This is a genomic window from Pseudomonas sp. GM80, from assembly GCF_000282515.1.
Lineage (GTDB): Bacteria > Pseudomonadota > Gammaproteobacteria > Pseudomonadales > Pseudomonadaceae > Aquipseudomonas.
Map to the genome: position 1 here is coordinate 1 of NZ_AKJD01000048.1, position 51576 is coordinate 51576.

The 51576-nt window shown below is 58.6% G+C and carries 51 protein-coding genes; 30 read left to right on the forward strand and 21 right to left on the reverse strand.

The annotated features are described in order from the left end of the window. Positions 1-74: 74 nt before the first annotated feature. Positions 75-1223, forward strand: coding sequence for an efflux RND transporter periplasmic adaptor subunit (locus PMI37_RS06790; protein WP_008079367.1), 1149 nt, complete (start codon positions 75-77; stop codon positions 1221-1223). Between the two features lie 13 nt (positions 1224-1236). Beyond that, positions 1237-4263, forward strand: coding sequence for a multidrug efflux RND transporter permease subunit (locus PMI37_RS06795; RefSeq protein ID WP_008079369.1), 3027 nt, complete (start codon positions 1237-1239; stop codon positions 4261-4263). Between the two features lie 143 nt (positions 4264-4406). Here PMI37_RS06795 and PMI37_RS06800 read toward each other — a convergent pair whose 3' ends face one another. The 5 genes from PMI37_RS06800 to colR form a co-directional block, all read right to left on the reverse strand. Beyond that, positions 4407-4634 carry a hypothetical protein gene (locus tag PMI37_RS06800; protein ID WP_045123044.1) on the reverse strand — a complete coding sequence of 76 codons (228 nt, stop codon included), beginning with the start codon at positions 4632-4634 and terminating at the stop codon, positions 4407-4409. Between the two features lie 2 nt (positions 4635-4636). Continuing rightward, positions 4637-5350 carry a lipopolysaccharide kinase InaA family protein gene (locus tag PMI37_RS06805; protein WP_008079370.1) on the reverse strand — a complete coding sequence of 238 codons (714 nt, stop codon included), beginning with the start codon at positions 5348-5350 and terminating at the stop codon, positions 4637-4639. 4 nt (positions 5351-5354) lie between these two features. Further along, positions 5355-6023: a class I SAM-dependent methyltransferase gene (locus PMI37_RS06810; protein ID WP_008079371.1), complete on the reverse strand. Its 669-nt coding sequence runs from the start codon at positions 6021-6023 to the stop codon at positions 5355-5357. Positions 6024-6185: 162 nt separating this feature from the next. Then, the gene (locus tag PMI37_RS06815; protein ID WP_008079372.1) at positions 6186-7460 is read right to left on the reverse strand and encodes a sensor histidine kinase; all 1275 of its coding nucleotides are present in this window, start codon (positions 7458-7460) and stop codon (positions 6186-6188) included. Beyond that, the gene (colR, locus tag PMI37_RS06820; RefSeq protein WP_008079373.1) at positions 7460-8131 is read right to left on the reverse strand and encodes a two-component system response regulator ColR; all 672 of its coding nucleotides are present in this window, start codon (positions 8129-8131) and stop codon (positions 7460-7462) included. Before colR ends, PMI37_RS06815 begins: the two co-directional genes overlap by 1 nt. Positions 8132-8352: 221 nt before the next feature. Between colR and PMI37_RS06825 the strand changes: the two genes are divergently transcribed. Further along, positions 8353-9096 (forward strand): phosphatase PAP2 family protein, encoded by a 744-nt coding sequence (locus tag PMI37_RS06825; RefSeq protein WP_008079374.1) that lies wholly within the window; start codon positions 8353-8355, stop codon positions 9094-9096. A gap of 197 nt (positions 9097-9293) precedes the next feature. On the opposite strand, the gene groL is transcribed toward PMI37_RS06825, so the two are convergent. The 4 genes from groL to PMI37_RS06845 form a co-directional block, all read right to left on the reverse strand. Next, a complete protein-coding gene (gene groL, locus PMI37_RS06830; protein ID WP_008079375.1) occupies positions 9294-10940 on the reverse strand; it encodes a chaperonin GroEL in 1647 nt (548 codons plus the stop codon). Positions 10941-10990: 50 nt separating this feature from the next. After that, complete coding sequence (locus PMI37_RS06835; protein WP_007916610.1) at positions 10991-11284, reverse strand: co-chaperone GroES; 294 nt, start codon at positions 11282-11284, stop codon at positions 10991-10993. 260 nt (positions 11285-11544) lie between these two features. Further along, on the reverse strand, positions 11545-12021 hold the full coding sequence (locus PMI37_RS06840; RefSeq protein ID WP_008079382.1) for an FxsA family protein: 477 nt from the start codon (positions 12019-12021) through the stop codon (positions 11545-11547). Between the two features lie 65 nt (positions 12022-12086). Continuing rightward, positions 12087-12818: a HugZ family pyridoxamine 5'-phosphate oxidase gene (locus tag PMI37_RS06845; protein WP_008079383.1), complete on the reverse strand. Its 732-nt coding sequence runs from the start codon at positions 12816-12818 to the stop codon at positions 12087-12089. 164 nt (positions 12819-12982) lie between these two features. Between PMI37_RS06845 and PMI37_RS06850 the strand changes: the two genes are divergently transcribed. Further along, positions 12983-13741, forward strand: a complete 759-nt coding sequence (locus PMI37_RS06850) for an SDR family oxidoreductase (RefSeq protein ID WP_016986667.1) — start codon at positions 12983-12985, stop codon at positions 13739-13741. An 82-nt stretch (positions 13742-13823) separates the two neighbouring features. Here PMI37_RS06850 and apbC read toward each other — a convergent pair whose 3' ends face one another. Next, a complete protein-coding gene (gene apbC, locus PMI37_RS06855) occupies positions 13824-14918 on the reverse strand; it encodes an iron-sulfur cluster carrier protein ApbC (RefSeq protein ID WP_008079385.1) in 1095 nt (364 codons plus the stop codon). Positions 14919-15257: 339 nt separating this feature from the next. Between apbC and metG the strand changes: the two genes are divergently transcribed. From metG to PMI37_RS32015, 8 genes are all read left to right on the forward strand, one after another. Next, a complete protein-coding gene (gene metG, locus PMI37_RS06860; protein ID WP_008079386.1) occupies positions 15258-17309 on the forward strand; it encodes a methionine--tRNA ligase in 2052 nt (683 codons plus the stop codon). A 114-nt stretch (positions 17310-17423) separates the two neighbouring features. Then, positions 17424-17993, forward strand: a complete 570-nt coding sequence (locus PMI37_RS06865; RefSeq protein ID WP_008079387.1) for an electron transport complex protein RnfA — start codon at positions 17424-17426, stop codon at positions 17991-17993. Then, on the forward strand, positions 17990-19198 hold the full coding sequence (gene rsxB / locus PMI37_RS06870; protein WP_008079388.1) for an electron transport complex subunit RsxB: 1209 nt from the start codon (positions 17990-17992) through the stop codon (positions 19196-19198). Before PMI37_RS06865 ends, rsxB begins: the two co-directional genes overlap by 4 nt. Next, complete coding sequence (locus tag PMI37_RS06875) at positions 19185-20168, forward strand: RnfABCDGE type electron transport complex subunit D (protein WP_008079402.1); 984 nt, start codon at positions 19185-19187, stop codon at positions 20166-20168. Before rsxB ends, PMI37_RS06875 begins: the two co-directional genes overlap by 14 nt. After that, complete coding sequence (locus tag PMI37_RS06880) at positions 20165-20770, forward strand: RnfABCDGE type electron transport complex subunit G (RefSeq protein WP_008079403.1); 606 nt, start codon at positions 20165-20167, stop codon at positions 20768-20770. Before PMI37_RS06875 ends, PMI37_RS06880 begins: the two co-directional genes overlap by 4 nt. After that, entirely contained in the window at positions 20767-21348 is a 582-nt protein-coding gene (locus PMI37_RS06885) for an Rnf-Nqr domain containing protein (RefSeq protein WP_008079404.1), read from the forward strand. The genes PMI37_RS06880 and PMI37_RS06885 overlap by 4 nt, the downstream gene beginning before the upstream one ends. Then, a complete protein-coding gene (gene nth, locus PMI37_RS06890) occupies positions 21345-21983 on the forward strand; it encodes an endonuclease III (RefSeq protein WP_008079405.1) in 639 nt (212 codons plus the stop codon). Before PMI37_RS06885 ends, nth begins: the two co-directional genes overlap by 4 nt. Positions 21984-22089: 106 nt before the next feature. Then, positions 22090-22266: a PA3496 family putative envelope integrity protein gene (locus PMI37_RS32015; protein ID WP_008079412.1), complete on the forward strand. Its 177-nt coding sequence runs from the start codon at positions 22090-22092 to the stop codon at positions 22264-22266. Positions 22267-22354: 88 nt separating this feature from the next. Here PMI37_RS32015 and PMI37_RS06900 read toward each other — a convergent pair whose 3' ends face one another. Then, positions 22355-22981 (reverse strand): response regulator transcription factor, encoded by a 627-nt coding sequence (locus PMI37_RS06900; RefSeq protein ID WP_008079414.1) that lies wholly within the window; start codon positions 22979-22981, stop codon positions 22355-22357. A 436-nt stretch (positions 22982-23417) separates the two neighbouring features. Here PMI37_RS06900 and PMI37_RS06905 point away from each other — a divergent pair, with 436 nt between their 5' ends. Next, the gene (locus PMI37_RS06905; protein ID WP_008079415.1) at positions 23418-24053 is read left to right on the forward strand and encodes a hypothetical protein; all 636 of its coding nucleotides are present in this window, start codon (positions 23418-23420) and stop codon (positions 24051-24053) included. A gap of 146 nt (positions 24054-24199) precedes the next feature. Here the strand turns inward: PMI37_RS06905 and PMI37_RS06910 are convergent, their stop codons facing one another. After that, positions 24200-25417 (reverse strand): argininosuccinate synthase, encoded by a 1218-nt coding sequence (locus PMI37_RS06910; protein ID WP_007916658.1) that lies wholly within the window; start codon positions 25415-25417, stop codon positions 24200-24202. A gap of 129 nt (positions 25418-25546) precedes the next feature. Beyond that, positions 25547-26455 carry a flagellar protein MotY gene (locus PMI37_RS06915; RefSeq protein ID WP_008079417.1) on the reverse strand — a complete coding sequence of 303 codons (909 nt, stop codon included), beginning with the start codon at positions 26453-26455 and terminating at the stop codon, positions 25547-25549. A gap of 160 nt (positions 26456-26615) precedes the next feature. Here PMI37_RS06915 and pyrC point away from each other — a divergent pair, with 160 nt between their 5' ends. Together pyrC and rnt are read left to right on the forward strand one after the other, a co-directional pair. Next, positions 26616-27662, forward strand: a complete 1047-nt coding sequence (pyrC, locus tag PMI37_RS06920) for a dihydroorotase (protein ID WP_008079419.1) — start codon at positions 26616-26618, stop codon at positions 27660-27662. Continuing rightward, positions 27659-28336 (forward strand): ribonuclease T, encoded by a 678-nt coding sequence (rnt, locus tag PMI37_RS06925; RefSeq protein ID WP_008079422.1) that lies wholly within the window; start codon positions 27659-27661, stop codon positions 28334-28336. The genes pyrC and rnt overlap by 4 nt, the downstream gene beginning before the upstream one ends. 57 nt (positions 28337-28393) lie before the next feature. On the opposite strand, the gene PMI37_RS06930 is transcribed toward rnt, so the two are convergent. From PMI37_RS06930 to PMI37_RS06940, 3 genes are all read right to left on the reverse strand, one after another. Continuing rightward, positions 28394-28807, reverse strand: coding sequence for a hypothetical protein (locus PMI37_RS06930; RefSeq protein WP_045123045.1), 414 nt, complete (start codon positions 28805-28807; stop codon positions 28394-28396). 3 nt (positions 28808-28810) lie between these two features. Continuing rightward, entirely contained in the window at positions 28811-29281 is a 471-nt protein-coding gene (locus PMI37_RS06935; protein WP_008079423.1) for a Panacea domain-containing protein, read from the reverse strand. Positions 29282-29499: 218 nt separating this feature from the next. After that, on the reverse strand, positions 29500-30102 hold the full coding sequence (locus PMI37_RS06940; protein ID WP_003227723.1) for a peroxiredoxin: 603 nt from the start codon (positions 30100-30102) through the stop codon (positions 29500-29502). 314 nt (positions 30103-30416) lie between these two features. Between PMI37_RS06940 and PMI37_RS06945 the strand changes: the two genes are divergently transcribed. Then, on the forward strand, positions 30417-30635 hold the full coding sequence (locus tag PMI37_RS06945; protein ID WP_003227725.1) for a bacterioferritin-associated ferredoxin: 219 nt from the start codon (positions 30417-30419) through the stop codon (positions 30633-30635). 201 nt (positions 30636-30836) lie between these two features. Further along, positions 30837-31310, forward strand: coding sequence for a bacterioferritin (gene bfr / locus PMI37_RS06950; RefSeq protein ID WP_007916671.1), 474 nt, complete (start codon positions 30837-30839; stop codon positions 31308-31310). A 188-nt stretch (positions 31311-31498) separates the two neighbouring features. Here the strand turns inward: bfr and grxD are convergent, their stop codons facing one another. The 3 genes from grxD to PMI37_RS06965 form a co-directional block, all read right to left on the reverse strand. Beyond that, positions 31499-31840, reverse strand: a complete 342-nt coding sequence (gene grxD / locus PMI37_RS06955) for a Grx4 family monothiol glutaredoxin (protein ID WP_008079424.1) — start codon at positions 31838-31840, stop codon at positions 31499-31501. A 97-nt stretch (positions 31841-31937) separates the two neighbouring features. Continuing rightward, positions 31938-34043, reverse strand: a complete 2106-nt coding sequence (locus PMI37_RS06960; protein WP_008079425.1) for a molybdopterin oxidoreductase family protein — start codon at positions 34041-34043, stop codon at positions 31938-31940. Positions 34044-34177: 134 nt separating this feature from the next. Further along, positions 34178-34468 carry a hypothetical protein gene (locus PMI37_RS06965; protein WP_007916677.1) on the reverse strand — a complete coding sequence of 97 codons (291 nt, stop codon included), beginning with the start codon at positions 34466-34468 and terminating at the stop codon, positions 34178-34180. 404 nt (positions 34469-34872) lie between these two features. On the opposite strand from PMI37_RS06965, the gene argF reads away from it, so the two are divergent. Then, positions 34873-35793, forward strand: a complete 921-nt coding sequence (gene argF / locus PMI37_RS06970; RefSeq protein ID WP_045123046.1) for an ornithine carbamoyltransferase — start codon at positions 34873-34875, stop codon at positions 35791-35793. Continuing rightward, complete coding sequence (locus PMI37_RS06975; RefSeq protein ID WP_008079427.1) at positions 35790-36899, forward strand: ABC transporter ATP-binding protein; 1110 nt, start codon at positions 35790-35792, stop codon at positions 36897-36899. The genes argF and PMI37_RS06975 overlap by 4 nt, the downstream gene beginning before the upstream one ends. A gap of 195 nt (positions 36900-37094) precedes the next feature. Here PMI37_RS06975 and PMI37_RS06980 read toward each other — a convergent pair whose 3' ends face one another. Next, positions 37095-37874, reverse strand: coding sequence for a PhzF family phenazine biosynthesis protein (locus tag PMI37_RS06980; protein WP_008079428.1), 780 nt, complete (start codon positions 37872-37874; stop codon positions 37095-37097). A 98-nt stretch (positions 37875-37972) separates the two neighbouring features. Continuing rightward, positions 37973-38443, reverse strand: coding sequence for a Cys-tRNA(Pro) deacylase (gene ybaK, locus PMI37_RS06985; protein ID WP_003227741.1), 471 nt, complete (start codon positions 38441-38443; stop codon positions 37973-37975). A gap of 359 nt (positions 38444-38802) precedes the next feature. Here ybaK and PMI37_RS06990 point away from each other — a divergent pair, with 359 nt between their 5' ends. The 11 genes from PMI37_RS06990 (at position 38803) to PMI37_RS07040 (ending at position 51459) form a co-directional block, all read left to right on the forward strand. Beyond that, positions 38803-39654 carry an MIP/aquaporin family protein gene (locus tag PMI37_RS06990; RefSeq protein ID WP_008079430.1) on the forward strand — a complete coding sequence of 284 codons (852 nt, stop codon included), beginning with the start codon at positions 38803-38805 and terminating at the stop codon, positions 39652-39654. A 77-nt stretch (positions 39655-39731) separates the two neighbouring features. Continuing rightward, the gene (gene glpK, locus PMI37_RS06995) at positions 39732-41234 is read left to right on the forward strand and encodes a glycerol kinase GlpK (RefSeq protein WP_008079432.1); all 1503 of its coding nucleotides are present in this window, start codon (positions 39732-39734) and stop codon (positions 41232-41234) included. Positions 41235-41329: 95 nt separating this feature from the next. Then, positions 41330-42085, forward strand: coding sequence for a DeoR/GlpR family transcriptional regulator (locus tag PMI37_RS07000; protein ID WP_007916700.1), 756 nt, complete (start codon positions 41330-41332; stop codon positions 42083-42085). 245 nt (positions 42086-42330) lie between these two features. Further along, complete coding sequence (glpD, locus tag PMI37_RS07005; protein ID WP_008079433.1) at positions 42331-43872, forward strand: glycerol-3-phosphate dehydrogenase; 1542 nt, start codon at positions 42331-42333, stop codon at positions 43870-43872. A 499-nt stretch (positions 43873-44371) separates the two neighbouring features. Beyond that, positions 44372-45298, forward strand: a complete 927-nt coding sequence (locus PMI37_RS07010; RefSeq protein ID WP_008079434.1) for a glutamate/aspartate ABC transporter substrate-binding protein — start codon at positions 44372-44374, stop codon at positions 45296-45298. Positions 45299-45491: 193 nt separating this feature from the next. Beyond that, a complete protein-coding gene (locus tag PMI37_RS07015; RefSeq protein ID WP_008079435.1) occupies positions 45492-46238 on the forward strand; it encodes an amino acid ABC transporter permease in 747 nt (248 codons plus the stop codon). Continuing rightward, on the forward strand, positions 46238-46909 hold the full coding sequence (locus PMI37_RS07020) for an amino acid ABC transporter permease (protein ID WP_003227756.1): 672 nt from the start codon (positions 46238-46240) through the stop codon (positions 46907-46909). The genes PMI37_RS07015 and PMI37_RS07020 overlap by 1 nt, the downstream gene beginning before the upstream one ends. Continuing rightward, a complete protein-coding gene (locus PMI37_RS07025) occupies positions 46906-47640 on the forward strand; it encodes an amino acid ABC transporter ATP-binding protein (protein WP_007963947.1) in 735 nt (244 codons plus the stop codon). The genes PMI37_RS07020 and PMI37_RS07025 overlap by 4 nt, the downstream gene beginning before the upstream one ends. Before the next feature lie 242 nt (positions 47641-47882). Beyond that, positions 47883-49784 (forward strand): sensor histidine kinase, encoded by a 1902-nt coding sequence (locus PMI37_RS07030; RefSeq protein ID WP_008079436.1) that lies wholly within the window; start codon positions 47883-47885, stop codon positions 49782-49784. Continuing rightward, the gene (locus PMI37_RS07035) at positions 49781-51109 is read left to right on the forward strand and encodes a sigma-54-dependent transcriptional regulator (protein WP_008079441.1); all 1329 of its coding nucleotides are present in this window, start codon (positions 49781-49783) and stop codon (positions 51107-51109) included. Before PMI37_RS07030 ends, PMI37_RS07035 begins: the two co-directional genes overlap by 4 nt. An 11-nt stretch (positions 51110-51120) precedes the next feature. Beyond that, a complete protein-coding gene (locus tag PMI37_RS07040; RefSeq protein WP_008079444.1) occupies positions 51121-51459 on the forward strand; it encodes a GlpM family protein in 339 nt (112 codons plus the stop codon). The last annotated feature ends 117 nt before the right edge of the window (positions 51460-51576 follow it).

Here is a 51576-nt window from a genome sequence, read left to right on the forward strand (position 1 = left end):
GCAGTTGGATTACCTGCCTCTCTCGGAGTAATGTTCGGGCCTGTCTCACCTGATTTATCCAAGGAACTGGAAATATGCTGCGTCGCCGCATGCTGATCATGTTGGGTGTTGTGTTGCTGATCGTCCTGGTGCTGGGCGGGTACAAAGCCTTTTCGATCTACACGATGATCCAGGGCTTTTCCAAGCCGAAACCGCCGATCAGCGTCGCCGTGGCCAACGCCAGCGAACGGCCGTGGCAGATGCGCTTGCCCACCGTCGGCACGCTCAAGGCATTGCAAGGCGTCGAGCTGAGTCTGGAAGTCGCCGGCACGGTCACTGAACTCAAGTTCGAATCCGGACAGAAGGTCAAAGCCGGGCAACCGTTGCTGCAACTCGACAGCGCCGTCGAAACCGCCCTGCTGGAAACCGCCAAGGCAGACTTGGGTCTGGCGCAACTGGACTTCGGCCGTGGCGCGCAACTGGTCGACAGCCGCGCCATCTCCAAAGGCGAATTCGACCGCCTCTCCGCCGTGCTGCAAAAGAACAAAGCCACGGTCAATCAGCTCAACGCCTCGCTGGCGAAAAAACGCATTCTCGCGCCGTTCAGCGGCACCATCGGCATCCGTCAGGTCGACGTCGGCGACTACCTCGCCAGCGGCACCAAAATCGCTACGTTGCAGGATTTGAGCAGCCTCTACGCCGACTTCTACCTGCCCGAACAATCGGTGCCGAAACTGGCCATCGGCCAACCCGTACAGATCTCGGTTTCGGCTTACCCCGGGCAAAATTTCGCCGGCAAGATCAGCGCAATCAACCCGATCGTCGAAAGCACTACGCGCAACATCCTGATCCGCGCCACCTTGGCCAACCCCGACGGCAAACTGTTGCCCGGCATGTTTACCAGCCTCGAAGTGCTGTTGCCCGATCCGCAGAAACACATCGTCGTGCCGGAGAGCGCGATCACCTACACCCTCTACGGCAACTCGATCTACGTGGTCGGGCAGAAAAAGGCCGAAGACGGCAGCGTCGAAAAAGACGACAAGGGCCAACCCGTACTGATCGCCGAACGCCGCTTCATCGAAACCGGTGAACGCCGCGATGGCCTGGTGATGATCAACAAGGGCGTGCAGAACGGCGAACAAGTGGTGACGGCTGGCCAGATCAAACTGGACAACGGCGCGCACATCGCCATCAGCGACGACAAGACCCTCGGCGAGCAGAACAGTCCGCCCCGCGCCGACTGATCAAGGAAAACCCATGGCTTTTACTGATCCGTTCATCCGCCGTCCGGTGCTCGCCACCGTGGTCAGCCTGCTGATTGTGCTGCTCGGCTTTCAGGCCTGGAGCAAGTTGCCGCTGCGCCAATACCCGCAAATGGAAAACGCCCTGATCACGGTGACCACCGCCTACCCCGGGGCCAACGCCGAAACCATTCAGGGCTACATCACCCAACCGATGCAGCAGAGCCTGGCCAGCGCCGAGGGCATCGACTACATGACCTCGGTCAGTCGCCAGAACTTCTCGACGATCTCGATCTACGCACGCATCGGCGCCAACACCGACCGTTTGTTCACCGAGCTGCTGGCCAAGGCCAACGAGGTGAAAAACCAGCTGCCGCAGGATGCCGAAGACCCGGTGCTGAGCAAGGAATCCGCCGACGCTTCGGCACTGATGTACATCAGCTTCTTCAGCAAGGACTTGAGCAACCCGCAGATCACCGACTACCTGTCGCGGGTGATCCAGCCAAAACTGGCGACCCTGCCGGGCATGGCTGAAGCGGAGATTCTCGGCAATCAGGTGTTCGCCATGCGCCTGTGGCTCGACCCGATAAAACTTGCCGGTTTCGGCCTCAGCGCCGCCGACGTGACCAACGCTGTGCGTCAGTACAACTTCCTCTCCGCCGCCGGCGAAGTGAAAGGCGAGTACGTGGTGACCAGCATCAACGCCAACACTGAGCTGAAATCCGCCGAAGCCTTCGCCGCCATTCCGCTCAAGGTCAGTGGCGACAGCCGCGTGCTGCTCAGCGATGTCGCGCGGGTGGAAATGGGCGCGGAAAACTACGACTCGATCAGCTCGTTCGGCGGCACGCCATCGGTGTACATCGGCATCAAGGCGACACCGGGCGCCAACCCGCTGGACGTGATCAAGGAAGTGCGCAAGATCATGCCGGAGCTGGAAGCGCAGCTGCCGCCGAACCTCAAGAGCGAGATTGCTTACGACGCCACCCTGTTCATCCAGGCGTCCATCGACGAAGTGGTAAAAACCCTGTTCGAAGCGGTGCTGATCGTCATCGTCGTGGTGTTCCTGTTCCTTGGCGCGTTGCGCTCGGTGGTGATCCCGGTGGTGACCATTCCGCTGTCGATGATCGGCGTGATGTTCTTCATGCAGATGATGGGCTACTCGATCAACCTGCTGACGCTGCTGGCGATGGTGTTGGCCATCGGCCTGGTGGTGGACGATGCGATTGTCGTGGTGGAGAACATTCATCGGCACATCGAAGAAGGCAAAACACCGTTTGACGCTGCCCTTGAAGGCGCCCGAGAAATCGCCATGCCGGTGGTGTCGATGACCATCACGCTGGCGGCGGTGTATGCGCCGATCGGTTTTCTCACCGGCCTGACCGGGGCGCTGTTCAAGGAGTTCGCGCTGACGCTGGCCGGGGCTGTGGTGATTTCCGGGGTCGTCGCCCTGACCCTGTCGCCAATGATGTGTGCTTATCTGCTGCGCCACGAACAGAACCCCAGCGGCCTCGCCCATCGTCTCGACCGCCTCTTCGACGGCCTCAAGCGCCGCTATCAAAGCACGCTGCACGGCACGCTGAACACGCGCCCGGTGGTGCTGGTGTTTGCAGTGATCGTACTGTGCCTGATTCCGGTGTTCCTCAAGTTCACCAAATCTGAACTGGCGCCGGACGAGGATCAGGGCATCATTTTCATGATGGCCACCGCCCCGCAGCCAACCAACCTTGATTACCTGAGCACCTACACCGACGAGTTCATCAAGATCTTCAAGGAATTCCCGGAGTACTACTCCTCGTTCCAGATCAACGGCTACAACGGTGTGCAGGCCGGCATCGGCGGCTTCCTGCTCAAGCCGTGGAACGAGCGCAGCCGCACGCAGATGCAGATCCTCCCCGAGGTGCAAGGCAAACTGGGTGCGATCCCGGGATTGCAGATTTTCGGTTTCAACCTGCCCTCCCTGCCCGGCACCGGCGAAGGCTTGCCGTTCGAATTCGTGGTCAACACGGCCAACGATTACGAACTACTTTTGCAAGTGGCTGACCGGATCAAGAAGCGCGCGATGGAGTCGGGCAAGTTCGCCTTCGTCGACCTCGACCTGGCGTTCGACAAACCGGAAGTGGTGGTCGACATCGACCGCACCAAAGCGGCGCAGATGGGCGTGTCGATGCTCGATCTGGGCAGCACCCTGGCAACGCTGCTCGGCGAGGCGGAAATCAATCGCTTCACCATCGAAGGGCGCAGCTACAAGGTCATCGCCCAGGTTGAACGGCCGTACCGCGACAACCCGGACTGGCTGAACAATTACTATGTGAAAAACACCCAGGGCGAATTGCTGCCGCTGTCGACGTTGATCAAGGTCAGCGACCGTGCCCGACCGCGCCAGCTCAACCAGTTCCAGCAACTCAACGCGGCGAAGATTTCCGGGTTTCCGCTGGTGAGCATGGGCGAAGCCATCGACACGGTGTTGCAGATCGCCCGCGAAGAAGCACCGGCCGGTTTTGCTTTCGACTACGGCGGCGCCTCACGGCAGTTCGTCCAGGAAGGGAGTGCCTTGTGGGTGACGTTTGCTTTGGCGCTGGCGATCATTTTTCTGGTGCTGGCAGCGCAGTTCGAGAGCTTCCGCGATCCGCTGGTGATTCTGGTGACGGTGCCGCTGTCGATCTGCGGGGCGCTGATTCCGCTGTTCCTTGGCTGGTCGAGCATGAACATCTACACCCAGGTCGGGCTGGTGACGCTGATCGGGCTGATCAGCAAGCACGGGATCCTGATCGTCGAATTCGCCAATCAACTGCGCAAGGACAAAGGCCTGAGCGCGCGCGAGGCGGTGGAGGAAGCGGCAGCGATTCGTCTGCGGCCGGTGCTGATGACCACCGCAGCGATGGTGTTCGGCATGGTGCCGCTGATTCTGGCTACCGGTGCCGGAGCGGTCAGCCGTTTCGATATCGGTATGGTGATTGCGACGGGCATGTCGATCGGTACCTTATTTACCCTGTTCGTCCTCCCATGCATTTACACCCTGCTGGCAAAACCCGACAAAGCCTGACCCCTGTAGGAGCTGCCGCAGGCTGCGATCTTTTGATCTGAACTGTAAAACAAAATCAAAAGATCGCAGCCTGCGGCAGCTCCTACAGGGGGAACAAAAAAGGCCTCGCATCTGCGAGGCCTTTCATTTGGGCTTCAATCGATTCAACTTTGTGGCCTCATCCCTTGAGACAATCCGAACATGAACAGCAACAAATCATGGTCGGGTTTACTCGCCACGGAGGCTTTGGCCACCCGTGGTACTGCGCAGTGATCATCCGTCGTGGATGCACCGATGACTTGCATGCGGGGCTGCTCCCAAGCCGCCACCGCCAATGAAGCAACTGCCAAGGCTCCAACCAAAAACAAACCTCGTGCAATTTCTAGTTTCATCGCTATAAACCTTTGATAGCGCTGCCAAACGCCGTCTCATAAAAGTAGACGAGTTTTTTCCAGTCCGCGCCGTTGAACGACGAATGGCGGCGCAATTGCTTCATGTCATGGGCGGCCGCGCGATGGGCGGTCAGACGCTGGCGGCACTTCTCCAGATCGATCAATGCCACTTCGACCTTGGCCGACTCGCCCTCGCCCGTCACCCGTACAAAGACGTGTTTGATATAGATGCAACTGTGCTGCCAACGGCCCTTGTGCATGCGCGCAAGGTTTTCGGCGAGGTCCTTCAGTACGCGCTCGTAAACGGCTTCGCCGTATTGCGCACGACCACCCGCCGCTTCCCACTTTTCCAGTTCGTCAAAACCGTCCAGCGACTTGGTCACCAGCAGCGCACGCCACTTGTATTGCGGGTCAGGCTGCGCGCCGCAGAAAACGATTTCCGGCACGCGCACTCCCAGTTTGCTCACGCCGGTCAGCGCGTCGAGCTCACGCAATACCGTCGGGCGGCCAAACGGGTGCAGCCAGCTGCGGTAAATGTGTCCAGTCTGGCGTTTGGCATACAGCAGTTGCCCGTCACGACCGATGACTCGTTGCACACCACTTTCGCCACCACGGCGGACGTTGGGCTCTTCGACCCACTCACCCTGCTGGTTCCAGTAATAGTCAAAGCGATCCTGCGGAGCGACGTCCGTTCCTGCTGCAAATTGCACTGCCATCCCACTACCTCTTGCGTAATACGTAGACCCGCCACATGGCATAGAGCGGGATGAAATCCAGTTGTTCCTGAATGCGGAACCCTGCTTCTTCAAATTCTTTTTCAACCGTAACAGCCGGTAACACAAAACGGTTCTGGTAACCTTCCTGCCCACGCTTGGCCTCGGCCTTCTTGCGTTTCCAGGCCTTGAAATTGCCATCCACCCACAGCGAAATGATCACGCTGTCACGGGTGACGCGCTCAAATTCACGCAGAATGGCCCGTCGATGCTCGGCTTCACCGATGTGATGGAGCAAACGCATGCAGAAAATGCTGTCGACGGCGTTATCAGGCAAGGCAATGTCGAACGCAGAGGTGTGCAAGGGTTGTACCCGTTTCACCACATCGGCCGGTTGCGCCTGCATCGCGGTCTTGATCATCGACTCGGAGTTGTCCGCGCCGATGATCACCCGGTTCGGTTTTTCCGCCAGCAGTGGCCAGAAACGACCCGCACCACACGGCAAATCCAGCACCAGCCCCGGCTCACCGGCCAATGTCAGCGCCTTGCGTGCCAGTTGTTCATCACGCCAGTGAGACAAGCGACGACCGAGATTGGCTTGATGCTTTTGCAGATATTTCTGCGCATGCGTGTCGTCGTACTTTTCGGAAAAATCGAGTTTGATCGGACCGGCCATCACCAGGACTCCTGAATTACTGATGCCCCCACCTTAAGCAGGGGCGTGTCAGCATCAGGTCATCCATTTGTGAAAAAAATGTCCGGTAAACCCACAAACTATTTCAAGGTTATACAGGATTTAGACAGGTTGGCGGGAGTGGCTGGATGCCACCACTGCGTGTCAGACTTTGCCCAGATCAACCTCAAAACGACAGCCATTGGGCTCCATGGTGCTCAGGTTCACCGTCCAGCCCTGGTTCTCGCAGATGCGCTGGACCAGTGACAAGCCCAGCCCCAACCCCTCGCCGCGTTTCTCACTGCCACGGACAAATGGCTCGAACATCGCCTCGCGCTTTTCTTCGGGAATGCCCACGCCCGAATCCTCGACCACGAACCCGTGGGCATTGAGTGTCAGGCGTATGAATCCCTGCTCGGTGTAATGCAATGCATTGCGCAACAGGTTGCCCATAACCGCATTCAACAGGGTCGCGTTATAACGGGTATCCAGCGGGGTGCCCGGTTCGTAAATCAGTTTCAGGCCTTTGCTTTGAATGGGCTCGCGCCACAGGCACAGCAGACTTTCGGCCACCTGGGCAAGGTTCTGCTGAGGCGCCATGCCAGCGTCTTCATGTTGAGCGCGGGCGAGCATCAGGAAAGTCTGCACCAGCTCGCGCATCTCTTCGCTGGCACGCGCGATGCGCTGAACCTGAGAACGCCCGCGCTGGTCGATGCCGGGGTTTTCCAGCAACAATTCACAAGAACTTGCCAGCACCATCAGCGGCGTACGCAGTTCATGGCTGACGTCACTGGTAAACAGGCGCTCGCGGGTCAGTGCCTGACGCAAACGTCCCAGCGTGGCATCGAAGGCCACCGCCAACTCACCGACTTCATCAGCAGCGTAATCCGGGGCCAGTGGAGGCGCCAGTCCAAGCAACTGGTCGCGATGGCGCACTTGCCGCGCAAGACGCACCACCGGCGCCATCACTTTGCGCGCCAGCACCCAGCCGAGGAATACCGCCAGCGCCAGACTGAGCACGAAGCCCACCAGCACCACGGCAAACAGCACGCGCTCACGCTCTTCAAAATCGCTTTGATCCTGCAGCAGTACATAGCGACGACCGTCAACGATCTCGACCATCGCGTGATACGACAATTGTTCGCGGAAAACTTCGTGGAAGCCGGAATCGAGATGGCGCAGATCTTTCGGCAACTCGAAATCGCCCGGGCCGCCACTGAAATAGAACAGCTGGTCCGGTTCGGGACGATGGCTCCAGTCCGAGACGTTGTCCATCAGCAGCAGCCGCTGCAGATCGCCGCCCAGACCAGCCGAAATCAGTTTTTCCTCGACCAGGTGTACCGTCGCGACGATGCCCATGGCGAAGGCGCCGGCCACCAGTGCGCTCATCAGTGCGAAGGCAATGATGATCCGCTGGGAAAGGCTCTGTCTAAACTCCATCAGGCATCGGCCAGGCGGTAACCCACGCCATGCACGGTGTGCAGCAGTGGCTTGGCGAACGGCTTGTCGATCACCTGGCGCAACTGGTGAACGTGGCTGCGCAGGCTGTCACTGTCCGGGCAGTCATCGCCCCACAGCGCTTCTTCGAGAATTTCCCGGCGCAAGACGTGCGGGCTTTTCTGCATCAACACCGCCAGCAATTTGAGGCCGACCGGGTTGAGCTTGAGCAGTTTGCCTTCGCGCGTCACTTCGAGGGTATCGAGGTCGTAACTCAGATCGGCGACCTGCAAGGCGCGACGGCCACCGCCCTGGGCTCGGCGCATCACCGCCTCGACCCGCGCCGCGAGCTCGGACAGGGCGAACGGCTTGATCAGGTAATCGTCGGCACCGGACTTGAAGCCCTGCAAACGATCGTCGAGCTGATCGCGAGCGGTGAGCATGATCACCGGCGTGTCCCGACGGGCATCTTCGCGCAGGCGCTTGCACAGGGTGTAGCCGTCGATCCCCGGCAGCATGATGTCGAGCACGATCAAATCGTAATGCTCAGTGGCCGCCAGGTGCAGGCCCGACAGACCGTCCTGCGCGCAGTCGACGGTATAGCCTTTGAGGCCCAGATAATCGGCCAGATTGGCGAGGATGTCGCGGTTGTCTTCGACCACCAGGATTCGCATGGGCACCTCTTCCGTACACAGTAATGGCCGTCTTGGCCCGCGCAGCTTACGGCCAAGTGTGGCTCAGGGCTAGGCGTGTGTTGGGTTGTTTATCGACAAAAACGTTCATTGTTCGGCGCAACGTTTTTTTCACTTTCGGTTAACGAATCCTCGACGCCAACGGGCGCAGACTCCGCGCGGTTGCGCTCCTCAGAACCTGTTTTCCGCCCAAGGAATTGCCCATGGTGTCGACTTCTCCCCGCCCCGTCCCCAGGCCACTGAATTTCTGGCTGTGCCTGGGAATTCCCGCCGTCGCGGCCATCGTGCTGGTGCTGCTTGAACTGACCGATCTGGACATGGATCTGGCCAGACTTTTCTACGACCCGGTCGCCGGGGATTTCATCGGACGGCACAGTTACTTCCTCGAAGACATCCTGCATGACCGCGCCAAACAGGTAGTGATCGCCTTCTCGGTGTTCGCCATCTGCGGTTTCGTCGGGGCGTTTTTCATTGAGCGACTGAAACCGTTCAAGCGCGAATTGGGCTGTCTGGTGTTGTCACTGGGGCTGGCGACTTCGTTTGTCACCCCGGTGAAAGCCGTGACCGCCGTGCAGTGTCCGTGGAGTCTTGAGCAGTTTGGCGGCCATGAGACTTATAGCAAGCTGATGGAACATCGTCCGCAGACCGATAAGCCTGGTCGTTGCTGGCCGGGGGGGCATGCGGCTACGGGGTTCACCTTGTTTGCGTTGTTTTTTGTGCTGCGTGACCGTCGTCCGCGCTTGGCTAAACAGGCGTTTATCTTTGCCTTTGCGCTGGGTTCGGTGTTTTCGATCAGCCGAATGATGCAGGGCGCACACTTCTTTTCGCACAACGTGTGGACGGCGATTTTCTGTTGGCTGATTTGTCTGGGGTCGTATTACTGGGTGCTGTATCGCCCGGCGGTGAAGGCTGAGGCTGTCGTCAGAGCACAACCCGTCCGCGCCTGATCTGACGCCATCGCTGGCAAGCCAGCTCCCACAGAGTCCAAGGTGAAATACATATTGTGTGAACCTTACAAATCCCTGTGGGAGCTGGCTTGCCAGCGATGGTCGCACCTCGGTCTGAAGCCACACCAAATCGAAGGCAATAAAAAACCCCGCTGACTCGCGTCAGCGGGGTTTTGCGTTACGGGGGTAAGGCTGGCTTACATCATGCCGCCCATGCCACCCATGCCGCCCATGTCTGGCATGCCGCCGCCAGCGCCGCCGTCTTTCTTCGGCGCGTCAGCTACTGCAGCTTCGGTGGTCAGGATCAGACCGCCGATCGACGATGCCGCTTGCAGAGCGGAACGAGTCACCTTGGTTGGATCCAGGATGCCCATTTCGATCATGTCGCCGTATTCGCCAGTCGCAGCGTTGTAACCGAAGTTACCGGTGCCGTTCTTGACTTCGTTGACCACAACGCTTGGCTCGTCGCCGCTGTTGGCAGCGATCTGACGCAGCGGAGCTTCAACAGCGCGACGCAGAACAGCGATACCGACGTCCTGATCAGCGTTGTCGCCTTTCAGGTCGTTCAGGGTTTGCAGAGCGCGGATCAGCGCAACGCCACCGCCAGGTACCACGCCTTCTTCAACGGCTGCACGGGTTGCGTGCAGGGCGTCTTCAACGCGGGCTTTCTTCTCTTTCATTTCTACTTCGGAACCAGCGCCAACCTTGATTACTGCAACGCCGCCGGACAGCTTGGCCAGACGCTCTTGCAGTTTTTCACGGTCGTAGTCCGAGGAAGTTTCGGCAACCTGAGCGCGGATCTGAGCGATACGCGATTCGATGTCGCCAGCAACGCCAGCACCGTCAACGATGATGGTGTTTTCCTTGGAGATGGTCACGCGCTTGGCGCTGCCCAGGTTTTCCAGGGTGGCTGCTTCCAGGCTCAGGCCGATCTCTTCGGAGATAACGGTACCGCCGGTCAGAACAGCGATGTCCTGCAGCATGGCCTTGCGACGGTCACCGAAGCCAGGAGCCTTGACGGCTGCAACTTTAACGATGCCACGCATGTTGTTCACAACCAGAGTCGCCAGGGCTTCGCCTTCAACGTCTTCGGAAACGATCAGCAGTGGACGGCCAGCTTTGGCAACGGCTTCCAGCACTGGCAGCATTTCGCGGATGTTCGAGATCTTTTTGTCGACCAGCAGGACCAGTGGGTTGTCCAGTTCGGCAACCATGGTTTCCGGCTTGTTGACGAAGTACGGGGACAGGTAGCCACGGTCGAACTGCATGCCTTCTACAACCGACAGTTCGTTTTCCAGGCCAGTGCCTTCTTCAACGGTGATCACGCCTTCTTTACCGACTTTTTCCATGGCTTCGGCAATGATGTCGCCGATGGAGTTGTCGGAGTTGGCCGAGATGGTACCTACCTGAGCGATTGCCTTGGTATCAGCGCATGGCTTGGACAGGTTCTTCAGCTCTTTGACGATAGCGATGGTCGCTTTGTCGATACCGCGCTTCAGATCCATCGGGTTCATGCCGGCAGCGACGGCTTTCAGGCCTTCGTTGACGATCGACTGAGCCAGAACGGTGGCGGTGGTAGTACCGTCGCCCGCGTCATCGTTGGCACGGGAGGCAACGTCTTTGACCAGCTGCGCGCCCATGTTTTCGAAACGGTCTTCGAGTTCGATTTCTTTGGCGACGGAAACGCCGTCCTTGGTGATGGTCGGAGCGCCGAAGCTCTTCTCGATGATCACGTTACGGCCTTTCGGGCCCAGGGTCGCTTTTACTGCGTCAGCCAGGACGTTGACGCCCTTGAGCATTTTTTTACGGGCGGAATCGCCAAACAGAACTTCTTTAGCAGCCATGATCGATATTCCTTAAATACTTTGTAGTAGCGGGAAAATGAACGGGGGTATCAGCCTTCGATAACAGCGAGGATTTCGTTCTCGCTCATTACCAGCAGGTCTTCGCCGTCGACTTTCACAGTGTTGCTGCCGGAGTAAGGACCGAACACAACCTTATCGCCTTCCTTAACGGACAGTGCGCGCACTTCGCCGTTTTCCAGAGCTTTGCCCGGGCCTACAGCGAGAATCACACCGTGGTTGGCTTTTTCAGCAGCCGAACCTGGCAGGACGATACCGCCAGCGGTTTTCTTTTCTTCTTCGCTGCGACGGATTACGACGCGGTCATGCAGAGGACGAAGCTTCATTGTCGATCTCTCCTAATTGTGGTTTTCATCGGCCGGTGTATTCCCGGCGGGTTTAACAAATCCGGCCTGCGCCGGTTGCGGCTCGTCAAGCGAGTCGCGGAAGACTGACTGGCTCAAATGCCAGAAACCTTTCGGTGACCGATACATAAGGGCGCATAAGCTTATTACAAGGGCGAGGCTAAAAAAATTTCACCGAGGCTCGTCATAAAAGCAGCCCACAAATGAACACGGCACCCGAAGGTGCCGTGTCGATATCGCCGTTACTTGATGTCGCGGTGTTCGAACTCGCCTTCGATTACATCACCCTCGCGGCCCAGAGGCTCGCGCGGCGCAGGACCGCCACGGGGTTGCAGGTCGTCGGCGAAGGCGCGTTGGCGCATGGCCTGGTCTTCGGCACGCTGGCGCATTTTGTTTGCCAGCAGGCGGCGGGTGAATGGCAGCAACATCACCAGACCGACCACGTCGCTGATGAAGCCCGGCAGGATCAACAGGCCACCGGCCAATGCCAGCATCAGGCCCTCAAGCATGGTTTGCGCGGGCAGTTCGCCGCGATTCAGGCTTTCACGGGCACGCAGTGCCGTGGCCAGACCGGCGACGCGCAGCACGAACACGCCGAACATCGAGCCGACAATGATCAGCAGCAGGGCCGGGAAAAACCCGATAGACCCTGCCACTTTGACGAATACGAACAGCTCCAGCACCGGAAACAGCAGAAAGAGCAACAGAAAAGGGCGCATCAAAGTTTCCTCAACGCAAGAAATGCCTTGCAGTAAGCATTAGATGACGTCGCTCTTTCGTGAATTCAAGCTTCGGCCGTCGCATTTTTTGGCCAGACCTCAGCGTGAGCCAGAGAAACCAAGGCTTCGCGCACTTGTGTCGGCGTATTACAAGGCGTTGGGAACGGCAGCCAATGCAGCGCCTGACCGATACGCAGGTGCATGCCTTCGGTGTCGATCCCGGCCAGTTGCGCCGGCACGGTTTTCGGCAGACCGGCAAGATCGACGTAGTGCGCGATGGCTTTGGCGTGGTCGCTGTTCATGTGCTCGACCATGCTGATCTCAGCCTTGCCGGCGAACGGGTTGGCCAGGGTCAGTTGATCGACCCAGTGAATCGCGCCGAACCCGCCGATGTAACGATGGCGCACCGGGGTCAGCACCCAGAAATCGAAGTCGTGAGCTTTATGGTAGTTCTGCGAATCCGGGAAGTAGCGGTAGTAGCGCTCGGCAGCCGCTTCGATGGCCGCGGCGTCTTCGAGCTTTTGCGCTTCGGCGAGATAGGTCAGGCGACCAACGGCTTGCACGTCGTCGGCTTCACGCTCACCCACCAACAGCGAGCATTTCGGATCTTTCTGCAGGTTGTGGGTGTGCTGGGCGATGCGGCTGATCAGGATCAGCGGGCGGCCCTGCTCGTCCAGGCAGTACGGCACCACGGAGCCAAAGGGAAAACCGGGCATCGATTTGGAGTGAGTCGACAGCACTCCGCGGTATTCCTTGAGAAGCAATTCTCGGGCATTCTTCGCCACTTCAACGCTCAATTTATGACTCCTTAAATAGAATCCGTCGAAAAAACGGACGGGCGCCGGGGATCAAGTCCCAGTCACGCCATCGGGCAATTCTCATGTGCAGTCGCGCCCAGGCCGGTGCAGATCGGGAGTCGCTGACAATAAAAACTAATCAGACCTGCTATCGGGGCATGCGAATGCAACTCAACGACAAAGTAATCATTATCACTGGCGGTTGCCAGGGTTTGGGCCGCTCAATGGCCGAGTATTTCGCTGGCAAAGGCGCGAAACTCGCGCTGGTCGACCTCAATCAGGAAAAACTCGACGACGCGGTGGCCGCTTGCAAGGCCAAGGGCGTCGAGGCACGCAGCTACCTGTGCAACGTCGCCAATGAAGAACAGGTCGAGCACATGGTCGCTCAGGTTGCCGCCGATTTCGGTGCGATTCACGGCCTGATCAACAACGCGGGGATCCTCCGTGATGGCCTGCTGTTGAAGGTCAAGGACGGCGAGATGACCAAGATGAGCCTGGCACAGTGGCAGGCGGTGATCGACGTCAACCTGACCGGCGTGTTCCTCTGCACCCGTGAGGTGGCGGCGAAAATGGTCGAGCTGAAGAACACTGGCGCGATCATCAACATTTCGTCGATTTCGCGGGCCGGCAACGTTGGCCAGACCAACTATTCGGCGGCCAAGGCTGGCGTTGCTGCGGCGACGGTGACCTGGGCTAAAGAGCTGGCGCGTTACGGGATTCGCGTGGCGGGGATTGCGCCGGGCTTCATCGAAACCGAGATGACCTTGGGCATGAAGCCGGAAGCGCTGGAGAAGATGACCTCGGGGATTCCGCTCAAGCGCATGGGCAAGCCGGAAGAGATTGCGCATTCGGCGGCGTATATCTTCGAGAACGACTATTACACCGGCCGGATTCTGGAGATGGATGGCGGCTTGCGTATCTGAAGCAAGATCAAAAGATCGCAGCCTGCGGCAGCTCCTACATGGGATTTCTGTAGGAGCTGCCGCAGGCTGCGATCTTTTTCGATCAATCGTCGCTGATGGTGATGTTCGGCATCGCCGGCGTTGCCGCTTCCTGCAACACGATCCGCGCGCCGACGTGGCGGGCCAGTTCCTGATAGACCATGGCAATCTGGCTGTCCGGCTCGGCGATCACCGTAGGCTTGCCGCCATCGGCCTGCTCGCGGATCAGCATCGACAACGGCAGCGAGGCCAGCAGTTCGACACCGTACTGGGTCGCCAGCTTCTCGCCCCCACCCTCACCGAACAGATGCTCGGCATGCCCGCAGTTCGAGCAGATATGCACGGCCATGTTTTCCACCACGCCCAGCACTGGAATGTTGACCTTGCGGAACATTTCCACGCCTTTGCGCGCGTCGAGCAGGGCCAGATCCTGTGGAGTGGTGACGATCACAGCGCCCGCCACCGGGACTTTCTGCGCCAGGGTCAGCTGGATATCGCCGGTGCCTGGCGGCATGTCGATGACCAGATAATCCAGGTCGCCCCACGCGGTTTGCGTGACCAGTTGCAGCAACGCGCCGGAAACCATCGGGCCGCGCCAGACCATCGGCGTGTTGTCGTCAGTCAGGAACGCCATCGACATCACTTCGACACCATGCGCCTTGAGCGGCACAAACCACTTCTGATCCTTGACCTCAGGGCGGGTGCGTTCGGGGATACCGAACATGATGCCTTGGCTCGGGCCGTAGATATCGGCGTCGAGAATGCCGACCTTGGCGCCTTCACGGGCCAGCGCCAGGGCGAGGTTGGCGGCGGTGGTCGACTTGCCCACACCGCCCTTGCCCGAGGCCACGGCAACCACGTTCTTGACGTTGGCCAGCCCCGGGATCTGCGCCTGGGCCTTGTGCGCGGCGATCACGCTGTTGACTTCAACCTTGGCGATCACCACGCCGTCGAGGTTTTCGATGGCCAGTTGCAGCAATTGCGCCCAGCCACTCTTGAACAGACCGGCGGCGTAACCGATTTCCAGCTGCACATTGACGCGATCACCGACGATTTCGATGTTCTTCACGCATCCGGCGCTGACCGGGTCCTGGTTCAGGTAAGGGTCGGTGTATTGGCTGAGGACGGCTTCCACCGCTGCGCGAGTGACGGCGCTCATGGGCAACTCCGATAACAAGACTGGGAAAAGATGGCGGGTATCGTACCGTGCTGATTCATTTGAGTTCAGGAGATTTATAGCCAAACACACTCAGTTGAGCTGGAAAACCATTGTGGTGAGGGGATTTATCCCCGACCGGCTGCGCAGCAGTCGTGTAATCATTGAACACGGTATGCCTGATTTACCGAGTTGTCTGGTTTTGGGGTGGCTTCGCCACCCATCGGGGATAAATCCCCTCGCCACAAATGCACTCAAAGTACCCAGCGGCGCAGGGGTGAAAAATATGCGCCAGCGCTTTATAGTGGCCGACCTCCGTTTCATCAAGTAGCGAAGCCCCACATGTCCGAACCACGCAAGATCCTCGTCACCAGCGCCCTGCCCTACGCCAACGGTTCGATTCACCTTGGCCATATGCTGGAATATATCCAGACCGATATGTGGGTGCGCTTCCAGAAGCATCGCGGCAATCAATGCATCTATGTCTGCGCCGACGACGCCCACGGTTCGGCGATCATGCTGCGTGCGGAAAAGGAAGGCATCACCCCGGAACAACTGATCGCCAACGTGCAGGCTGAACACAGCGCCGACTTTGCCGAGTTCCTGGTTGATTTCGACAACTTCCATTCCACTCACGCCGAAGAAAACCGTGAGCTGTCGAGCCAGATCTACATCAAGCTGCGTGACGCCGGGCACATCGCCCAACGCTCGATTACCCAGTATTTCGACCCGGAAAAGAAAATGTTCCTGGCCGACCGCTTCATCAAGGGCACCTGCCCGAAATGCGGCACTGAGGACCAGTACGGCGACAACTGCGAAAAATGCGGCGCGACCTACGCCCCGACTGATCTGAAGGATCCGAAGTCGGCGATCTCTGGCGCCACCCCGGTGCTCAAGGATTCCCAGCACTTCTTCTTCAAACTGCCGGACTTCCAGGAAATGCTGCAAGCCTGGACCCGCAGCGGCACTCTGCAAGACGCCGTCGCCAACAAGATCGCCGAATGGCTGGACGCCGGCCTGCAACAGTGGGACATCTCCCGCGATGCGCCGTACTTCGGTTTCGAGATTCCGGGCGAGCCAGGCAAGTATTTCTACGTGTGGCTGGACGCGCCGATCGGCTACATGGCCAGCTTCAAGAATCTTTGCGACCGCACGCCGGATCTCGACTTCGACGCGTTCTGGGCCAAAGACTCCACCGCCGAGCTGTACCACTTCATCGGCAAGGACATCGTCAACTTCCACGCACTGTTCTGGCCAGCGATGCTCGAAGGCGCGGGCTACCGCAAGCCGACCGGCATCAACGTACACGGCTACCTGACCGTCAACGGCCAGAAGATGTCCAAGTCGCGTGGCACGTTCATCAAGGCCCGTACGTACCTCGATCACCTGTCGCCGGAATACCTGCGCTATTACTACGCGGCCAAACTGGGCCGTGGCGTCGATGACCTTGACCTGAACCTCGAAGACTTCGTGCAGAAGGTCAACTCCGACCTGGTCGGCAAAGTGGTCAACATCGCCAGCCGTTGCGCCGGTTTCATTCAGAAGGGCAACGGCGGCCTGCTGGTCGACAACAATGCCGCACCGGAGCTGACCGAGGCTTTCCTCGCCGCTGCGCCTGGCATTGCCGATGCCTACGAAGCCCGCGACTTCGCCCGCGCCATGCGTGAAACCATGGCCCTGGCCGACCGCGCCAACGCCTGGATCGCCGACAAGGCCCCATGGTCGTTGAACAAGCAGGAAGGCAAGCAGGATGAAGTCCAGGCGATTTGCGCCACCGCCATCAACCTGTTCCGCCAACTGGTGATCTTCCTCAAACCGGTGCTGCCACTGCTGGCCGCCGATGCCGAGGCGTTCCTCAACGTCGCCCCGCTGACCTGGAACGACCACACCACCCTGCTGGCCAACCACCAGCTCAACGAATTCAAGCCGTTGATGACCCGCATCGACCCGGTAAAAGTGCAAGCCATGAGCGACGCCTCGAAAGAAGACCTGACCGCCAGCCAGACCGACACCGGAGCCGCTGCCCCGGCCGGCAATGGCGAACTGGCCAAGGATCCGCTGTCGGCGGAAATCGACTTCGATGCTTTCGCCGCGATCGACCTGCGCGTCGCGCTGATCGTCAAAGCCGAACACGTGGAAGGTGCCGACAAGCTGCTGCGCCTGACACTGGACATCGGTGACGAGCAACGCAACGTGTTCTCGGGGATCAAAAGCGCCTACCCGGATCCGTCCAAGCTCGATGGTCGTCTGACCATGATGATCGCCAACCTCAAGCCACGGAAAATGAAGTTCGGTATCTCCGAAGGCATGGTGATGGCAGCCGGCCCTGGCGGTGAAGAGATCTACCTGCTGAGCCCGGACAGCGGCGCCAAGCCGGGTCAACGCATCAAGTAACACTTGGCAGTGAATCGATCCCACAGGCGTGCCCGGCATGCCTGTGGGATTTTTCATATCTGGCCGGATAATGCCTAACCTTAAGAGACAGCCGCCCGTTTCGCTGGCAAAACCATGACCGAACTTGTGCTTACGCTCATCAGTGCTGCGCTGCTCAACAACTTCGTGTTGCACTGGCCGCTGGGCGTCGATCCGCTGTTGGCGGGAAGTCGCCGGCAGGTGCATGCGCTGGGGCTGGCGACGTTGTGTCTGATGTTGATCGTCGGCGTCATCGGTTACGCGATCTGGCACTTTTTACTGGTGCCGCTGCAACTTGAGGCGCTGCGCCTGTTGGTGTTTCTGCCGTTGAGCGTCTTGTTGATCGCGCCGCTGTTGAAACTGTTGGCTCGCTGGCGGCCGAATTTGCCTTTCGAAGGGTTATGGCCGCTGTTGTTGGGCAATGCCGGCGTACTTGGACTGGCCTTGATCAATGTGCAAAACGATCAAGGCCTGCTCCACGCGACAGCGCTGAGCCTCGGCGCCGGCCTGGGTTTCTGGCTGGTGCTGAGCCTGTTCTGCGATTTGCGTGAGCGCACCGCCGACAACGACATTCCCCTGCCCTTTCGTGGCTTGCCGATCGACCTGATCGGCGCCGGATTGATCGCAGTGATTTTTCTCGGATTCAGTGGACTGATCAAAACATGAGTCTGATTCAACGCATCGACGCCCTCCTGCCGCAGACCCAATGCGGCAAGTGTGGCCATCCCGGATGCAAACCGTACGCTGAAGGCATCGCCGACGGCGAGCCGATCAACAAGTGCCCGCCCGGTGGCGACGAAACCATCGCAGCGCTGGCTGAACTGTTGAAAGTGCCGGTGCTGGAGCTCGATATCAGTCGCGGTTCGGCGCCGCCGCAGGTCGCCTATATTCGCGAAGCCGAATGCATCGGCTGCACCAAGTGCATTCAGGCCTGCCCGATCGACGCCATCGTCGGCGCGGCGAAATTGATGCACACGGTGATCATCGATGAGTGCACCGGTTGCGACCTGTGCGTCGCGCCGTGCCCCGTCGATTGCATTGAAATGCATCCTTTGCCCTTGAACACATTGCCGGTGGTCGGTGGCCTGGCCCTCAGCCTGGAAGATCAGCGCGCGCGAGCAGCCAAACGCGATCACGCGCGGCTGCGATTCGAACGACGCAATGACCGACTGCTGCGCGAAGAACAGCAAAAGCAGGCCGAGCGTGAAGCCCGCGCCAAACGCACTGCGCAGCCAGAAGCGACTACAAGCGATCCGGTGCAGGCAGCGCTGGAACGCGTGCGTGCGCAAAAAGCCGCGACGGCCGATGCCGCCCTGAAGAAAGCCAAGATCGATGTGGCGATGAGTCGTGCGCAACTGCACAAATCATTGAAAGCCTTCGGCCATCCGCCGACCTTCGAGCAGCAGGCGCAACTGATCGTGCTCCAGCAACAGTTCGAAGCGGCCGAGCAGGCGCTGGCGAAACTCGAAAGCATTGCGCCACCTGCCCCGACAGTGATCGCGCCGGCGAAAGATGCCGACCTCAAACGCGCAAAAATCCAGTTGGCCATGCGCCGTGCCGAATTGAAAAAAGCGCAAACCGCCGAAGCCGCTCCTGAACAGATCGCCGCACTGGAACAAGCACTGCGCGACGCTGAGCAGGCTTTGCACGACGCCGAAGCCACAAGCGATCAGCCTTTGCCTGACTTGGTTCGAGTAGAAAAACGCCCGATCGACAGCCAGCTTCGCCAGTTGAAAACCGAATTGGCCTACGCCCGCGCCGACCTCAACAAACTCGAACGCCGCGCCGACACGCCGGGCGACATCCTCGACAAGGCCCGCGCCCGCCTGCAAAACGCCGAGCGCCAGGTGCAAGACCATGTCGCCCCTTGAGGCACCCGACGATCGCCTGCGACAAGCGATGAAGCTTGTGCTGCTTGCCCTGCTGCCGGGGCTGCTGGTGATGTTCTGGTGGTACGGTTGGGGCGTATTGATCAACCTGGTGCTGGCCGTTGCCACGGCTATGACCGTCGAGGTGATTGTCACTCGATTGCGCCGCCAACCCTTACAGCCGACGCTGAGTGATGGCAGCGCGATCGTCAGCGCAACATTGCTCGCCGCCGCGTTGCCGCCCTATTGCCCGTGGTGGCTGACAGCGACGGCGGTGGCTGCAGGCCTGCTGTTCGGCAAGCATTTGTACGGCGGTGTCGGCAAAAATCCGTTCAATCCGGCGATGCTTGGTTTTGCCTTGGCCATGGTGATGTTCCCGCAACCGATGACCCATTGGCCGGCGCACGGCCTGGATCTTTCGGCAGCGGTTCAACAAGTGTTCAATATCGGTCAGGCGCCGGACGCCTGGGTGCAGGCCACTGCACTGGACAGTCTGCGCATCAACAAAAGCCTGACCATGGATGAACTGTTCGCCAGTCATTCGGCGTTCGGGCATTTCGGCGGTCGTGGGGTGGAATGGGTAAACCTGTCGTTTCTCGGCGGCGGGCTGTTTTTGCTACAGCGCCGCGTGATCGCCTGGCATGCACCGGTCGGCATGCTCGCCAGTCTGTTTGTGGTCAGCCTGCTGTGCTGGAACGGTTCGGGATCGGACTCGCATGGCTCGCCGCTGTTTCATCTGCTCAGCGGTGCAACCATGCTGGGCGCGTTCTTCATCATTACCGAACCGGTCTCGGGTGCCCGAAGTTCCCTCGCCCGCCTGTTGTTTGGCGTCGGCGCCGGGCTGCTGACTTACCTGATCCGCACGTGGGGCGGCTACCCTGACGGCGTGGCGTTTGCGGTGCTGCTGATGAATCTCTGCGTACCGACGCTGGAGCGTTTTGCCGCCAGCCGCCAGCCATCGGTGCAGTCATGAATCGGGCAACCCAACTGGTGACGCTGGGGCTGCTGGCACTCGTCGGTATCAGTGCAACTTATGTTGTACAGCGCATCAATACGCCGCAGATCAGCGCGCAACAGCGCTTGCTCGACAGCCGCAAACTGCTCGACGTCCTCCCCGCAGAAGCTTACGACAACCAACCTTTGGCGCAGCCGTTGGCGTTGGTCGACCTTGCGCTTGCCCACAGCACGCTGACCGGCGGTTATCGTGCGACCAAGACCGGGCAAACGGTGGCCATATTGCTGCGCAGTGAAACTCAGGGCTATGCCGGCCCACTTGAACTGCTGATCGCGATTGATGCCAACGGCAAACTGCTCGGCGTGAAAGCCCTCAGGCAAAGCGAGACGCCTTCATTGGGCGGGCCTATCGGCGACTGGCCCAACAGCTGGCTGCAGATGTTTTCCGGGAAAACCATTGGCGATCCGCCAGACGCAGGCTGGGCGTTGAAAAAGGATCAGGGCCAGTTCGATCAGATGGCCGGCGCCACCATCACCTCCCGCGCTGCGATCAATGCCATCCACGATGCCTTGCGCTACTTTGATCAGCATCGCGCGCAATTACTGGGGAGTGGCGCATGAACCGGTCAATGGCCCTGTCGAACTCAATGATGCTGGTGCTACTGCTGGGGGCCACGAATTCGTTGGCCGCAGCGCTGGGGACAATGCTGATGTTTGCCGTTGTGCTTGGCGGTTTCAGTTTGTGCATGCCCCCCCTGCGTTCGCGCATGGACGGCTCAAGAGCCTTGATGGCGAGTCTGTTGCTCGCGGCGACGTTAACCGGTTGCGCCGACCTCCTCGCCCAACGCTGGTTTCTGCCATGGCAGCAGGCTTTCGGCCTTTATGGCGGATTGATCGCGCTGCAATGCGTGGTGCTGGAACACAGCGGTTTCTTTCGCCAGCCGCTGGCACAGCGCTGCAGGTTTTGCGCACGGTCTGCCGGCTTGATGTTGCTGCTCGCCGTGCTGCGCGAACTCATCGGTCACGGCACTCTCGGCCGGGGATTGTCCGAACACTGGCACGGTCTGGTTTTATTCCGCGACGGGCTGCCTCTGGTAACCCTGGTACCCGGCGCATTCCTGCTGCTGGGGCTGTTGCTTGCCGCCCGGGAGGCGTGGACCCGCTCGAACTCAATTTCCAAGGAATCGCATCGCCCATGAATGCCGCAAAACGTCTTGAGATCTTTCGCAGACTGCATGAAGACAATCCCGAGCCGAAGACTGAACTGGCGTATTCCTCGCCTTTCGAATTGCTGATTGCGGTGATTCTCTCGGCGCAATCGACCGATGTCGGCGTCAACAAGGCCACGGCGAAACTGTTCCCGGTCGCCAATACACCGGCAGCGATTCATGCCTTGGGCGTCGAAGGGTTGTCCGAATACATCAAGACCATCGGCCTCTATAACAGCAAAGCGAAAAACGTCATCGAGACCTGCCGCTTGCTGGTCGAGCGCCACGGCAGTGAAGTGCCCCAAACGCGCGAAGAGCTGGAAGCCTTGCCCGGCGTGGGTCGCAAGACTGCCAACGTGGTGCTCAACACCGCATTTCGCCAATTGACCATGGCGGTCGACACGCACATTTTTCGCGTCAGCAACCGCACCGGCATCGCCCCGGGCAAGAATGTGGTCGAAGTTGAAAAAAAGCTGATGAAGTTTGTACCCAAGGAATTCCTGCTCGATTCCCATCACTGGCTGATTCTGCACGGACGCTACGTGTGCCTGGCGCGCAAGCCACGCTGCGGCAGCTGTCGGATCGAAGATTTGTGCGAGTACAAAGACAAAACCTCGGACGATTGACTGGCTATTAGGTTTATCGATTCGTCGATTGAAAAAATCTTTTTTACCCGCCGCTGGATTGTCGATATAAGGGGCGCCAAAGGCATTATTCGCCGGGAGTCAGCTTATGAGTAGCGACAAAGAGCAACTGGATATAGATGACGATATCGCTGCAGAAACTGATGACGCCGAACCTGTGGTCGAAGTCGCCAAGACCAATCTGAGCAAGCGCCGCACTATCGATAACATGTTGGAGGAGCGCCGTTTGCAGAAGCAATTGGCCGATTACGATTTTGATGACTGATACTTGAAAGCCTCCCGAACGGAGGCTTTTTTTTGCCTGCTACCCGCTGAAACCGATCGGCCCATGATCCTGTCGTGCGGCGAAATGATCAGACGAGCCCATTACGCTGCGCCAACTCAATCAGATCCACCAGAGATCGCGCATTAAGCTTGAGCAACAAGCGCGTCTTGTAGGTGCTGACAGTCTTGTTACTCAAAAACATGCCATCGGCGATTACCTTGTTGGTTTTACCCCGCGCCAATTGTTGCAGGACCATCATTTCTCGCCCGGAAAGTCGATCGACCATATCGGCTTCGCTGGCATTGCCCAAACTGGTACGCACTGTATGCAATGCCTGATTGGGAAAATAACTATAGCCCGACAATACCGCCTTGATCGCACTGAGCAACTCCGTCAAATCCTGCTGTTTGCAAACATAACCCGCAGCGCCCGATTGCATGCACCGCATGGAAAAGTGCCCCGGTGCCTGAGACGTCAACACCAGGACTTTCATCGGCATGGCCACTGAACTTAATCGTGCAATAACTTCCAGGCCATCAAGTTTGGGAATGCCGATGTCCAGTATCACGATGTCAGGCATTTGTTCGCGCGCCAGTTGCAACGCATCCACACCATTATCGGTTTCCGCGATGACTTCGTAGCCATGACGTTCCATCAGCATACGTACCGCAAGACGAATGACGGGGTGATCATCCACGATCAGCACTTTATTCATGGGCAGGTCCAATTTCGCTGTTCGAATTTCTAGAACCCGCACCTTAGCTCAGTCATATCGCCCGTGGCATGACGGAGTTCCCTTGCACTTGCAGCGAAAGACGTGCCCTACAGTCAATGAAGATTATTCCTACAAAAAATGCATTTGAAACGTTCAGGCAAGCGGAACTTAATGCTTGCCGGTTATTTTTCTCACCCTGTGACGTTCCTCGACATCCCGTCTGACACCCATGGAACCCTTCTCCTGCGAGCGGCCAACGGGTGCCTGTTTGCAAGCTGCAAGTCGCAAGCCGCGAAAACAACGGCGCGTCAAAAACTATGCAACAAGAAACTTCAAGACAGCAGATAGCTTTTGATACCGGCCACTGACACTAATAACATCCGTTAAACCCGGCACAAACTAACAGACAACTTAAAACAACCTGGAGCGTCACCCAATGAGAAGAAAAAACATACTGAATATAAAAAGAAAAATATCCAACCCGATGACAGTGATCGCCATATTCGCTTTTATCTCAGAGACTTCGGCTGCGGTTTCATTGCCTTTTCTGGACAATGCCGAACGGGAGATTTACATCTGGTTTCTTATCAGTTTTCCTTTTTACCTGTTACTTCTTTTCTTCATCACACTCAACTTCAACTACCGCTCTCTCTACGCCCCTTCTGACTTCGACAAGGATGACCACTTCCTGAAAGCGTTTGAGGACAACAAACCCATCGGACGCCAACGGCGCGCAGACAATTCACCCGATCCTCCCCTGGCAGGGTGCCGCGTAAACTCCCCTTGGGTCGAGTACTGTATTCAACTGTCGAAATCAACGAACACACTGTCCGTCATTGATGTGCGCCTGATGAGCACCCAGAGTGAATTCGAGCAGTTAAAGGAGGACTTTCCACTGCCCGGCAAACACTCGCCGCGCATTATTCTGTTCCTCACTGACTCGACATCAGATGGACAACTCAAGCCCGTCATACTCTGCCACATCAAACACATCAGGAAGACCGCAGGCAGCACAATCTACATGGTGTACAACGCGAGCACACAGGTGGCGACAACGCTGAGAGGACATTGACCGGCGGGTGAAAAGCTTGCAAGAAAGACACGCCAGCATTGGCGCAAGACACTGCACGAGAAAGATTCGGCAAGTGAAAGACTTTTGAACAACAACGCCCTTGCCAGAGTGACAAGGGCGTTGTTTTTATTGCGCGTCTGAAGGGATCAGAACAGCTTGCGGCCCTTGTTGGCAGCAATACGCATGCGCAGCGCGTTGAGCTTGATGAAGCCCGCCGCGTCGGCCTGGTTGTAAGCGCCGCCGTCTTCTTCGAAGGTCGCGATGTTGGAATCGAACAGCGAATCGTCGGACTTGCGGCCAGTGACGATCACGTTGCCTTTGTACAACTTCAGGCGCACAACGCCGTTCACGTTGACCTGCGAAGCGTCGATCATCTGCTGCAGCATCAGACGCTCTGGGCTCCACCAGTAACCGGTGTAGATCAGGCTGGCGTATTTCGGCATCAGCTCGTCTTTGAGGTGAGCGACTTCGCGGTCCAGGGTGATCGATTCGATGGCGCGGTGAGCGCGCAGCATGATGGTGCCACCCGGGGTTTCGTAGCAGCCACGGGACTTCATGCCGACGTAACGGTTTTCAACGATGTCGAGACGGCCGATACCGTGAGCACCACCAATCTTGTTCAGCGTCGCCAGCACGGTAGCCGGGGTCATTTCGACGCCGTCCAGCGCAACGATGTCGCCGTTACGGTAAGTCAGTTCCAGGTATTGCGCTTTGTCAGGAGCGTTCTCCGGGGAGACGGTCCATTTCCACATGTCTTCTTCGTGCTCGGTCCAGGTGTCTTCCAGCACGCCGCCTTCATAGGAGATGTGCAGCAGGTTGGCGTCCATCGAGTACGGGGACTTCTTCTTGCCGTGACGCTCGATCGGGATCGCATGCTTCTCGGCGTAGTCCATCAGCTTCTCGCGGGACAGCAGGTCCCACTCGCGCCAAGGGGCAATCACTTTTACGCCCGGCTTGAGTGCGTAGGCACCCAGCTCGAAGCGCACCTGGTCGTTGCCCTTGCCGGTGGCGCCATGGGAAATGGCGTCAGCGCCGGTTTCGTTGGCGATTTCGATCAGGCGCTTGGCGATCAGCGGACGTGCGATGGAGGTACCCAGCAGGTACTCGCCTTCGTAGACGGTGTTGGCGCGGAACATCGGGAACACGAAATCACGCACGAACTCTTCGCGCAGATCGTCGATGTAGATTTCTTTGACGCCCATGGCCTGAGCCTTGGCGCGGGCCGGCTCGACCTCTTCGCCTTGACCGAGATCAGCGGTGAAGGTCACCACTTCACAGTTATAAGTATCCTGCAGCCACTTGAGGATCACCGAAGTGTCCAGGCCGCCGGAATACGCCAGAACGACCTTGTTTACGTCCGCCATGCCATCACTCCACGGGGTTCTACGGAAAGCCGAGGAGTCTACCGCTCAAACGCGATAATTTACAGAGGCGCGACAGCTTAAGACGACAAAGCGACAGAATCTGTCGAGAGCGCGACGATGACCGCTGGGTCAGGAAGTCGCTGCAGTGCTGGCTGGGGTGCTCGCTTGCGGCGCCGGAGCGGTGACCGGAGCCACGCGCGCCAGTTTGACATTGACCCGGCGGTTCTTCGCGCGATTGGCCGCATTGCTGTTCGGCACGATCGGGTATTGCTCGCCATGGAAACGCACGGTGATCTGCGATTCCTGAATGCCGTTGGCCTTGAAGAAGTCGACCACCGCCAGCGCCCGGCGGCGTGACAGTTCGCGGTTGGTCAGGCGATTGCCGCTGTTGTCGGAATGGCCATCGAGTTCGATGTGATTGACCGTCGGATCGGCCTTCATGTATTCGAGCATCACCTGCAGCTTGGCCTTCGCGGCGGCGTCCAGATCAACGCCCTCGCCAGGGAAGCCGATTTGCGACTGCTTGATCTGGTCGAAATTCTGCGGCAGCAATTTCGCCACGCAGGACTGATAGTCGTTAAACGCCTTGCTGAATTTCACCGGCAATAAACGTACTTCCGACACGCGGCCATCGCCTGAAGCACGGCGCACGACCGGACTGCGACCGTCAAGCAGACCGCTGATCAGACCGCCGGCCTGGGACTGCGAACTGCTGAACAATACGTTGCCACTGCCAAGCCTGACATTGCCCAGATTGATGTCGCCACGCCCCGGCTGCCATGGCGCTGCAGCGGCCAGCAGAGTCGCCGAACCGCCGCCAAGCATGGCGTTGTAGGCATTCAGACGGAAGATCGCCTGCTCGCCCGCCTTGCGCACGAACTCGCCCGAGCCGAAATCGGTGATCGGCTGGCTCAGGCGACATTCGAACTTGTCGCCGGCGACCGTCCACTCAATGTTCTCCAGACGTGTCTGGTACGTGAGCGCCATCGCGGGGAGGCTGGCAAACACACTGAGCAAGGCTAAATAACGCTGGCGCACGGGAGGCTCCATTGGCTTCTGAAACACAAAGACCGATTCACACTATGTTTACGGCATACCTACGGGATATCGGAAGCTTCCCGCAAAACTTGATAGCGAGTGCCTGCAAGAGTCTTTTCCGGTAGCATTCGCCTCAGTTTGACCCGCCTGGAATCCCCTCATGTCCGACCGCCTGACCCTGCTGCGTCCCGACGACTGGCACATTCATCTTCGCGATGGTGCCGTGTTGACCAATACCGTTGCCGATGTTGCGCGCACTTTTGGCCGCGCGATCATCATGCCCAACCTGGTACCTCCGGTGCGCAACGCCGCTGAAGCCGACGGCTATCGCCAGCGGATTCTCGCTGCCCGCCCGGCCGGCAGTCGCTTTGAGCCGCTGATGGTGCTGTACCTCACCGACCGCACCCAGCCCGAAGAAATTCGTGAAGCCAAGGCCAGCGGTTTTGTCTACGCCGCCAAGCTGTACCCGGCCGGGGCAACCACCAACTCCGATTCCGGCGTGACCAGCATCGACAAGATTTTGCCGGCGATCGAAGCCATGGCCGAAGTCGGCATGCCGCTGTTGATCCACGGTGAAGTCACCCGTGGCGACGTCGATGTGTTCGACCGCGAAAAGATTTTCATCGATGAGCACATGCGCCGCGTGGTCGAGCGTTTCCCGACGTTGAAAGTGGTGTTCGAACACATCACCACCGCTGACGCCGTGCAGTTCGTCAACGAGGCTTCGGCCAACGTTGGTGCAACCATCACCGCGCATCACCTGCTCTACAACCGCAACCACATGCTGGTGGGCGGGATTCGGCCGCACTTCTATTGCCTGCCGATCCTCAAGCGCAACACACACCAGGAAGCCCTGCTCGACGCCGCCACCAGCGGCAGCGCGAAGTTCTTCCTTGGCACCGATTCGGCGCCGCACGCCCAGCACGCCAAGGAAGCCGCTTGTGGCTGCGCCGGCTGCTACACCGCGTACGCCGCCATCGAGATGTACGCCGAAGCCTTCGAACAGCGTAATGCGCTGGACAAACTCGAAGCCTTCGCCAGCCTCAACGGCCCGCGTTTCTATGGCCTGCCGGCAAACACCGATCGCATCACCCTGGTTCGTGAAGAATGGACCGCCCCGACCAGCCTGCCGTTTGGCGAGCTGACCGTTATCCCGCTGCGCGCCGGTGAAAAACTGCGCTGGCGCCTGCTGGAGGAACACGCGTGAGTGAAGACCATTTCGACGACGAACTGGACGGTCAAAGTGGTGGTGGCAGTTCCCGTCACCCAATGGCAGCACGCTTTCGCGGCTATCTGCCGGTAGTCGTCGACGTAGAAACCGGTGGCTTCAACTCGGCCACCGATGCGTTGCTGGAGATTGCTGCGACCACCATCGCCATGGATGAAAAGGGTTTCGTATACCCCGACCACACCTACTTCTTCCGCGTTGAGCCGTTCGAAGGCGCCAACATCGAAGCAGCAGCGCTGGAGTTCACCGGGATCAAGCTCGATCACCCACTGCGCATGGCCGTCAGCGAAGAAACCGCGCTGACCGACATCTTCCGTGGCATTCGCAAAGCGCTGAAGGCCAACGGCTGCAAGCGCGCGATTCTGGTCGGCCACAACAGCAGCTTCGACCTCGGCTTCCTCAACGCTGCGGTCGCGCGTCTGGACATGAAGCGCAACCCGTTCCACCCATTCTCCAGCTTCGACACCGCGACACTGGCCGGTCTGGCCTACGGTCAAACCGTACTGGCAAAAGCCTGCCAAGCCGCCGACATCGATTTCGACGGCCGTGAGGCGCACTCCGCGCGTTACGACACCGAAAAAACCGCTGAGCTGTTCTGTGGCATCGTCAACCGCTGGAAACAGATGGGCGGCTGGGAAGATTTCGACGACTGATCCTCGTTGAGTAAATCCCGCGCATAAAAAAACCGGCCACTTGGGCCGGTTTTTTTATTAATGCTTATACAGTCTGAATTCTCGATCAATCCACACGACATAAAAAATCCGATGGTTTTTGTAACCCACCATCGCTACACGCTCGAAAGCCCGAAACACCAACAATCTGACATCACCTGTTAAAAAAGCAGGTATCCCCACTTTCAGGCTGTTTCTCTCAATTGTTTCACACCCATACCGATGCCTATGCTCCTTGCGCAATTCTCTCCAAGGTATCTTTCCCAGGATCCTGAGACGCTCAAGCATTTTCGACCGTTCGACGGCCTCGCAATCTTGAATGCACCAGCCATTCTGCAAATACTCAAATGAGAAAACCGGAGGTCGCGCTTCCGATGAGTCCATTTCGATTGTGGACGTCCGTGCCGTTACTATCACCGCCGCATCGCGTTCCCTGCGTTTGAACTTGGCCATTTTTCAGTTCACCAAATGCTCCCGAAAATACTCCTGCATCTCGCAGGCGGGAATTTCTCGGCTGAACTCCCCTTCCTTGAAGTTTTTACGCCATGGGGCCTCTTCATGCGTCAACTGGCGCAGTTTCCACGCCGAGAATTGGCCATAAACGTCGAACACTTCGTTGAGCAGAGTTTGTTGTTTGCTACTGAAAACATCGGGATTGAAATCACTTGGAGGAGGAATGGCACTCGATCCAAATTGGCTGAATCTTCGATACAGATCCGGAACCACTGGCCCATGCATCCACGCTTCCAGCTTTTCAGGGAAGAGAGCCTCGCCATGGACTGCCAGACTGAACCCTTGCGCGTAATAAACCATTTTTTGAATCTTGAGATTGGAGATCTCGCCCTCATGCCCTTCCAGGCAGAGGAAATAATCCGCAACGTCCAAGCTACTCGGCATTTGAATCCCCTTCCGCATCATGCAATCCATTGCACCGTCCTTACTGTACTGAGGCTCGATTCAGGCCAAGGTAATCGCCCTCTTCACCCGTTATCGCTCGACCATCACCCTATCCAACCACTGTTCAGTCATCCAGTATTTTTTCCCGGGCATTTGAAACAAATAATGCCGAGAGATTGCTGCTCACAATCCCGCGCATAAAAAAACCGGCCACTTGGGCCGGTTTTTTTGTACCTCGACGTTACGCCTTACAGGGCAGCAGCGTTCTCGGTCAGGTATGCCGCAACGCCTTCTGGCGAAGCGTTCATGCCTTTGTCGCCTTTTTTCCAGTTGGCAGGGCAGACTTCGCCGTGCTCTTCGTGGAATTGCAGAGCGTCGACCAGACGGATCAGCTCTTCCATGTTACGGCCCAGCGGCAGGTCGTTGATGATCTGCGAGCGGACAACGCCTTTGTCGTCGATCAGGAACGCGCCACGGAACGCTACGCCGCCTTCCGACTCAACGTCGTAGGCTTTAGCGATGTCGTGCTTCATGTCGGCAGCCATGGTGTATTTCACCTGGCCGATGCCGCCATTGTTCACTGGAGTGTTGCGCCATGCGTTGTGAGTGAAGTGCGAGTCGATCGACACAGCGATCACTTCAACGTTGCGGGCCTTGAAGTCAGCCATGCGGTTGTCCAGAGCGATCAGCTCGGACGGGCAGACGAAGGTGAAGTCCAGTGGGTAGAAGAACACCAGGCCGTATTTGCCTTTGATGGCCGAGGACAGGGTGAAGCTGTCAACGATCTCGCCATTGCCGAGTACGGCCGGGACGGTGAAGTCAGGGGCTTGTTTGCCTACGAGTACGCTCATTGATATCTCCTGGTGTAAAAACTTGAAGTTCAGGGTTTGCGCCAGCCTGCCATCCTCAGACGACAGCCCTGTGACACGAACCCCCTTCGCAAGGGCCGACCATCATACACTGCGAATTTGGCCTGTCCTTAACGGTTTTTCAAAGCGGGCGCAGAACGGCGCTGCATTTACGGGGCCAGGCAAATCGCCAGCAAATGCCGTTCGTCAGTCACAGCTGTCAATCTGCTGAAGCGCCCGGAAAGCACTTTGACAATCATTCTCGTTAACATTAAGATCCATCGCAATTGAGTCACAACCAGCGACGGTTCTCACTTATGTATGTTTGTCTCTGCACTGGCGTCACCGACGGACAGATCCGCGAAGCGATCTATGAAGGTTGCTGCAGCTATAAAGAAGTTCGCCAGGCCACCGGCGTCGCCAGCCAATGCGGCAAATGTGCCTGCCTTGCCAAGGAAGTGGTCCGTGAAACCCTGACCAAGCTGCAAACCGCTCAGGCTGCGATCCCCTACCCGGTAGAATTTACTGCTGCGTAATAACACCCCATTTCAAAGAACCGGACTTATGTCCGGTTTTTTTATGCCTGTAAATCAACTGCTTAGGCTCTAGACGCGGAACACAAACATTCTTATTCCGATTAATTTTCATATATTATTCAATAACTTAGGTTTGACACTTATAAGTACGAAGCTCAAACTCTGCCGTATATACAACGAATACAGGGCAGGACTCCGATCATGAAAGGCGACATCACAGTCATCCAGCATCTCAACAAGATCCTTGCCAATGAGCTGGTCGCGATCAATCAGTACTTCCTGCATGCACGCATGTACGAAGATTGGGGTCTGAACAAGCTCGGCAAACACGAATACAAAGAATCCATCGACGAGATGAAACACGCGGACAAGCTGATCAAGCGCATCCTGTTCCTTGAAGGCCTGCCAAACGTGCAGGACTTGGGCAAGCTGCACATCGGCGAGCACACCAAGGAAATGCTGGAGTGCGATCTGCGTATCGAGAAGACCGGCCACGCTGACCTGAAAACCGCGATCGCGCATTGCGAAACCGTCGGTGACTTCGGTAGCCGTGAACTGCTGGAAGACATTCTCGAATCCGAAGAAGAACATATCGACTGGCTGGAAACCCAACTGGGCCTGATCGATAAGGTCGGTCTTGAGAACTATCTGCAATCGCAGATGGGCGAAGAGTAGGAGCTGCCGCAGGCTGCGATCTTTTCAGATTGCACCGGTAACTTGCAGTAACGTTTCGGACGCACTAAAAAGCCCCGCCCTCTTTCGAGGTGCGGGGCTTTTTATTGGCTGAAGATCAAAAGATCGCAGCCTCGTTTCACTCGACAGCTCCTACACAAGCAGTAGGTGTCGGGTGAAACCCAGCCTTATCAAGCTTCGGACTTGTTCGCCGCTGCCGCTTCAACAGCCGACTTGATGGTGCTTTGCAGCGAACCGTCTGCAGCCATCTCAGTCATGATGTCGCTACCGCCGACCAGCTCACCACCAACCCACAATTGCGGGAAAGTCGGCCAGTTGGCGTACTTAGGCAGGTTGGCGCGGATTTCCGGGTTCTGCAGGATGTCCACGTACGCAAACTTTTCGCCACACGCCATGACAGCCTGCGCAGCTTTCGCGGAGAAGCCACACTGTGGGGCATTCGGCGAGCCTTTCATGTAAAGCAGAATGGTGTTGTTGGCAATCTGCTCTTTAATCGTTTCGATGATATCCATGGAGCACCTCGGCTGAACTTTCCGACTCATGGGTCGGCACGGTGACGCATTGTAACGGAATCCCGAGCGCCATGCTCGGTCTCCCCGACGGTCACGTTCAAGCCGCCGCCACCGTCACCGGCACGCCGTTCAGCGCAGCATTGCCGGACAACTCGTCGAGCTGACACTCATCGGTCAGGTCATTGGCGCTCGAACCCGGCTGACTACTGGCAATCGCCATCTGCACACCCGGGCGCGCATGGCCCCAGCCGTGCGGCAAACTGACCACGCCTTTCATCATGTCCAGACTGCCGAGCACTTCGACTTCGATCTGCCCGACCCGCGAGCTGACGCGTACCCGCTGACCATCGTTGAGCCCACGGCTGGCGAGGTCGTCCGGGTGCATCAACAACTGATGACGCGGCTTGCCCTTCACCAGGCGTTGATAGTTGTGCATCCACGAGTTGTTGCTGCGCACATGGCGGCGGCCAATCATCAACAGCTCATCGGCGGCTGGCGCCTGTAATGCAGCAAAACGCGCAAGGTCAGCGAGAATCTCTGGCGGAGCCGCCTGCACTCGCTGATTCGGCGTTTTCAGGCGCGACGCCAGATTCGCTTTCAGCGCCCCTAAATCAATCCCGTGAGGGTGATCAAACAGCGTCACCAGCGAGAGTTTTTGCTCGCTGGCGTCACCGTACATGCCCATGCGCAGACCCATGTCGATCATCTTCGCCGGCGGCATCGTCGGCTTCAGTTCCTTGCCGGTTTTCTCGGCAAACGCCTTGGCCAAGCCAACGAAGATCTCCCAGTCATGCAGCGCGCCTTCGGGCTTGGCGAGGATCGCGCGATTGAAGCGAGTCACGTTGCGCACCGCAAACAGGTTGAACGTGGTGTCGTAGTGGTCATTCTCCAGCGCCGAGGTCGACGGCAGGATCAGGTCGGCGTAACGCGTGGTTTCGTTGATATAGAGGTCAATGCTGACCATAAACTCCAGGCCATCCAGCGCTTGCTCCAGTTGTCGTCCGTTCGGCGTCGATAATACCGGGTTCCCCGCCACAGTAATCAGCGCGCGGATCTGGCCTTCGCCTTCGGTGAGCATCTCTTCAGCCAGCGCCGAGACCGGCAACTCTCCGCCGTATTCGGGACGCCCGGAAACCCGGCTCTGCCACTGGTTGAAATGCCCGCCCGAAGTTGACGCCACCAAGTCCACGGCGGGTTCGGTGCACAGCGCACCGCCAATCCGGTCGAGGTTGCCGGTGACCAAGTTGATCAACTGCACCACCCAATGGCACAGCGTGCCGAAGGCCTGGGTTGAAACGCCCATGCGCCCATAGCAAACCGCACTCGGGGCCGCAGCAAAATCCCGCGCCAGTTGGCGGATCTGCTCGGCAGGTACGGCGCACAATGGGCTCATTGCCTCGGCGGTGAACGTCTGCACCGCAGCGCGCACGTCGTCCAGCCCATCAACCGGCAAATGGCTGTCACGAGTCAGGCGTTCTTCAAACAGTGTATTGAGCACGCCAAACAACAACGCCGCATCACCGCCCGGGCGCACGAACAAATGCTGATCGGCCATCGCCGCCGTTTCGCTGCGCCGTGGATCGACCACAACGACTTTACCGCCCCGCGCCTGGATTGCCTTTAAACGTTTCTCAACATCTGGCACGGTCATGATGCTGCCGTTGGACGCCAACGGGTTACCGCCGAGGATCAGCATGAAATCGGTGTGATCGATGTCCGGAATCGGCAGCAGCAGCCCGTGGCCGTACATCAGATAGCTGCTCAGGTGATGCGGCAACTGATCGACCGACGTCGCCGAGTAGCGATTGCGCGTTTTCAGCAATCCCAGGAAATAATTGCTGTGGGTCATCAGCCCGTAGTTGTGCACGCTCGGATTGCCTTGATAGACCGCCACCGCGTTCTGGCCGTGACGCTCCTGAATCGCCGCCAGTTTCTCGGCCACCAGCGCAAAGGCCTCGCCCCACTCAATCGGCAGCCATTCGCTGCCCACGCGACGCATCGGCTGACGCAGGCGATCCGGATCGCTCTGAATATCTTGCAGGGCCACAGCTTTGGGGCAGATGTGGCCACGGCTGAAAGTGTCCAGCGCATCGCCCTTGATCGAGGTGATCGCGACGTTGCCATCGGTTTCAGTGGTCTCGATGGTCAGGCCGCAAATGGCTTCACACAGGTGGCAGGCACGGTGATGGAGAGTCTTGGTCATGGCCAGTCTCTGTCTTGTTCTGGGCAGGCAATTACGCTTGCGGGAACAAAACTATGGCCCTCGTACCGATCAGGCGCCAGCGACGTTCGTCTTGTGAATCGACGGTTATCAGGTGCGCCGATAGACCGCCGAGCTCAACTGGAGGGCAACTGGGGCGGCGCGGCCAGCTGGATTTCCTGGATGGTTTCGATCTGCTCGTGGGCGACGTGGACGCCGGTGAGTTCACCGATCAACCGCCAATGCTCGTCGAGCCCGGCGCTGATGGTGGCCATGCGATCAATCATGTGGCGACCGGCGGATTTGACCACTTCGTCTTCGCTGCGCAGCAGTTCGAAAGACATTGAAGTGACCGACGCGGTGAGATGGGTCAGTGAGCGTGCCGTGTGGCCCAGCAATTCCATTAACAGTTTTTCTTTCGATTCCATGCGGAGGCTTCCTGCGTCGCTCGAAAGTTATTTATAACCCAGCACTTTGCTTTAGCAAATGTTTCAGGCTGAGCATCCGACCAAGTGGTGGCATGGCGCCACGGTCGCAATCCGACCCAGCTGACTCGATCCACGCCACGCCGCATTGCCAAGCCCCGCGAGGCCAGTGTACAAAGAGGCTCGCGGCGGCCCTGAACCTGGCCGCTAATGCGCGACTGCAACATCCTGTGCACCCTTCGATTCCTGCAAAAACCGTAGCCTATTGGAAAAACGCGACATTTAGTGTCAATATCGCGCCTCCCCCTATTTCGTCGCCCCGTGCGGCTTACGCCGCAGGTCTCGCCCGTTGTTCCGTTAAACAAGGCTTTGAGCATCTGCGGTTTGTAGCAAAAAGGTAGTCAATGATGAGCGCAAGGCACTTTCTCTCCCTGATGGATTGCACGCCCGAAGAGCTGGTCAGCGTGATCCGTCGAGGCGTTGAGCTCAAGGACCTGCGTAACCGCGGCGTACTGTTCGAGCCTCTGAAAAACCGCGTGCTGGGCATGATCTTCGAGAAATCCTCGACCCGCACGCGGATCTCCTTCGAGGCGGGCATGATCCAGCTCGGCGGTCAGGCGATCTTCCTCTCGCCGCGCGACACCCAACTGGGCCGTGGCGAGCCGATCGGTGACTGCGCCATCGTCATGTCGAGCATGCTCGATGCGGTGATGATCCGTACCTTTGCCCACAGCACCCTGACCGAATTCGCCGCCAATTCGCGCGTGCCGGTGATCAACGGCCTGTCCGATGACCTGCACCCGTGCCAGTTGCTGGCCGACATGCAGACGTTCCTTGAGCATCGCGGTTCGATTCAGGGCAAAACCGTGGCCTGGATCGGCGACGGCAACAACATGTGCAACAGCTATATAGAAGCGGCGATTCAGTTCGACTTCCAGTTGCGCGTCGCCTGCCCGGAAGGCTACGAGCCGAACCCCGAATTTGTCGCCAAGGCTGGTGATCGCGTAACCATCGTCCGTGACCCGCAAGACGCCGTGCGCGGTGCACACCTGGTGAGCACCGATGTCTGGACTTCGATGGGGCAGGAAGAGGAAACTGCCAAGCGCCTCAAGCTGTTCGCGCCGTTCCAGGTCAACCGTGCCCTGCTCGACCTCGCTGCCGAGGACGTGCTGTTCATGCACTGCCTGCCGGCGCACCGTGGCGAAGAAATCAGTCTCGACCTGCTTGATGACCCGCGCTCCGTCGCTTGGGATCAGGCAGAAAACCGTCTCCACGCACAGAAGGCCCTGCTCGAGTTCCTCGTTGAACCGGCATATCACCACGCATGAGCCATGAATTACTGCTGAACCTGCGCAACCTCGCTTGCGGTTATCAAGATCAACGTGTGGTGCAGAACCTCAATCTGCACCTCAACGCCGGTGACATCGGCTGTTTGCTGGGCTCTTCCGGCTGCGGCAAGACCACTACCCTGCGCGCCATCGCCGGTTTCGAGCCGGTGCACGAGGGCGAAATCACCCTTGGCGGCGAGACTATTTCCAGCGCCGGCTTCACTCTGGCACCGGAGAAACGCCGGATCGGTATGGTGTTTCAGGACTACGCGCTGTTTCCGCACCTGAGTGTTGCGGACAACATCGCCTTCGGTATTCGCAAGCACCCGAACAAGGCGCGAGTGACCGAAGAGCTGCTCGAACTGGTCAACCTGAAGAACCTCGGCAAGCGCTTCCCGCACGAGTTGTCCGGCGGCCAGCAACAGCGGGTCGCCCTCGCCCGTGCGTTGGCGCCGGAGCCGCAATTGCTGCTGCTCGACGAGCCGTTCTCCAACCTTGATGGCGAGTTGCGGCGCAAGCTCAGCCATGAGGTGCGCGACATCCTCAAGGCCCGTGGCACCAGCGCGATTCTGGTGACTCACGACCAGGAAGAAGCCTTTGCCGTCAGCGATCACGTTGGCGTGTTCAAGGAAGGTCGACTGGAGCAATGGGACACGCCGTACAACCTGTATCACGAACCGGCGACGCCGTTTGTGGCCAGTTTCATCGGTCAGGGCTACTTCATTCGCGGCCAGCTCGGCAGCCCGGAATCGGTGCAGACTGAGTTGGGTGAGTTGCGCGGTAATCGGGCTTACACCTGGCCGATTGGCGGGGCGGTGGATGTATTGCTGCGTCCGGATGACATTGTTTATGCGCCGGACAGTGAGTTGAAAGCGCGGATTGTTGGCAAGACCTTCCTGGGCGCTTCGACGTTGTATCGTCTGCAATTGCCGACTGGGGCGCAGCTGGAATCGATTTTCCCGAGCCATGCGGATCATCAGGTGGGTGCACAAGTGGGGATTCGGGTTGCCGCCGAACATCTGGTGTTGTTTCAGGCATCGGGCAGCACCGCTGCACAGATTCCGGCAGTGGAAAACGGCGTGCGCCGCTACAGCACTGCCCTCTGATTCAACACCGAATCGAAATGTGGGTGGCTTTTGTGGCGAGGAGATTTATCCCCGATGGGGCGCGAAGCGGCCCTTAATCCTGCCAGCGCGGAGCATCTGTTGCTCCGCATGCAATGGTTTTGGGGCTGCTACGCAGCCCATCGGGGATAAATCCCCTCGCCACAAAGTTTCACTCCTACAAGGGGTTCGGACTCATCACAAGATCAGGGTGCCGCTGGCAACCAGCGTCGCATTGCCGCCGATCTTCACCCGCTCGCCTTCCAGCCGACAAAACAACTCCCCGCCCCGCGCCGAACGCTGGCATGCGGACAGGCTCGATTTGCCCAGACGCTTGGACCAATAGGGAATCAAGCTGCAGTGCGTCGAACCGGTCACCGGGTCCTCATTGATGCCAATTGCCGGGGCGAAATAGCGCGAAACGAAATCGTGCTGATTGCCGCGCGCCGTGACGATCGCGCCCAGCCACGGCAGCTTGGCCAACGCGACCATGTCCGGCTTGCAATCGAGCACGGCCTGCTCCGACTCCAGCACCACAAACAGTTCGTTGGAGCCAAGTACATCCACCGCCTCAACGCCAAGCGCGCGCTCGACATCCAGGGTTACACCAATCTCTGACGGCACGATCGACGGGAAGTCCAGCCACAAGCGGCCATCTTCGCGACTGACACTCAACGGCCCGGATTTGCTGGTGAAGTCGATACGCTCGGCGGTTTCCTGGTAGATATCGAACAGCACATGGGCGCTGGCCAACGTTGCGTGGCCGCATAACGGCACTTCAGTGGTCGGAGTAAACCAGCGGATATGCCAGGCCGAGCCCTCGCGCACCAGAAACGCGGTTTCCGCCAGATTGTGTTCGGCCGCGATCTTCTGCATCAGCTCATCGGCAAGCCACGCATCCAGCCGATAAACCATCGCCGGGTTGCCACTGAACGGCCGATCACTGAATGCGTCGACCTGATGAAACTCGAGCTGCATAACCTTCTCCTTAAGTCAGTCGGCAGAGCATGCAGCGTGGGCCGGATCAGCGCCAGAGACAGAACCGGCCAATTTTCTTCATACAGAGCAGGCGAGCATCACGCGCGACCGATGTCGGCGAATTTCGCCTGGGTATGTTCGGCGAGTACGGCGGGCGCCAATTCGACTTCCAGCCCACGCCGACCGGCGCTGACATAAATAGTGGCAAAACCTTGAGCCGAATTATCGATGAAGGTGCGCAGGCGTTTTTTCTGCCCCAACGGACTGATGCCGCCCAACAGATAACCGGTGGAACGCTGGGCTGCTGCCGGGTCAGCCATCTCGACTTTTTTCACCCCCGCAGCGTGCGCCAGCCCCTTGAGGTCAAGGCTTCCGACGACCGGCACCACGGCCACCAACAACTCGCCTTTTTCACTCGCCGCCAGCAACGTTTTAAACACCTGCGCAGGTTCAAGGGCGAGTTTTTCTGCGGCCTCCAGCCCATACGAAGCCGCTTTGGGATCATGTTCGTAACTGTGCACGCGATGTTCGGCACGAACTTTTTTCAACAAGTCCAACGCAGGGGTCATGGCAGCTCCAGGCTCGGCAATGGCAGAAAATTCTGCGCCGGATTCTAGGACATCGAGCCGTAAAACGCTCTATCCCGGCCCCGAATTACGCGGCTTCGCAGGTAATTCTCAAGGCGACGAAAGCAGTCATCCGGCGAGTCATTCACGTGACTGATAGTTCTATTGTGACTGACGGTTCACTTTCGACCTTTGACAGGTTTGTTTCTTGTCTATATTTTTTCGAATCTGAATAATGTAAGAATTATCGTCATCGCAGCACCCAGCAGTAAACCGGCAACGGAATGGGGATTCCTACCCGGCGAAAATCGCGCCCTGCCCTGACGGCATAGCGCCAGACAACAACAAAAACGAGGTTTTCAATGACAACTGCTTTACAGCAACCATCGCTCTCGAGCCAATGCATGGCCGAGTTTCTGGGTACTGCCCTGCTGATCTTTTTTGGTACCGGCTGTGTCGCCGCGCTCAAAGTCGCGGGTGCCAGCTTCGGCCTGTGGGAAATCAGCATCATCTGGGGCGTCGGCGTGAGCATGGCGATCTACCTCACGGCAGGGGTTTCCGGCGCGCATCTGAACCCCGCCGTCAGCATCGCGCTGGCCATTTTCGCCAACTTCGAAAAGCGCAAACTGCCGTTCTATATTCTTTCGCAAATCGCCGGCGCCTTCTGCGGCGCGCTGTTGGTTTACACGCTGTACAGCAATCTTTTCTTCGATTACGAACAAACTCACCAAATGGTTCGCGGCTCGGCCGCCAGTCTTGAGTTGGCCTCGGTGTTCTCGACCTTCCCGAATCCGGTGCTGTCGACTGCTCAGGCATTTCTGGTCGAGATGATCATCACTGCCATTCTGATGGGCGTGATCATGGCCCTGACTGACGACAACAACGGCCTGCCGAAAGGCCCGATGGCGCCGCTGCTGATCGGTTTGCTGATCGCGGTGATCGGCAGTTCGATGGGCCCGCTGACCGGTTTCGCGATGAACCCGGCACGTGACTTCGGTCCGAAACTGATGACTTTCTTCACCGGCTGGGGTGAAATTTCCTTCACTGGCGGCCGCGATATTCCGTACTTCCTGATTCCGATTTTTGCACCGATTGTCGGTGCCTGCCTCGGCGCTGCCGGGTATCGCGGGCTCATCGCCCGTCACCTGACCGGCGCCACACCTGCTACAAAGGATGCAGAACCGGCCATTGACGGCAAACCAAGAACTTCTTGAAACAGTCGGCGCAGGCTCCTGCCCTCTAGAGCCTGCGCCACGGCCCACTCTCCCTTATTTCGTCCAAGGCAATCGACATGACCGACATTCAGAATAAGAACTACATCATTGCCCTCGATCAGGGTACGACCAGCTCCCGCGCGATCATTTTCGACCGCGATGCGAACGTGGTCTGCACCGCGCAGCGCGAATTCGCTCAGCACTACCCGCAGGCCGGTTGGGTCGAACACGATCCGATGGAAATTTTCGCCACCCAAAGCGCCGTCATGGTTGAAGCGCTGGCACAGGCTGGTCTGCACCACGACCAGGTCGCCGCCATCGGCATCACCAACCAGCGTGAAACCACGGTGGTCTGGGATAAGACCACCGGCCGCCCGGTGTACAACGCCATCGTCTGGCAGTGCCGCCGCAGCACCGAAATTTGCCAGCAGCTCAAACGCGACGGCCATGAGCAGTACATCAGTGACACCACCGGCCTGGTCACCGACCCGTACTTCTCCGGCACCAAACTGAAGTGGATCCTCGACAACGTCGAAGGCAGCCGCGAGCGTGCGCGCAACGGCGAACTGCTGTTCGGTACCGTCGATAGCTGGCTGATCTGGAAATTCACCGGCGGCAAAGTACACGTCACCGACTACACCAACGCCTCGCGCACCATGCTCTTCAACATTCACTCGCTGGAGTGGGATTCGAAGATGCTGGAGATCCTCGACATCCCGCGCGAAATGCTCCCGGAAGTGAAAGCGTCCTCGGAAATCTACGGTCGCACCAAGAGCGGCATCGCCATCGGCGGTATCGCTGGCGACCAGCAAGCGGCGCTGTTCGGCCAGATGTGCGTGGAGCCAGGCCAGGCGAAAAACACCTACGGCACCGGCTGCTTCCTGCTGATGAACACCGGCGACAAAGCGGTGAAATCCCAGCATGGCATGCTCACCACCATCGCTTGCGGCCCGCGCGGCGAAGTCGCTTACGCACTGGAAGGCGCGGTATTCAACGGCGGTTCGACCGTGCAGTGGCTGCGCGATGAACTGAAGATCATCAACGACGCCCACGACACGGAATACTTCGCCAACAAAGTGAAGGACAGCAACGGCGTGTACCTGGTACCGGCATTCACCGGTCTCGGCGCTCCGTACTGGGACCCGTATGCCCGTGGCGCGCTGTTCGGCCTGACGCGCGGCGTACGTGTGGATCACATCATCCGCGCGGCGCTGGAATCGATCGCCTACCAGACCCGCGACGTGCTCGACGCCATGCAACAGGACTCCGGCGAACGCCTCAAAGCCCTGCGTGTGGACGGTGGTGCGGTGGCGAACAACTTCCTCATGCAGTTCCAGGCCGACATCCTCGGCACGCAGGTCGAGCGTCCGCAAATGCGCGAAACCACGGCACTCGGTGCGGCGTATCTGGCCGGTCTGGCGTGCGGCTTCTGGGGCAGCCTGGAAGAACTGCGCGGCAAAGCGGTGATCGAGCGCGAGTTCGAACCGAGCCTGGACGAAGTCGAGAAAGAGAAGCTGTACAAAGGCTGGAAAAAAGCCGTCAGCCGCACCCGAGACTGGGCGCGTGAAGACGCTGAATAAGCCAACCTTCAGAGACTGATAGGCAACTAACTGGTAGGGAGCGGATTCCTGCGGCATCATGGGCAAATTTTGCACGGCAGCCCAAAGGAAGCCCCATGAATCTGCCTCCCCGTCAGCAGCAAATCCTCGAGCTGGTCCGCGAACGCGGCTATGTGAGCATCGAGGAAATGGCCACGCTGTTCGTTGTTACCCCGCAAACCATCCGCCGCGACATCAATCAGCTCGCGGAAGCCAATCTGCTGCGTCGCTACCATGGCGGTGCTGCCTACGATTCCAGCGTCGAAAACACTGCCTATGCGATGCGCGCCGATCAAATGCGCGATGAAAAACAACGCATCGGTGAAGCCATCGCCGCACAGATTCCCGATCACGCCTCGCTGTTCATCAACATCGGTACGACCACCGAATCGATTGCCCGCGCCCTGCTCAATCACAATCACCTGAAAATCATCACCAACAACTTGCACGTAGCGTCGATGCTCAGTGCCAAGGATGATTTCGATGTGCTGCTGACTGGCGGCAATGTGCGTCGTGATGGCGGTGTAGTGGGTCAGGCGAGTGTGGACTTCATTAATCAGTTCAAGGTTGATTTCGCGCTGGTCGGGATTAGCGGTATTGATGAGGACGGCAGCTTGCTGGACTTTGATTATCAGGAAGTTCGGGTTTCCCAGGCGATCATTGCCAATGCGCGGCAGGTGATTCTGGCGGCCGACTCGAGTAAGTTCGGGCGGAATGCGATGATCCGGTTGGGGCCGATCAGTTTGATTGATTGTTTGGTGACGGATCAGCAGCCGGTGCCGGCGTTAGCGCAGTTGTTGAGTCAGCACAAGATTCGCCTGGAAGTCGTTTAACCCCCCAAGATCAAAAGATCGCAGCCTTCGGCAGCTCCTACATAGGTTCACTTGACCTGTAGGAGCTGCCGAAGGCTGCGATCTTTTGCTTTCAATGTTCGAAAATTTTCTTTTAACCGCCCTTCGATGAGTTTTTTCAATCGAACGTGACTGGCTGCGCGCGTGTTTATGGGCTACCATTTTCGCAAATGAACATTAATGTTCGATTTCCAATACAGAAAATCAAAAGAGCCCGAGGCCAGCCGATGTCCACCTCTACCTTGCGTACGCCCCCACTCTCCGAGATCTACGACATTGCCGTTATCGGCGGCGGGATCAATGGCGTGGGGATCGCAGCGGATGCCGCCGGTCGCGGTCTCTCGGTGTTCCTTTGCGAAAAGGACGACCTCGCCAGCCACACCTCGTCGGCCAGCAGCAAGCTGATCCACGGTGGCCTGCGCTACCTCGAACATTACGAATTCCGTCTGGTGCGCGAAGCATTGGCCGAGCGTGAAGTGCTGCTGGCGAAAGCGCCGCACATCGTCAAGCCAATGCGCTTCGTGTTGCCGCACCGTCCGCACCTGCGTCCGGCGTGGATGATTCGTGCAGGCCTGTTTCTGTATGACAACCTCGGCAAGCGCGAAAAGCTGCCCGGTTCGAAAAGCCTGAAGTTCGGTGCCGACAGCGCGCTGAAAAGCGAAATCAAGAAAGGCTTCGAATACTCCGATTGCTGGGTCGATGACGCCCGCCTCGTAGTGCTGAACGCCATGGCCGCTCGCGAAAAAGGTGCCCACGTGCATACCCAGACTCGCTGCGTCAGCGCCCGCCGCGCCAAAGGTTTGTGGCACTTGAACCTGGAACGCGCCGACGGCAGCCTGTTTTCGATCACCGCCAAAGCGCTGGTGAACGCGGCAGGCCCGTGGGTTGCCAAGTTCATCCGTGACGACCTGAAGATGGAATCGCCGTACGGCATCCGTCTGATTCAGGGTAGCCACATCATCGTGCCGAAACTGTACGAAGGCGATCATGCGCACATTCTGCAAAACGAAGATCAGCGCATCGTTTTCACCATCCCGTACCTGAACAACCACTTCACCCTGATCGGCACCACCGACCGTGAGTACACTGGCGATCCGGCAAAAGTGGCGATTACCGATGCCGAAACCGATTACCTGCTGAAAGTGGTCAACGCACACTTCAAAAAGCAGCTCAGCCGCGACGACATCCAGCACAGCTACTCGGGCGTACGTCCGCTGTGCAACGACGAGTCCGATAACCCGTCGGCGGTCACCCGCGATTACACCCTGGCCCTGTCTGGCAACAGCGAAGAAGCGCCACTGCTGTCGGTGTTCGGCGGCAAGCTGACCACCTACCGCAAACTCGCCGAATCGGCGATGGCGCAGTTGATGCCGTTCTTCACTCAGATGCGTCCAAGCTGGACAGCCACGGCCACCCTGCCCGGCGGCGAAGACATGACCACGCCGCAAGCCTTGAGCGCGCTGATTCGTGACAAGTTCGACTTCGTGCCGACCGAGATTGCCCGTCGCTGGTCCACCACCTACGGCAGCCGCACCTGGCGCATGCTTGAAGGCGTGGAAACCCTCGCCGACATGGGCGAACACATTGGCGGCGGGCTCTACACCCGCGAAGTCGATTACCTGTGCAGTGAAGAGTGGGCAACCACGGCGCACGACATTCTGTGGCGCCGCAGCAAGCTGGGGTTGTTTACCACGCCGGCCGAGCAAGAGAAGTTGGCCGCGTACCTGGGCAAGGTCGAGCAGAACCGTAGCAAGATTGAAGCGGCATGATCTGAACATCGCTTAAACAAAAAGCCCCTGAATCGCAAGGTTCAGGGGCTTTTTGTTGCGGCGTAACTTACTTTGCCTGCCACTACCCCTGTGGCGAGGGGATTTATCCCCGATGGACTGCGAAGCAGTCCTCCCTTTTGCATTTAAAGAGAGGCCGCTTCGCGACCTATCGGGGATAAATCCCCTCGCCACAGGGTTGTGTGGTGCTTGGGCGATCATCCAATGAGCGTAGTGATTGAAAGATTGTTCGGTTTTCCGAACGCGACTTCCGGGTCGATTCGGTTAACCGGATCAGCCGGGCTCAAAAAAACTGCCTTAAAAATTTAATAACCTTATAAATCATCGACTTAACCATTCGCGACTGGTCTGGCACGACTCATGCTCTACACTCTCTCGACGAATGCCTGTTGTGCCAACACTTCAGGAGCCGTCAGGCATTCGAAGCACAAAAGGGCCGACGAACTGGCTCCATAAAAAAAACAATGTCGAGGAAAATTTGATGCGCATCGTTCCCCATATCCTGGGCGCAGCCATTGCTGCCGCTCTGATCAGCACGCCAGTTTTCGCCGCCGAACTCACCGGCACCCTGAAGAAAATCAACGATTCGGGCACCATCACGCTCGCTCACCGCGACAGCTCCATTCCGTTTTCCTACATTGCCGATGCTTCCGGCAAACCAGTGGGCTACTCCCACGACATTCAAGTGGCCATCGTTGAAGCCCTGAAAAAAGACCTGAACAAGCCCGATCTGCAGGTCAAGTACAACCTGGTGACCTCGCAAACCCGTATCCCGCTGATCCAGAACGGCACCGCGGATATCGAGTGCGGCTCGACCACCAACAACGCCGAACGCGCCCAGCAAGTCGATTTCACCGTCAACATCTTCGAAATCGGCACCCGTCTGCTGGTCAAGAAAGACAAGGATGGCAAGCCGTCCTACGCTGACTTCGCTGACCTCAAAGGCAAAAACGTCGTGACCACCGCGGGCACTACGTCCGAGCGCATCATCAAAGCGATGAACGCCGACAAGCAGATGGGCATGAACATCATCTCCGCCAAAGACCACGGCGAATCCTTCAACATGCTGGAAAGCGGCCGCGCCGTTGCCTTCATGATGGACGACGCCCTGCTGGCCGGCGAAGAAGCCAAGGCGAAGAAGCCGGCCGACTGGATCATCACCGGTACCCCGCAGTCGTTCGAAGCCTACGCGTGCATGGTTCGTAAAGACGACCCGGCCTTCAAGAAAGCTGTCGATGACGCCATCGTCGCCCTGTACAAGTCCGGCGAGATCAACAAGATCTACAGCAAGTGGTTCGAGAGCCCGATCCCACCAAAAGGCCTGAACCTGAACTTCCCGATGAGCGACAAGGTAAAAGATCTGATCGCCACCCCGAGCGACAAGCCGGCGCCTGACGTAAAAATCTGATTCCTGACTAACCTTATCACCTGAGGGGGCCACCCTCCCTCAGGCGTCTGTTACTACCTGCTGGCTGTACTGTGGAACACTCGACCTGGCGGTTTCCGAGCCGATCGCGTGTGCCCGGCGTTCAACGTCGGGCGGGAAAGGATCTTCCCCAAGCGGGTGCTTGTACATCGATCGATTTCGAGGGGAGACCCTAATGAATTACAACTGGGACTGGGGCGTGTTCTTCAAGTCCACCGGCGTCGGCAGCGAGACTTATCTCGACTGGTACGTCACCGGTTTGGGCTGGACCATTGCCATTGCCATCGTGGCATGGATCATCGCCTTGCTGCTGGGGTCCATTCTGGGCGTCATGCGCACGGTGCCAAACCGTATCGTATCGGGCATCGCGACCTGCTACGTGGAGCTGTTTCGCAACGTGCCGCTGCTGGTTCAGCTGTTCATCTGGTACTTCCTGGTGCCTGATCTGCTGCCGCAAAACCTGCAGGACTGGTACAAACAGGATCTCAACCCGACCACCTCGGCTTACCTGAGCGTTGTCGTGTGCCTGGGCCTGTTCACCGCTGCGCGTGTCTGCGAGCAAGTGCGCACCGGCATCCAGGCGCTGCCACGCGGCCAGGAAGCCGCCGCCCGCGCCATGGGTTTCAAGCTGCCACAGATCTACTGGAACGTGCTGCTGCCCCAGGCCTACCGCATCATCATTCCGCCGCTTACCTCGGAATTCCTCAACGTCTTCAAGAACTCCTCCGTGGCGTCCCTGATCGGCCTGATGGAACTGCTCGCGCAAACCAAACAGACTGCTGAGTTCTCGGCCAACCTGTTTGAAGCCTTCACCCTGGCCACGCTGATCTACTTCACCCTGAACATGAGCCTGATGTTGCTGATGCGTATGGTCGAGAAGAAAGTCGCGGTGCCCGGCCTGATCTCCGTGGGGGGTAAATAATGGACTTCGATTTCAGCGGCATCATCCCCGCTATCCCGGGTCTGTGGAACGGCATGGTCATGACCTTGCAGTTGATGGTCATGGGCGTGGTCGGCGGCATCGTGCTGGGGACGATCCTCGCGCTGATGCGCCTGTCGTCCAGCAAACTGCTGTCGCGCGTCGCCGGCGCTTATGTGAACTACTTCCGTTCGATCCCGCTGCTGCTGGTGATCACCTGGTTCTACCTGGCGGTGCCGTTCGTGCTGCGCTGGATCACCGGTGAAGACACGCCGATCGGCGCGTTCACCTCCTGCGTCGTGGCCTTCATGATGTTCGAAGCCGCGTACTTCTGCGAAATCGTCCGCGCCGGTGTGCAGTCGATTCCCAAAGGTCAGATGGCTGCCGCGCAAGCGATGGGCATGACCTATGGCCAGACCATGCGTCTGATCATCCTGCCCCAGGCGTTCCGCAAAATGACGCCGTTGCTGCTGCAACAGTCGATCATCCTGTTCCAGGACACCTCGCTGGTTTACACCGTGGGCCTGGTGGACTTCCTCAACTCCGCCCGTTCCAGCGGCGACATCATTGGCCGGTCCAACGAGTTCCTGATCTTCGCCGGTGTCGTCTACTTCATCATCAGCTTTTCCGCCTCGCTGCTGGTCAAGCGTCTGCAAAAAAGGTTCGCCGTATGATCTCTATCAAGAACATCAACAAGTGGTATGGGGACTTCCAGGTGCTGACTGATTGCAGCACCGAGGTCAAAAAAGGCGAAGTGATCGTGGTCTGCGGCCCGTCGGGTTCCGGCAAGTCGACCCTGATCAAATGCGTCAACGCGCTGGAGCCGTTCCAGAAAGGCGACATCGTCGTCGACGGCACCTCGATTGCCGACTCGAAGACCAACCTGCCGAAACTGCGTTCGCGCGTCGGCATGGTGTTCCAGCATTTCGAACTGTTCCCGCACCTGACCATCACCGAAAACCTGACCATCGCGCAGATCAAGGTGTTGGGCCGCAGCAAGGAAGAAGCGACCAAAAAAGGTCTGCAACTGCTCGAACGCGTTGGCCTGTCGGCGCACGCGCACAAGCATCCAGGGCAACTGTCCGGCGGTCAGCAACAGCGTGTGGCGATTGCCCGTGCGCTGGCGATGGACCCGATCGTCATGCTGTTCGACGAACCGACTTCGGCGCTCGACCCGGAGATGGTCAACGAAGTGCTCGACGTGATGGTGCAACTGGCCCACGAAGGCATGACCATGATGTGCGTGACCCACGAAATGGGTTTTGCGCGCAAAGTGGCCGACCGGGTGATTTTCATGGACGCCGGCAAGATCATCGAAGACTGCCCGAAAGAGGAATTCTTCGGCGACATCAGCGCCCGCTCCGAACGCGCGCAGCACTTCCTCGAGAAAATCCTGCAGCACTAAAAGCCACACACCCGCTCCCCCCTCTGTGGGGTGCGGGCTGCCTGACAATGAGATCCCCTGTGGCGAGGGGATTTATCCCCGATGGGCTGCGCAGCGGCCCCAGCATTTCAAAGTCGAACCGCATGCAATGGTTTGACGACTGCTGCGCAGCCGATCGGGGATAAATCCCCTCGCCACAGAGTCCACCTGCAAACCAGCGGTGATTCACAAACAAGTGTTGTGGTTGACCCAAGGCATCTGTGATGAAATGCGACCCCAATCTCTATCGCGCCGCACCGCCATCACTTGCCGTGAAGCCCCGTCTGATTCGTCATTTGTTCCTGCCGCCACTGATCATCGCCCTGATGATCGGCCTGGGTTTTATCGGCTTCTGGACCAGTGAACATTTCGGCATCCGCAGCCTCGGCGAGAACGGCCAGCGTCAACTCGAACTGCACGCCCGCGCGGTCGAAAGCGAGATCAGCAAATACACCTACCTGCCCAGCCTGCTGGAACTCGAAACCAGTGTCTCGCAGCTGCTGGCCGACCCGACTCCGCAATACCGGGAAACGGTCAACGCTTACCTTGAAGGCCTGAACCGACGCAGCCGCAGTCGGGCCATCTACGTCATGGACACCACCGGCCGGGTCATGGCCACCAGCAACTGGCGCGATGTCGACAGTTATCTGGGTGAAGACCTGTCCTTCCGCGCCTATTTCCAGAAAGCCGTGCGCGGCGAACCCGGGCGTTTCTACGGCATTGGCAGCACCAACGGCGAACCTGGTTATTACCTCGCCCACGGCCTCGAAGAGCACGGCAAGATCATCGGCGTCGCCGTGGTCAAAGTGCGTCTGGAAGCCATGGAAGAACGCTGGCAGCGCGCGCGTCTGGAAGCCTTCGTCAGCGATGAAAACGGCATCATCATTCTCTCCAGCGATCCGGCCCGCCGCCTCAAGTCGGTGATTCCACTGAGTGAAATCACCAAAGAAAAACTCGCGCGCAGCCTGCAGTATTACTGGTTCCCGCTCAACGAGCTGCAGCCACTGGCCCGCGAAACCTTGTCCGAAGGCGTGGAGAAACTGACCTTCCCTGCCAACAGCGAAGTGCAGTCCGGCGAGGACGACATCAGCTACCTGGCGCAGACCCGACCGCTGAGCGACACGCCGTGGAATTTCACTCTGCTCACGCCATTGCAGGATTTGCGTCGCGAGGCGATCAACCAAGGCATTCTCGTCGCCGTGGCGTTTGCTCTGGTCGCCTTCCTGCTGATCGCCTGGAACGAGCGGCGCAAGGTCATCGCCACCCGCCTCGCCGCCCGCGAAGCCTTGCAGGAAGCCAACAATCAACTGGAGCGTCGGATTACCGAACGCACCACCGACCTGCGCGCCAGCAACGAGCGACTGAAGAGTCAGATCCGCGAACGCCGCCAGGCCGAAGAGACGTTGCGCCGCGCGCAGGACGAACTGGTACAGGCCGGCAAACTCGCCGCCATCGGCCAGATGTCGACCAGCATCGCCCACGAACTGAACCAGCCACTGGCCGCGATGCGCACGCTGTCGGGCAACACCGTACGCTTTCTGGAGCGCGGTCAGCTCGATGTCGCCAGCACCAACCTCAAAACCATCAACGACCTGATCGACCGCATGGGCCGCATCACCGCCAGCCTGCGCTCGTTCGCCCGGCGCGGTGACAACCAAGGCCAGGCCAGCCTCGGCAAAGCCGTGGACGCGGCGCTGCAATTGCTCGGTGCGCGCCTGGAGAGCTCGGCGCTGGACCTGCATCGGCAGTTCATTGACGTTCAGGTGCAGATCGACCAGACCCGCCTCGAACAGATTCTGGTCAACCTGATCGGCAACGCCCTCGATGCCATGCAGGCGCAACCGCTGCCCGAGCTGTGGCTGGAAGGCGAAGAATTCAACGGCAAATATCGCCTGCGCGTGCGCGACAACGGTCATGGTGTCGACGCCGAAGCGCGCAAGCATCTGTTCGAGCCGTTCTTCACCACCAAGCCCGGCGAACAAGGCCTGGGCTTGGGCCTGACCCTTTCCGCCAGCCTCGCCGCCGCCACCGGTGGGCATCTGGGTGTTGAACACCCGGCCAGCGGCGGCACCACTTTCGTCCTCAGTTTACCGTTGGTAAGCCCTACTCCCGCCGAGCCAATATGAACCCCGAACTCAGTGTACTGATCGTCGAAGACGACCCCCATGTGCTGCTCGGCTGCCAACAGGCGCTGACCCTTGAAGACATTCCCTGCGTCGGCGTCGGCAGTGCCGAAGAAGCGCTGGAGCGAGTCGGCGACAACTTTGCCGGCATCGTCATCAGCGACATTCGCCTGCCGGGCATCGATGGCCTGGAACTGCTGACCCGCCTCAAGCAACGCGATCGCAGCCTGCCGGTGGTGTTGATCACCGGCCACGGCGACATTTCCATGGCCGTCGGCGCGATGCAGAAAGGCGCCTACGACTTCATGGAAAAACCGTTCTCGCCGGAACGTCTGGTCGATGTCGCACGGCGAGCGCTGGAGCAACGCAGCCTCGCCCGTGAAGTGTCGTCGCTGCGCCGGCAACTGGCTGAACGTGACTCCCTTGAAGGACGCATCATCGGCCGCTCGCCAGCCATGCAGAACCTGCGCGAACTGATCGCCAACGTCGCCGACACCTCGGCCAACGTGCTGATCGAAGGCGAGACCGGCACCGGCAAAGAACTGGTCGCCCGTTGCCTGCACGATTTCAGTCGGCGCCACAGCAAACAGTTCGTCGCGCTGAACTGCGGCGGTCTGCCGGAAAACCTCTTCGAAAGCGAAATTTTCGGCCACGAAGCCAACGCGTTCACCGGCGCGGGCAAACGGCGCATCGGCAAGATCGAACACGCTGACGGCGGCACGCTGTTCCTCGATGAAGTGGAAAGCATGCCGCTGCCGTTGCAGATCAAATTGCTGCGCGTCTTGCAGGAGCGCACCCTCGAACGCCTGGGTTCAAACCAGAGCGTGGCGGTGGATTGCCGGGTGATCGCGGCGACCAAGTCCGACCTCGACGAATCGAGCAGGGCCGGCGAATTTCGCAGCGACTTGTACTACCGCCTCAACGTGGTGACGCTGGAATTACCGCCCCTGCGCGAACGCCGCGAAGACATCCTGCAACTGTTCGAACACTTCACCCAGCAGTCGGCCCTGCGCTTCGATCGTGCGCTACCGGAGCTGGACAACCAGACCCTGTCGAACCTGATGAGCCACGACTGGCCGGGCAACGTGCGTGAACTGCGCAACGTCGCCGAGCGGTTTGCTTTGGGTTTGCCGGCGTTCAAAAAGTCCGGTGCCAACAGCGGCGGACAAGGCCTGGGCTTTGCCGAAGCGGTGGAAGCGTTCGAGCGCAACCTGCTCAGCGACGCCCTGCAACGCAGCGGCGGCAACTTGACCCAGGCGAGCCTGGAATTGGGCATGGCCAAGACCACGCTGTTCGACAAAGTGAAAAAATACGGCCTGAGCCATTAAGCGAGAACGACGTGGACCTGTTTTTCAAAGCCCTGTTGGGCGCCGCGGTGGTGCTGATCATCGCGGCGCTGTCGAAGACCAAAAACTATTACATCGCAGGCTTGGTGCCGTTGTTTCCGACCTTTGCGCTGATTGCGCATTACATCGTCGGCAAGGGACGTTCGATCGAGGATTTGAAGACCACGATCGTGTTCGGGATGTGGTCGATCATTCCGTATTTTGTGTATCTGGCGACGTTGTACGTGATGGTGGATCGGATGCGGTTGGAGGCTTCGTTGGCAGTGGCGGCGGTGGCGTGGCTGATGGCGGCGACCGTGCTGGTAACCGTTTGGGTCCGCCTGCACAGCTAACCCATGTAGGAGCTGCCGCAGGCTGCGATCTTTTGATCTTGCCCTTAAAAAGATCAAAAGATCGCAGCCTTCGGCAGCTCCTACAGGGGAATGTATTCCAAATGTGGGAGCTGGCTT

What these genes read in the sequence shown, in the direction of transcription:
- PMI37_RS06815 (WP_008079372.1), bottom strand. Translation starts at nt 7,460, where the DNA reads ATGGAGTTTAGACAGAGCCTTTCCCAGCGGATCATCATTGCCTTCGCA.
- PMI37_RS06850 (WP_016986667.1), top strand. Translation starts at nt 12,983, where the DNA reads ATGCAACTCAACGACAAAGTAATCATTATCACTGGCGGTTGCCAGGGT.
- PMI37_RS06825 (WP_008079374.1), top strand. Translation starts at nt 8,353, where the DNA reads ATGGTGTCGACTTCTCCCCGCCCCGTCCCCAGGCCACTGAATTTCTGG.
- bfr (WP_007916671.1), top strand. Translation starts at nt 30,837, where the DNA reads ATGAAAGGCGACATCACAGTCATCCAGCATCTCAACAAGATCCTTGCC.
- PMI37_RS07015 (WP_008079435.1), top strand. Translation starts at nt 45,492, where the DNA reads ATGAATTACAACTGGGACTGGGGCGTGTTCTTCAAGTCCACCGGCGTC.
- PMI37_RS06805 (WP_008079370.1), bottom strand. Translation starts at nt 5,350, where the DNA reads ATGGCAGTGCAATTTGCAGCAGGAACGGACGTCGCTCCGCAGGATCGC.
- grxD (WP_008079424.1), bottom strand. Translation starts at nt 31,840, where the DNA reads ATGGATATCATCGAAACGATTAAAGAGCAGATTGCCAACAACACCATT.
- PMI37_RS06945 (WP_003227725.1), top strand. Translation starts at nt 30,417, where the DNA reads ATGTATGTTTGTCTCTGCACTGGCGTCACCGACGGACAGATCCGCGAA.
- glpD (WP_008079433.1), top strand. Translation starts at nt 42,331, where the DNA reads ATGTCCACCTCTACCTTGCGTACGCCCCCACTCTCCGAGATCTACGAC.
- PMI37_RS07035 (WP_008079441.1), top strand. Translation starts at nt 49,781, where the DNA reads ATGAACCCCGAACTCAGTGTACTGATCGTCGAAGACGACCCCCATGTG.
- PMI37_RS06965 (WP_007916677.1), bottom strand. Translation starts at nt 34,468, where the DNA reads ATGGAATCGAAAGAAAAACTGTTAATGGAATTGCTGGGCCACACGGCA.
- colR (WP_008079373.1), bottom strand. Translation starts at nt 8,131, where the DNA reads ATGCGAATCCTGGTGGTCGAAGACAACCGCGACATCCTCGCCAATCTG.
- PMI37_RS06885 (WP_008079404.1), top strand. Translation starts at nt 20,767, where the DNA reads ATGAACCGGTCAATGGCCCTGTCGAACTCAATGATGCTGGTGCTACTG.
- ybaK (WP_003227741.1), bottom strand. Translation starts at nt 38,443, where the DNA reads ATGACCCCTGCGTTGGACTTGTTGAAAAAAGTTCGTGCCGAACATCGC.
- PMI37_RS07000 (WP_007916700.1), top strand. Translation starts at nt 41,330, where the DNA reads ATGAATCTGCCTCCCCGTCAGCAGCAAATCCTCGAGCTGGTCCGCGAA.
- PMI37_RS06975 (WP_008079427.1), top strand. Translation starts at nt 35,790, where the DNA reads ATGAGCCATGAATTACTGCTGAACCTGCGCAACCTCGCTTGCGGTTAT.
- pyrC (WP_008079419.1), top strand. Translation starts at nt 26,616, where the DNA reads ATGTCCGACCGCCTGACCCTGCTGCGTCCCGACGACTGGCACATTCAT.
- PMI37_RS06905 (WP_008079415.1), top strand. Translation starts at nt 23,418, where the DNA reads ATGAGAAGAAAAAACATACTGAATATAAAAAGAAAAATATCCAACCCG.
- PMI37_RS06980 (WP_008079428.1), bottom strand. Translation starts at nt 37,874, where the DNA reads ATGCAGCTCGAGTTTCATCAGGTCGACGCATTCAGTGATCGGCCGTTC.
- PMI37_RS06835 (WP_007916610.1), bottom strand. Translation starts at nt 11,284, where the DNA reads ATGAAGCTTCGTCCTCTGCATGACCGCGTCGTAATCCGTCGCAGCGAA.
- PMI37_RS06990 (WP_008079430.1), top strand. Translation starts at nt 38,803, where the DNA reads ATGACAACTGCTTTACAGCAACCATCGCTCTCGAGCCAATGCATGGCC.
- PMI37_RS06840 (WP_008079382.1), bottom strand. Translation starts at nt 12,021, where the DNA reads ATGCGCCCTTTTCTGTTGCTCTTTCTGCTGTTTCCGGTGCTGGAGCTG.
- PMI37_RS06900 (WP_008079414.1), bottom strand. Translation starts at nt 22,981, where the DNA reads ATGAATAAAGTGCTGATCGTGGATGATCACCCCGTCATTCGTCTTGCG.
- PMI37_RS06810 (WP_008079371.1), bottom strand. Translation starts at nt 6,023, where the DNA reads ATGGCCGGTCCGATCAAACTCGATTTTTCCGAAAAGTACGACGACACG.
- argF (WP_045123046.1), top strand. Translation starts at nt 34,873, where the DNA reads ATGAGCGCAAGGCACTTTCTCTCCCTGATGGATTGCACGCCCGAAGAG.
- PMI37_RS07025 (WP_007963947.1), top strand. Translation starts at nt 46,906, where the DNA reads ATGATCTCTATCAAGAACATCAACAAGTGGTATGGGGACTTCCAGGTG.
- PMI37_RS06790 (WP_008079367.1), top strand. Translation starts at nt 75, where the DNA reads ATGCTGCGTCGCCGCATGCTGATCATGTTGGGTGTTGTGTTGCTGATC.
- PMI37_RS06800 (WP_045123044.1), bottom strand. Translation starts at nt 4,634, where the DNA reads ATGAAACTAGAAATTGCACGAGGTTTGTTTTTGGTTGGAGCCTTGGCA.
- apbC (WP_008079385.1), bottom strand. Translation starts at nt 14,918, where the DNA reads ATGAGCGCCGTCACTCGCGCAGCGGTGGAAGCCGTCCTCAGCCAATAC.
- PMI37_RS32015 (WP_008079412.1), top strand. Translation starts at nt 22,090, where the DNA reads ATGAGTAGCGACAAAGAGCAACTGGATATAGATGACGATATCGCTGCA.
- PMI37_RS06940 (WP_003227723.1), bottom strand. Translation starts at nt 30,102, where the DNA reads ATGAGCGTACTCGTAGGCAAACAAGCCCCTGACTTCACCGTCCCGGCC.
- glpK (WP_008079432.1), top strand. Translation starts at nt 39,732, where the DNA reads ATGACCGACATTCAGAATAAGAACTACATCATTGCCCTCGATCAGGGT.
- PMI37_RS07030 (WP_008079436.1), top strand. Translation starts at nt 47,883, where the DNA reads ATGAAATGCGACCCCAATCTCTATCGCGCCGCACCGCCATCACTTGCC.
- PMI37_RS06960 (WP_008079425.1), bottom strand. Translation starts at nt 34,043, where the DNA reads ATGACCAAGACTCTCCATCACCGTGCCTGCCACCTGTGTGAAGCCATT.
- nth (WP_008079405.1), top strand. Translation starts at nt 21,345, where the DNA reads ATGAATGCCGCAAAACGTCTTGAGATCTTTCGCAGACTGCATGAAGAC.
- PMI37_RS07020 (WP_003227756.1), top strand. Translation starts at nt 46,238, where the DNA reads ATGGACTTCGATTTCAGCGGCATCATCCCCGCTATCCCGGGTCTGTGG.
- PMI37_RS06875 (WP_008079402.1), top strand. Translation starts at nt 19,185, where the DNA reads ATGTCGCCCCTTGAGGCACCCGACGATCGCCTGCGACAAGCGATGAAG.
- PMI37_RS06910 (WP_007916658.1), bottom strand. Translation starts at nt 25,417, where the DNA reads ATGGCGGACGTAAACAAGGTCGTTCTGGCGTATTCCGGCGGCCTGGAC.
- rsxB (WP_008079388.1), top strand. Translation starts at nt 17,990, where the DNA reads ATGAGTCTGATTCAACGCATCGACGCCCTCCTGCCGCAGACCCAATGC.
- PMI37_RS07010 (WP_008079434.1), top strand. Translation starts at nt 44,372, where the DNA reads ATGCGCATCGTTCCCCATATCCTGGGCGCAGCCATTGCTGCCGCTCTG.
- PMI37_RS06880 (WP_008079403.1), top strand. Translation starts at nt 20,165, where the DNA reads ATGAATCGGGCAACCCAACTGGTGACGCTGGGGCTGCTGGCACTCGTC.
- PMI37_RS06935 (WP_008079423.1), bottom strand. Translation starts at nt 29,281, where the DNA reads ATGGATTGCATGATGCGGAAGGGGATTCAAATGCCGAGTAGCTTGGAC.
- groL (WP_008079375.1), bottom strand. Translation starts at nt 10,940, where the DNA reads ATGGCTGCTAAAGAAGTTCTGTTTGGCGATTCCGCCCGTAAAAAAATG.
- PMI37_RS06930 (WP_045123045.1), bottom strand. Translation starts at nt 28,807, where the DNA reads ATGGCCAAGTTCAAACGCAGGGAACGCGATGCGGCGGTGATAGTAACG.
- metG (WP_008079386.1), top strand. Translation starts at nt 15,258, where the DNA reads ATGTCCGAACCACGCAAGATCCTCGTCACCAGCGCCCTGCCCTACGCC.
- PMI37_RS06795 (WP_008079369.1), top strand. Translation starts at nt 1,237, where the DNA reads ATGGCTTTTACTGATCCGTTCATCCGCCGTCCGGTGCTCGCCACCGTG.
- PMI37_RS06865 (WP_008079387.1), top strand. Translation starts at nt 17,424, where the DNA reads ATGACCGAACTTGTGCTTACGCTCATCAGTGCTGCGCTGCTCAACAAC.